This is a genomic window from Tardiphaga robiniae (assembly GCF_013359755.1).
In the GTDB taxonomy this organism is placed as follows: Bacteria; Pseudomonadota; Alphaproteobacteria; order Rhizobiales; family Xanthobacteraceae; genus Tardiphaga; species Tardiphaga robiniae.
In genome coordinates this window covers 168,227-213,140 of record NZ_JABMCJ010000071.1, presented here as the reverse complement: position 1 = coordinate 213,140, position 44,914 = coordinate 168,227, and the positions used below count along the sequence as shown (strand labels likewise).

The following is a 44,914-nucleotide window of genomic DNA, read 5'->3' as shown; positions in this document are numbered from 1 at the left end:
GGTCGTCCGTCACACTGTCCAGGGGTTTGTCCATCCGAAGGTCGGCCGTCTCCTTGCCAGTGGCAGTGCTGGCGCAGATCCGTCCTGCCCGAAGACAGACGTTCCCCCATGAACCGCGCGACGCCGCATCTCCGGCGTCCACCGCATCCCACCCCGCGAACGTGACGATCGCGATCGCCCCTCTCGGTGGGGCAGGACGGAGGGGAATATAATCAAGTTAGGGATGCAGTCAATGAGGAATAGGAAAAAATGTTTGGGTGCTGTCTTGCCGCCCCACACTGTCATTCCCCGGCGAACCAATTGGTTTGCCGGGGAATGACAAGTGTGGCGTCCGGCAAGCGCTAGTCGCGCGCCGGAATGACGAGCGGGACGCGATGCGCTCATCGCATATGTGCTCATCGAAGCACTGTCGTCGCGGTTCTGCTACTCGAACTATCGCTCGACAAGATGCGCGCGCGAGACTGCAGGTTCAAACCGATCGGCGAAATACTGCGTTTCGTTGGCCACCCGTCCTTCGCGGAACTCCATGATGCTCACCGCGTAGGATGGTATACCGTCATAGGTCAGGATGAATTCGGTGACCCATAATTCGCCATTGCCGATAATCCGCCGAACCGTAAAACGTTTCTCATTTGGCTGGACAAGTCGGCTCATCTGAATGTTGTGCCGACCGCGGATGCGTTCTCCCGATTGGGGATAATAAAGCATCGCATCCTCATGGTAGATGTCATGTTCGATATCGAAATCGTTCGCATCCGATGCAGTCCAATGACGCTCCAGGGCGGCCCGTACATCGTCCATCTCAACCTCCTGCGATAGGCCTCAGGTTGGCGGCTTGGCTTGGTGCAGAGGGGAAGGAGAGCCGAACCTCTCCACAACGACAGACAGTCGCCTTACCGGCAAATTAGCATGGAAAAGCTCGCGAAGATTTTCTTGTTCGCTGTTTCCGCGCGATAATCCTCGAAGACTTCTCTCACGCCGACGGTCTACAGATCGGGCCAGGGACAACACAAGGACACGCCCATGCTCACGCTTCATCATCTCAACGACTCCCGCTCGCAGCGGATCATCTGGCTGCTGGAAGAACTCGGCGCACCCTATGATCTGACAACCTATCAGCGCGATGCGCAGACGCGGCTGGCGCCGCCGGAATTGGAGGCTGTGCATCCGCTCGGCAAGTCGCCGGTCATCGTCGACGGCGATGTGACCATCGCGGAATCCGCAGCCGTCGTCGACTACGTCATCCGCCGCTACGGCAAGGGCGCAATGCGGCCCATGGAAGGCAGCGCTGAGTACGAGGCCTATCTCGAATGGCTGCATTATGCCGAGGGCTCGGCGATGTTGCCGCTGATGCTCAATCTCTACGTGTCCCGCCTGAAGGAGGCCGGCGCGCCGCTGCAGCCGCGGGTCGACAGCGAGATAGCCCGGCATCTCGGTCATGCCGACCGCGCGCTGCAGGGCCGCGCGTTCTTCGTTGGCGACAGCCTGACCGGCGCGGATATCCAGATGAGTTTCGTGGCCGAGGTTGCCGGCAGCTTCGACCGGCTCAAGGCCTATCCCGATCTGGCCGCCTGGATCGGCCGGATGCATGCCCGCCCGGCGTTCCAGCGCAGTATCGAGAAGGGCGGGGTATACCGGCTGGCGAAATAGGGCGATTGGGGTCTTGGACGCGCTGGCTCCACACTCGTCATTCCGGGGCGGGAGCGGCGCCGAAGGCGGCGAACCCGAGCCCGGAATCCCGAGCTGTTTTGCGCTGAACATGTCGGGATTCCGGGCTCGAGCTCTCAGCTTCGCTGAGATCTCGCCCCGGAATGACAGTGAGAGTACCGATCGGCATGTGCAATCGCCGCATTTACCCCGCTGCCTAAATATCGCGCCCTGAGGCGCAAAACCTTGGCCCCGCCAGCCAGATATGGTATTCGGGGCACCGTTTCCTGATCGCCACTCGTGACCGTCCGCACGCCGAAAGAAGGCCGCGGCGGTGGAGATATTGCCCTATGACCACTTCGGCCAAAACCGGCTCCGCGCCCGACTCGTTCTTCTCCGCCACGCTTGCTCAGGCCGATCCCGAGATTGCCGAGGCGATCAAGGGTGAACTCGGTCGCCAGCGTCACGAGATCGAGCTGATCGCGTCGGAAAACATCGTCAGCAAGGCGGTGATGGAAGCGCAGGGCTCGGTGATGACCAATAAATATGCCGAGGGCTATCCGGGCGCGCGCTATTATGGCGGCTGCGAATTCGTCGATATCGCCGAGAACCTCGCCATCGAACGCGCCAAGAAGCTGTTTGGCGCCCAGTTCGCCAATGTGCAGCCGAATTCCGGCAGCCAGATGAACCAGGCGGTGTTCCTGGCGCTGCTGCAGCCGGGCGATACCTTCATGGGTCTCGACCTCGCGGCCGGCGGCCATCTCACCCACGGCTCGCCCGTCAACATGTCCGGCAAGTGGTTCAAGCCGGTGCACTACACCGTGCGCAAGGACGACCAGATCCTCGATATGGATGCGATCGCCAAGCAGGCCGAGGAGGTGAAGCCGAAGCTGATCATCGCCGGCGGCTCGGCCTATTCGCGGTCGTGGGACTTCAAGCGCTTCCGCGAGATCGCCGACAGCGTCGGCGCGTATCTGCTCGTCGACATGGCCCACTTTGCCGGCCTCGTCGCCGGTGGCGTCCATGCCTCGCCGGTGCCGCATGCCCATGTCACCACGACGACCACGCACAAGTCGCTGCGCGGTCCGCGCGGCGGTTTGATCCTCACCAATGATGAGGCGCTGCACAAGAAGCTGAACTCGGCGATCTTCCCGGGTCTGCAGGGCGGCCCGCTGATGCATGTCATCGCGGCGAAAGCCGTGGCCTTCAAGGAAGCGCTGCAGCCGGACTTCAAGGTCTATGCCAAGAACGTTGTCGAGAATGCCAAGGCGCTGGCCGAAACGCTTCGTGCGCAGGGCTACGACATTGTCTCGGGCGGCACCGATAACCACCTGATGCTCGTCGACCTCAGGCCGAAGGGCCTGAAGGGCAACGTCTCGGAGAAGGCACTGGTCCGCGCCGGCATCACCTGCAACAAGAACGGCGTGCCGTTCGATCCGGAAAAGCCGTGGATCACCTCGGGCATCCGTCTCGGCACGCCCGCCGCCACCACGCGCGGTTTCGGCATTGCCGAATTCAAGGCAACCGGCGAGATGATTGCCGAAGTGCTGAGCGCGGTGGCGCAGTCCGGCGACGGCAGTGCGCCGCTGGTCGAAGCGGCCGTGAAGGAGAAGGTCAAGGCGCTGACGGATCGTTTCCCGATCTATCAGTAAGGCCTGCTACGAGGCGGAGACCTGCGCGGTCAGAAGGTCGCGCAGGAACGAGTGTCTGGAAGGTTCTCTGGAATGCGCTGTCCGAACTGCAATAGCCTCGATACGCAGGTGAAGGACTCGCGTCCCGCGGAAGATTCCGCCGTGATCCGCAGGCGGCGCGTCTGCGTCACCTGCAACTTCCGCTTCACCACCTTCGAGCGCGTGCAACTGCGCGAACTCACGGTGATCAAGCGCAATGGCCGCCGCGTGCCGTTCGACCGCGACAAGCTGGTCCGCTCGCTGTCGATCAGCCTGCGCAAGCGCCCGGTCGATCCGGAGCGCGTCGAGACCATGGTGTCGGCCATCGTGCGCGAGCTGGAAAGCGGCGGCGAGGCGGAGATTTCGTCGGAGACCATCGGCGAGATCGTGATGGAGCATCTGCGCGGGCTCGATGACGTCGCCTATGTGCGCTTCGCCTCGGTCTATCGCAATTTTCGCGAGGCCAAGGACTTCGAGGCGGTGCTCGGCGAATTGCATGCCGACGACGACGGCCGGCCGGTGGTCGTCCGAAAATGATCTTCCGTATCCTGGAAGATCAATACGCGCAAAAATCCCAAGAGGCGAAAGCAACCGACCTGCGCTTCATGCAGCTGGCGCTGACGCTTGGCCGGCGCGGGCAGGGCCGGACATGGCCCAATCCCGCGGTCGGCGCGGTCATCGTGAAGGATGGTGTTATTATTGGCCGCGGCTGGACGCAGCCCGGCGGCCGTCCCCATGCCGAGCCTGTCGCACTTGCGCAGGCCGGCGAGGCCGCACGCGGTGCCACGCTCTATGTGACGCTGGAGCCATGCTCGCATTTCGGCAAGTCGCCGCCTTGCGCGGATGCGATCGTCGCTGCGGGCATCGCGCGCGTCGTCGCGGCGATTGAAGATCCCAACCCGGACGTGGCGGGGCAGGGCCATGCACGGCTGCGGGCGGCGGGCATCAGGGTCGATGTCGGGCTCTGCGCCGAACAGGCCGCACGCGATCACGCCGGACATTTCCGCCGCGTGCGCGACAAGCGCCCGCACGTCGTGCTGAAGCTCGCGGTGTCGCCGGACGACAAAATCGCGGCAGCCGGTCACAAGCCTGTCGCCGTCACCGGCGAGATGGTGCGATCGCGCGTGCATCTCTTGCGGGCGCAATGCGACGCCGTGCTGGTCGGCATGGGCACCGTCATCGCTGACGATCCTGAACTGACCTGTCGCTTGCCGGGCATGATGAAGCGCTCGCCGGTGCGCGTGGTGCTCGACCGTGCGCTGCGCATTTCCGGTAACAGCAGATTGGTGCATTCGGCGCGTACGACGCCGCTGTGGGTGATGACCTCCAGCCTGTCGGAAGCGCCCGCCGCGATGGCGCTGGGCGCGGCCGGCACGCAGGTGCTGCGCGTGCCGACCACGACCGCGCCGCCGCCGGGGCTAGATTTGCTCGCCGTGCTGCATAGCTTGTCGGAGAAGGGCATTACGAAGCTGCTGGTGGAAGGCGGATCGAGAGTCGCGGCGTCTTTCGTGACGGCGGGACTGGTCGACGAGGTCTGGCTGTTTCGCGGGCCGAAGGAGATCGGCGAGGGTGGCATCGCCGCGCTGGATGCATTGCCGCTATCGGCGATCACCGGGTCGCCGGGCTTCGTGCAGCGTGCTAGCGAGACGATCGAGAAAGATACTCTGACCATCTACGAAAGAAGCTAATGTTCACCGGCATTGTCACTGACATCGGCGAGATCGAGAGCCTGCAGCAAATCGCACAGGGCCAGCTGCACCGGCTGCGCATTCTCTGCGATTACGATCAGACCACCATCGCCGATGGCGCCTCGATTGCCTGCAATGGCGTCTGCCTCACAGTGGTCGGCTCCGGCGTGGCCAACGGCAAAACCTGGTTCGACGTTGACGCTGCCGCCGAGACGCTGGGCATGACCACGGCGAAGCACTGGAAGCTGGGCACCCGCCTCAATCTCGAACGCGCGCTGAAGATCGGCGACGAGCTTGGCGGCCATATCGTCGCCGGCCATGCTGACGGCATCGCCACCATCGTATCGCGCGAGAACCTGCCGGACATGGCGCGGATTACCTTCCGCACCGCGCGTGAACTGGCGCGGTTCATCGCCACCAAGGGCTCCATCACGCTGGATGGCGTGTCGCTGACGGTGAATACCGTCGATGACGTGCAGTTCGCCGTGTTGATCATTCCGCACACGCTGAGCGTCACCACGCTGGGCAAGGCGTGGAATGAAGGCAGCGAGGTCAATATCGAGGTCGACCTGATGGCCCGCTATGCGGCGCGGCTGACGGAAATGCCGGTTTAAGGCTCCGACCTCTCGGCCGTCATGGCCGGGCTTGTCCCGGCCATCCACGTCTTCGTGCTCGGCCAAGACGTGGATACCCGGCATGCGCCGGGCGTGACGGCGCTAAATTGCCAAGTATTGCCCTTGGCTTCACTGCCCGCGACGACTACAAACACGCGTTGTTGACAATCTTCATTCTTGGAGATGTTCAACGTTTTTAACAGGTTGAGATATGGCAGACGCGCGACGCGCTCATTTGCAGGACCAGACCGACATCACGGGCGCGCGCGTCCTGATCGTCGAGGCGCGGTTCTATGACGACATTCAGGATGCACTGCTGGAAGGCGCGATCGTTGAGCTGAAGGCAGCCGGCGTCACCCATGACGTGTTGACGGTGCCCGGTGCGCTGGAAATTCCTTCGACCATCGCGATTGCGGTCGATGCTGCCGCGAAAAGCGGCAAGCCTTATGAAGCGGCAATCGCGCTCGGCTGTGTGGTACGTGGCGAGACGTTCCATTTTGAGATCGTCTCGATGGAGTCGTCGCGCGGGCTGATGGCTCTGTCCGTCGATCTGCGGCTGCCCCTCGGCAACGGGATCATCACGGTGGATACCGACGAGCAGGCCTGGGCGCGCGCGCGCGCCGGCGAGTTGAACAAGGGCGGCGATGCGGCCCGTGCGGCACTGTCCGTGCTGCGCATCAAGCGCCGTCTGGCGAAGGCTTGAGCCGATGTCTGAGAAGAAAACGGCTGACAAGAAATCGTCCGACAAGAAAGCCGACCTCAAGAAGCCGGTCCCCAAGGGTGATCGCAAGGCTAACCGGCGCGGCGCCGCGCGTCTCGCCGCCGTGCAGGCGCTATATCAGATGGATGTCGGCGGCGCGGGCATCAACGACGTCTTCGCCGAGTTTGAGAGCTTCTGGCTCGGCAGCGAGATCGAGGGTGACCAGTATCTCCCCGCCGAGGAGGCGTTCTTCCGCGACATCGTGTCCGGCGTGGTGCGCGACCAGAACAAGCTCGATCCGCTGATCGACGACGCGCTCTCCAGAGGCTGGCCGCTGCAGCGGATCGAGGCGATCCTGCGCGCGGTGATGCGCGCCGGCGCCTATGAGCTGGAACACCGCAAGGACATTCCCGGCCGTGTCGTGGTGTCGGAATATGTCGACGTCGCGCATGCCTTCGTCGAAGGCGACGAGACCGGCATGGTCAATGCGGTGCTCGATCAGATCGCCCGGCAGTTTCGCGCGGAAGAGTTTTCGCGCGCAGGACACTGACCATGTCAGCCGGGTCCAACGCATCCGGCGAAGACACCCTGATCGCGCGCTACTTCAAGCCGCTTGCGACTGATCCCGGTGCGTTCGGGCTGACCGACGACGCCGCGGTGCTCAAGGCCGACGGCGAGGACATCGTCGTCAACACCGACGCCATCGTCGAAGGCGTGCACTTTCTCGCCGACGATCCCCCGGACACCATCGCGCGCAAGGCGCTGCGGGTGAACCTGTCAGACCTCGCCGCCAAGGGCGCAGTGCCGGCTGGCTTTGTGCTGACGCTGGCGCTGCGGACACATGATGAGGCGTGGCTGGCGGAATTCGCGCGCGGTCTCGGCGAAGACATCGCAACATTCGGCTGCGCATTGCTCGGCGGCGATACGGTCTCGACGCCGGGACCGCTGATGGTCTCAGTCACCGCCTTCGGACGCGTTCCGGTGGGCAAGATGGTCCGGCGTCACGGCGCGGCGGTGGGGGACCGCGTGGTCGTGAGTGGCACGATCGGTGATGCCGCGCTTGGCCTTGCGGCGCTGAAAGGCGGCGCGGTCGCGACGGCGCTGGCCGGTGACAGCAACGCGCGTGACGCGCTCGTGGCACGCTATCGCGTGCCGCAGCCACGCAACGCGCTGGCATCGGCGGTGCGCGATTTCGCGACGGCGTCGATGGATGTCTCCGACGGATTGGCCGGTGATCTCGCCAAGCTCTGTGCCGTTTCGGGGGTGTCCGCCGTCATCGATGCATCGGCTATTCCGCTGTCGGATCCGGTGGCAGCACTGCTGGATCGCGGTGTGATCGGTCTCGAAACGGTCGTTGCCGGCGGCGACGATTACGAAGTCCTCTGCACCATTCCTGAGAATCGCACGACCGGTTTCGTGCAGGCCACGCACCAGGCGGGCGTGCGGGTCGCGGTTATCGGGACGATTGTTGCAGGTGCGTCATCGCCGCGCTTCGTCGACCAGGCGGGCAGGGACATCGTGTTGAAGCGCCTGTCCTACAGCCACTTCTGACTAGCTCTACACGTCAAAAAGCGCGGGTCTAACCTCTCCCCGCATCTTGCGCGGGGAGAGGTCGCGCGCAGCTTGCGCGCGGGTGAGGGGCGGGGCACGCAGTTTGACCAAGTAATGCTGTTGCTGGTTCGGAACGATCCGAAGCTGCCGACCAGGGGAGGGGCCGCTGCCATGCCCCTCACCCGACCCGGCTTCGCTGCGCTACGCCGGATCGACCTCTCCCCGTGCAGAACGGGGAGAGGTTAAGAGCCCCTCCAAAAATCCTGCATTAGCCCATTGGCAGCGTTGCACGCCGATACCGATTTTGCCATGCTCATCAAACGAGAGGCCGTCCTCACGTGCTGGGCAGGCCTCCTTTTTATGCGCCAACTAACAAGGCGCCGGGCAGGAAGGACTGAGGCAGATTCCATGACAGCATTGTGGGTGATCGTGCTCTGCGGGGCACTGTCGATCGTTTACGCGATCTGGGCGACGAGTTCTGTGTTGAAGGCCGATGCGGGTAACGCACGGATGCAGGAAATTGCAGAGGCCGTGCGAGAGGGCGCACAGGCCTATCTGAAGCGACAATATCTCACCATCGGCATCGTCGGCGTCGTGATCTTCGCGCTGCTGGCTTACTTCCTCGGCATGCTCGTTGCCTTCGGCTTCCTGATCGGCGCCGTGCTGTCGGGCGCAGCCGGCTTCATCGGCATGAACGTGTCGGTGCGTGCCAATGTCCGCACCGCGCAGGCGGCGACGATCTCGCTGGCCGGCGGCCTCGAACTCGCCTTCAAGGCCGGTGCCATCACCGGCATGCTGGTGGCGGGTCTGGCACTGCTCGGCGTCACCATCTACTTCGCCTATCTCACGCACGCCCTCGGCCTCGCTGCCAACAGCCGCACTGTCATCGATGCGCTGGTGGCGCTCGGCTTCGGCGCGTCGCTGATTTCGATCTTCGCGCGTCTCGGCGGCGGCATCTTCACCAAGGGCGCTGACGTCGGCGGCGATCTCGTCGGCAAGGTCGAAGCCGGGATTCCCGAAGACGATCCGCGCAATCCTGCAACGATCGCCGACAATGTGGGCGACAATGTCGGCGACTGCGCCGGCATGGCCGCCGACTTGTTCGAGACCTATGCGGTGACCGCGGTCGCCACCATGGTTCTGGCGGCGATCTTCTTCGCGAGCTCGCCATTGCTGGTCAACATGATGACGCTGCCGCTCGCCATTGGCGGCATCTGCATCCTGACCTCGATTGCCGGCACGTTCTTCGTCAAGCTCGGTGCCAGCCAGTCGATCATGGGCGCGCTGTATAAGGGCCTGATCGCCACCGGCGTGTTGTCACTGTTTGGCGTTGCCGCCGTGATCTACTGGCTGATCGGTTTCGGTCCGCTGGCCGGCGTGAAGTATACGGGTCTGGCGCTGTTCGAATGCGGCGTCGCCGGCCTCGTCGTCACGGCGCTGATCATCGTGATCACCGAATACTACACCGGCACCGACTATCGGCCGGTGAAGTCCATCGCGCAGTCGTCGGTCACCGGTCACGGCACCAATGTGATCCAGGGTCTGGCGATCTCGATGGAGTCGACGGCGGGCCCGGCGATCGTCATCATCGCCGGCATTCTCGTCACCTACAGCCTCGCGGGTCTGTTCGGTATCGCGATTGCCACTACGACGATGCTGGCGCTGGCCGGCATGATCGTAGCGCTCGACGCCTTCGGTCCAGTCACCGACAATGCCGGCGGCATTGCCGAAATGGCCGGATTGCCGAAGGAAGTCCGCAAGGCCACCGACGCGCTCGACGCGGTCGGCAACACCACCAAGGCGGTCACCAAGGGCTATGCCATCGGCTCGGCTGGCCTCGGCGCACTGGTGCTGTTCGCGGCTTACAATGAAGACCTCAAATTTTTCATCGCCAATGCCGCGAAGTATCCGTACTTCAAGGATGTGCTGCCGGACTTCTCGCTGACCAATCCGTATGTGGTGGTCGGCCTGCTGTTCGGCGGTCTGCTGCCCTACCTGTTCGGTGCGATGGGCATGACGGCGGTGGGCCGTGCAGCCAGCGCCATCGTCGAGGAAGTGCGTCGTCAGTTCCGCGAGAAGCCGGGCATCATGCAGGGCACCGACAAGCCGGATTACGGCCGCGCGGTGGATCTGCTGACCAAGGCAGCGATCAAGGAAATGATCATCCCGTCGCTGCTCCCGGTGCTGTCACCGATCGTCGTCTACTTCATCATCTACGCCATCGCCGGTGGTGGCGCAGTCGGCAAGTCGGCGGCATTCTCGGCGGTCGGCGCCATGCTGCTCGGCGTGATCGTCACGGGTCTGTTCGTGGCGATCTCGATGACCTCGGGCGGCGGTGCCTGGGACAATGCCAAGAAGTATATCGAGGACGGTCATTTCGGCGGCAAGGGCTCCGACGCCCACAAGGCCGCGGTGACCGGCGACACCGTCGGCGATCCCTACAAGGACACGGCGGGCCCCGCGGTGAACCCGATGATCAAGATCACCAACATCGTGGCGCTGTTGTTGCTGGCGATCCTGGCGCACTAGACGGCCGAGAGCACGAATGCAAAAATCCCGCGGCGCAAGCCGCGGGATTTTTCGTTGTTCGTTTGATCAGGTAGGACCACATGCAGCCGTTGCCCCATGGTCGGGTTCGTTTTCGTCATAGTCTCGTAGCCATCGGACTGTTTGTGGCCTGCAGCGCACCGGCCTCGGCCGCCGAGCAATGCCCGGTCTCCGAGGCTGCGATCTCGAAAGCCGGCGGTCTCCACCAGGCGATCATCGCCGCGATGAAGACCGAGTTCAGCTGCGAAGGCGCATACCGGATTCTCGAACTCTGCCAGCTTGGTTCGTCCGGTGATAATGCATTCTCCAGCATCGTGCTGTCGAAATGTGAACCGCGCTTTCTCCCCAAGGCGCTCCCCGCGACCAAGGCCGCCTATGAAAAGGCGCGTGCGAAATGCGATAAGATCGCAGAGAAGAACGAGGGCTCGATGTATCAGAGTCAGGCCGCGATCTGCATCGCGCGCTCCGGGCGGGATTTCGCGCGGAAATACGGGACGAAGAGCTAGGGGGCCTGCCGGCCACCGCGCGTCAGCGTAGATGACACAGAAAAGCCCCGCGATGTGATCGCGGGGCTTTTTGTTGAGTTGGTCGGGCTTACGCCGCCTTGCTCTGCTTGCCGTCCTGGATGGCGCGCCAGATGCGCTCGGAGGTCAGCGGCATGTCGATATGCGTGACGCCGTAGTCACTGAGCGCATCGACCACCGCATTGACGATGGTGCAGAGCGAGCCCGCGCAACCGGCTTCGCCGCAGCCCTTGGTGCCCAGCGGGTTGGTCGTCGCCGGCGAGGGATGATCGCCGACCAGCATCAGCGGAATGTCGCCGGCGCGGGGCATCGCGTAGTCCATGAACGAGCCGGTGATCGGCTGGCCCGACGCGTCATAGCTGACTTTCTCCATCAGCGCCTGGCCGATGCCCTGGGCCACGCCGCCATGCAACTGGCCGGCGACGATCATTGGATTGACGATGGTGCCGAAGTCGTTGACCGCCGCGTAATTGACGATGGTCAGCACACCGGTGTCGGGATCGATCTCGACTTCGGCGACATGACAGCCGTTCGGGAATGTCGAGGGCACGTCCGATGAGGTGTGGTCGACATCGAGCGAGGAGGGTACGCCGTCCGGCATCTTGCCCTCGCGCACACGCTGCGACAGTTCCATGATGTCGATGGAGCGGTCAGTGCCGGCAATGGTGAAGCGGCCGGCCTTGAACTCGATATCAGCTTCGGATGCTTCCATCAGATGTGCGGCGGCAGCCTTGCCCTTGGCAATGACGAGATCCGAGGCCTCGACGATGGCCTGGCCCGATGCGGTAATCGAACGCGAGCCGCCAGTGCCATTACCCATGCGCACGAGGTCGCTGTCGTTCTGCTCGAGCCGGATGGCCTCGAACGGCACGCCGAGCTGTGCCGACAAGACCTGTGCGAAGGGCGTGGCGTGACCCTGGCCGTAATCCAGCGTGCCGGTGGTCAGCGTCACGGTGCCGTCATCGCCGAAGGTCAGTTTGCCGAGTTCGCCTGACGGCGGCGCGGTGACTTCGAGATAGGAGCCGACGGCAATGCCGCGGAGCTTGCCGTTCTTGCGGCTATCTTTCTTGCGCTTGGCGAAGCCGGCGTGATCGGAAATTGCCAGCGCCTTGTCGAACACGCCCTGGAAATCGCCGCTGTCATAGGTGACGCCTGAGGCGGCCGCGAAGGGCAGTTGCGACGGCTTGATGAAGTTGCGCTTGCGCAGCGTGAAGCGATCGATGCCCATCTCATCGGCAGCGCGGTCGATCAGCCGCTCCATGAAGTAGTTTGCTTCGGGGCGCCCGGCGCCGCGATAGGCGCCCATCAGCGTGGTGTTGGTGAGCACGCATTTGATATCCACCGACAGCAGCGGCGTCTTGTAGACGCTGGCGAGATTCTTGCCGGTGTTGAGCGACAGCGGGCTTGGCGACACGCCGGTGATATAGGCGCCGAGATTGCCGTAGCCATTCAGGCGCACCGCGAGAAACTTGCCGTCCTTGTCGAGGGCGAGTTCGGCATGGATATCCTGCGCGCGGCCCTGGCTGTCGGACAGGAAGCTGGAGGAGCGCTCGTCGAGCCACTTCACGGGCTTGCCCAGTTCCTTCGCGGCATGCAGCAGACAGATATATTCGGGATAGCTGATGTTCTTCATGCCGAACGATCCGCCGACATTGCCGGTGAGGATGCGGACCTTGTCGGGCGCGACGTTGAGCTGCTTGGCCAGCGTATTGCGATTGCCGGCGACGCCCTGGGTCGGCACCTGGATCACGTAGCGGCCGCCGGATTTCTCAAAGGTCGCCAGCGCGCAGCGCGGCTCCATGGACACCACGGCGACGCGGGTGTTCTCGATGTCGAGCTTGGTGACATGGGCGGCAGAGGCGAATGCCGCCTCGACGGCGGCGGTGTCGCCATAGTGATAGTCGAGCGCGACATTGTTCGGGATGTGGTCGTAGAGAACAGGCGCGCCGGGCTTCGTTGCGGCCTCGCAATCGGTGACGGCGGGCAGGGCGTCGATGTCGAGGACGACGGCTTCGGCGGCATCGCGGGCCTGCGCGACTGTTTCAGCCACCACGAAGGCAACGGGGTCGCCGACATAGCGCACCTTGTCGGTCATCAATGCATGGCGGTTGGTCTGGAACAGCGGGGTGCCGTCCTGGCTCTTGAGCGGCAGGCCGCAGGTGAAGGGGCCGTAATTGGCGGCTTCGAGATCCCGGCCGGTCCAGACGCCGCGGACACCCGGCATCGCCCTAGCAGCCTCGGAATCGATGCCGCGGATCACGCCATGGGCATGGGGACTGCGGACGATCCAGGCATAGAGCTGGCCGGGCAGGTTGATGTCGTCGGTATATTTGCCTTTGCCGCGGACGAGGGTGTCGTCCTCCTTACGGCGGACAGGCTGGCCGACCCCGTATTTCTGCATGGCGATGGCGTTATCGACGGGCGAGCCGGTAAAATCTTGCATGATGAATCCATCAAATGTGGATGATTCCAGGATTTGGCGCGGGGGCGCGCCCCTGTAAGTCCCTGAGATAAGGCAGCGTGACCTGTACGACAACGGACGATTGGGCATGGGGGTGCGCCAAGGTTGCGCTGATCCTGTGCCCTGCTAAACTTTCCGTGAAAGATATTTCCAAGAAGGTTTCCACGCGGGCCGGAACGGTCGCGGAAAGACAGATTGAATGGATGATGACACGCGGCTTCGCGGCGGCCATGGGCCGGGCGAGGGTGTGCAGGGATTGGTTGCGGCATTGGCCGACGGCGGGCGCGAAGCCGCATGCGCCAACACCTATGCCGCGCTCGATCTCGGAACCAATAATTGCCGTCTCCTGATCGCCTGTCCTACGGGCGACAGTTTTCGCGTGGTCGATTCGTTTTCACGGATCATCCGGCTGGGCGAGGGCGTCTCGACATCCGGCGTGATCAGCGACGCCGCGATTGCCCGCGCGATCTCGGCTCTCAGCATCTGCCGCGACAAGATCCGCGCGCGGGACGCACAGCGGCTGCGGCTGATCGCAACCGAGGCCTGCCGCGCGGCCTCGAATTCGGACGCGTTTCTCGACCAGGTGGCGCGCGAAACCGGCATCACGCTGGAGATCATCGATCGCGAGACCGAAGCGGCGCTGGCTGTGATTGGCTGCTCGCCGCTGATCGATCCGCAGGGCCGCGGTGCCATCCTGTTCGATATCGGCGGCGGCTCGTCGGAACTGGTGCGCATCGAGCGTGATCCCCATGATCCCAACGGCAAACCGCTGATCAAGGCGTGGATGTCGATCCCGCTCGGCGTGGTGACGCTGGCCGAGAAATTCGGCGGCAAGCATGTGACCCGGGACAGCTACACGCAGATGATTGCGGAGGTCGCCAGACACGTGGCGCCGTTCGCCGCCGAACATGCCGGCGATCTCGACGGCATGCATATGCTCGGCACCTCGGGCACAGTGACCACGCTGGCCGGCGTCTATCAGGGGCTGGCGCGCTACGATCGCCGCCGCATCGACGGCATCTGGCTCAGCAATGCCGAGCTCGACGAGACCATCGCCAGGCTGCTCGACATGACCTACGCGGAACGCGCCGCCAACCAGTGTATCGGCCCCGACCGTGCCGATCTGGTGCTGTGTGGCTGTGCCATTCTGGACGCCATCCGCAATGCGTTCCCGCTGCCGCGGCTGCGTGTGGCGGATCGGGGGCTGCGCGAGGGCATGCTGGTGGAAATGATGCGCGAGGATGGCGCGATCCGCGCCTCCTGAGCCCGATTTCCCCGATTCAGAGCGAATATTCGGGTTTCCCGCCATGCCGTGCTAAGGGAAACGCGAATAGCTGAAAGCAAGCACGAGACCATGGCCAAAGACACCACCGGACGCCTGCGGATCCAGGTCAAGAGCGCCGGCAGAATGAAACTGTCGTCGAAGCTCTGGCTCGACCGCCAGCTCAATGACCCCTATGTGCAACAGGCCAAGAAGGATGGCCTGCGCTCGCGCGCGGCCTACAAGATCATCGAAATCGACGACAAGTACCGCTTCTTGAAGCCCGGCCTGTCCGTGGTCGATCTCGGCGCTGCGCCTGGCGGCTGGAGCCAGATCGCGGCGCGGCGCGTCGGCTCGGCCGAGGGCAAGGGGCAAGTGGTGGCCATCGATCTCCTGGAAATGCCGGAGATCGTCGGCGTGACTTTCGCCCAGATGGACTTTCTCGACAATGATGCGCCCGACAGATTGAAGGCGATGATGGGCGGGCTCGCCGATGTGGTGATGTCCGACATGGCGGCCAACACCACCGGTCACCGCAAGACAGATCAGCTGCGCATCGTCGGTCTCGTCGAGGACGCGGCAGCCTTCGCCGCCGACGTGCTCAAGCCCGGCGGCACCTTCGTCGCCAAGGTGTTCCAGAGCGGCGCCGACGCCACGCTGATGACCCAGCTGAAGCGCGACTTCGCGACGGTGAAGCATGTGAAGCCGGCCGCGAGCCGCAAGGACTCGTCGGAGCGCTATGTGCTGGCCATGGGTTTTCGCGGCGTGGCAGGTGATCACCGGCTCGGTGAGCACGACAACTAGGTCGTGAGCGCATACGCGACTCTAAGTTCGATTTGGTGGAGCGCTCGATCTCACTTGTGTGATGGCAACACCGGAGATGGCGAGCAGCGCCCCGACAATCAATGTTGGAGTGATATGCTCGTCAAGGAACAGCACGCTTGAAATCAGGGCAAAGACCGGAAGAAGCAAACCGAATGGCGCCACGCGGCCCATGGTGCAGCGAGCGATGAGCCAGAACCAAAGGCTAAATCCAACAATTCCTCCGATGAAAACGGTGTAGGCGAGCGCGAGCCAACCACGTTCATCCGCCGTGACGAGGGACGTCAATTGTCCATCTTCAAGGACAAACGACATCAGCATCACCTGTGGCACCGTGAAAAGAGAGGACCACCCCGTCAACATCAAGGGGTCAAAGGGTCCGTGCCGCTTCGTTAAGACGTTGGCGACCGCGAAGGCGAGTGCTGCCCCGACCACCAGCAGAATCGGAATAGCGTTTGCAGACAGACCAGGCCCCACTGCAAGCACGACCACGCCGAGAAATGCCAGCAACACCCCACTAGACGTTATGAGAGACGGTCTCTCCGCGAGCAGCGGCCAAGCCAAGAGGATGGTGAAGGGCGTGGCGAGTTGATATGCGACGGCCGAAACACTTCCGGAGCCGAGCGCGAGGCCGACATAGAAGAGGCCGAAGTTCAGCCCACCAAGAAAGACCGAGATCGCGGCGACAGGGCTGAGTTCCTGACGTGCAGGCTTTTTGACGAACGGAACGAGCAGCAATGCCATAGCCAGAAAGCGCAGGCCAAGGAAGAAAAGCGGCGGAAATTCCACAATGCCCACCTTGATGACCACGAACTGATAACCCCAAAGCAAGGGTACCATCACCGCGCAGACAATCTGGATGAGCGACATGACACTTTCCATTCAAGACTGTTCGGTCCAGATATAGGTGCGCTCAACCAGCCACGCCTTGACGCGTTACCTGATGAAGCGTTCGAGAAGAGCGTCAACGGTGGCTTGCGATGTGCTTCGTGTCGGACGTGTTTTACCTACGACACGCAGCCCCTCGACGAAGCAGACCAGCAGTCGCGCCGCGCTTGCGGGCTCGACACCATGAGCCAACTCGCCTGCGGCCTTCGCGCGCGACAGCGCATTGGCTACTTTGGTCTCCATAGCTTTGAAAAAGCCGCCGATGCGGCGATCGACTTCCGGGTCGCGGCCACCCAACTCCATGGCTGTCGCGACCAGCAGGCATCCGCGGCGACCATTGGCGCCACTCGTCCGATCGACGTAACCAGCAAGGTAGGCCCGTAGGCCAGCGACTGGCGCGCCACGCGGGTCGAGTTCGATGTCGATTCGTAGCAGGGCGTCGGCAATGTAGCGATCGAGCGCACGCAGGAAGAGTCCGCGCTTGTCACCGAAGGCGGCGTAGAGACTGCCACGCGAGAGGTTCGTCGCTTGAAGAAGGTCCGGAAGCGCCGTGGCATGATAGCCGCGCGACCAGAACACGTTCATGGCGCGCTCGATAGCAGCTTCCGTGTCGAAACCTCGGGGGCGGCCGCGCGGCAACCGCACAGGGGAATGATGTTCCATTGGTGATATATGGACCGATTGGTCATTAATTGCAAATGACAGCTTAAGGTGATGGGAGGGGGAGTTTGTGACAGGGCGCGCTTTGAGCGATCTGTCGGCTCTCGTCATCTTACGGTCGGATGATTTACTTCCCGCTCTCGCACTTCGGCGACAGCATCGGCACGTTCGGCCATGACCAGTTTCGCCAGGATCCATCACGCTCGACGCAGGCCGGCGGTGTTTTAGCGGCAGCCGGATCGGTCTGCGCTTTGGCGTCCTGCGCGGTCACCTGCTCAACGGGCGCGGGCGCGGGCGGAAATCGCCTGTTCACATATTCGAACGACATGACGCCGGCGATGATCGTGAGGACGATCGTCGCGATGCCGATGGCCCATTGCGAGCGCGTCACAACTCACCCCAGCTTCTGATCCCTTGCATCTGCGGTGCCTTCGCTGGCCGCCTTGACGGCGGCTTTTGCCTCGCCCTTGCGGCTGGCGATATCGATCACCTTGCGGCCGGAGATTTCGTGGCCGGCGTCGTCCGGCATCTGCCAGAAGAACCAGGCCGAGGCTGCCGAGATCACGGACACCACGAGGAAGGCCGGTGCAAAATCGGCGGCCGACAATTCGGTCATGCCGCGCATCAGCATGGTGGATTCCACAGAGAATGCACCGATCGCGACGCCGGCGGAGATCGACAGCTGCTGGTTGACGCTGACCAGCGTGGTAGCGCGGCTCATCTGTGCTGTCTCCACTTCGGCATAGGCAACCGTGTTGATCGCGGTGAATTCGAGCGAGCGGAAGAAGCCGCCGACCACCAGGATAATCAGGATCAGCATCAGCGGCGTGGTCACCGTGAACAGCGCACAGGCGGCAAGGAATACCGAACTCACCACGGCGTTGACGGTCATCACATTGCGGAAGCCGAAGGCGCGGATGATGCGCGCCGCCAATGTCTTCATGCCCATGGCGCCCACCGCCGAGCCGAAGGTCACCATGCCCGACTGGAACGGCGACAGGCCGAAGCCGACCTGCATCAACAGCGGCAGCAGGAACGGCAATGCGCCGATGCCAAGCCGGAACAGGAAGCCGCCGATGATGGCGGCGCGCAAGGTCACCAGCCGCATCAGCGAGAAGTCCAGCACCGGGGACGCGGTGCGCCGGGCATGGATCACGTAGAGGGTCATCGACACCGTGCCGATGCCGACCAGTGCGGCGACGATCGGCCATGGCAGCAGATTGAGGCCCGCGACCGATAGGCCGAAGGCGATGCCGGCGAGGCCGACGCCGGCCAGCACCAGACCCAGCAGATCGAAGCGCTCCGGATCCTCCGAGCGGATCGGATCGATGAAGCGCAACGCCAGATAGATGCCGAGGCAGCCGATCGGGATATTGATCAGGAAGATCCAGTGCCACGAGAAGTAGGTGGTGATGAAACCGCCCAGCGGCGGTCCGATCACCGGGCCGATCAGCGCTGGCACCGTCATCCAGGCCATGGCACTGACGAGCGAGCTCTTGTCGATGGAGCGCAGCAGCACGAGGCGTCCCACCGGCGTCATCATGGCGCCGCCGAGGCCCTGGATGATACGGGCGATGACGAAATGGGTGACCGATTGTGACAGCGCGCAGCCGATCGAGCCGATCATGAACACGCCGATGGCGATGGAGAACACGGCGCGTGCGCCGAACCGGTCGGCGGTCCAGCCGGAGGCCGGAATGAACACCGCGAGCGAGAGCAGGTAGGAGGTGATCGCCAGCTTTAACGTCAGCGGGCTGGTACCGATATCGGCGGCGATGGCCGGCAGTGAGGTCGCGATCACCGTGGAGTCCATGTTTTCCATGAACAAAGCGGAGGCGACGATGAGCGGGATCAGGCGTTCTTTATTCATGAAATTATTGATGATTCTTACGAGTGCCCAAGCTGCGGGCGCTTTAACATCCTGCCGGGGCGTGGGCTATTGCGAGAGGCCGAATACCTCCTAAATCATCCGTGACTGCACCCGCCCGGCTGAAGGCCGAAAACGCTTAAAATCCCTGTGCATGGCAGCCAAACGCTTTGATTTCGCGCAGCAGCATGCTATCGACCACCGCCAATCCTACTTATGGGTTCAGATTCGACGACGGTGTCCTGCGCCGCCGTCGAATTGGTGCATCCAGAGGTTTCTACCGCGATCCCGAGGTCGCCGCATGGAGTTGGCAATGGCAGTCGTTCAGAAGATCCGCGAAGCGTACACGTTCGATGACGTTCTGCTGAAGCCCGGCCTGTCGGACATCCTGCCTTCCGACGCCGATATCCGCTCCCACGCCACCCGTGCCATTCCGCTCAATATTCCGATCATCGCATCGGCGATGGATACCGTCACCGAGGCCCGCATGGCGATCGCCATGGCGCAGGCCGGCGGTCTCGGCGTGATCCACCGCAACTTCGATCCGGAGGGCCAGGCCGCGCAGGTCCGGCAGGTCAAGAAGTACGAATCCGGCATGGTGGTAAATCCGCTCACCATCGGCCCCGATGCCAAGCTGGCCGAAGCGCTGGCGCTGATGAGTGAGCACGGCTTCTCCGGCATTCCCGTCGTCACCGGTGCGAGCAAGGACGTCCCCGGCAAGCTGGTCGGCATTCTCACCAATCGCGACGTGCGCTTCGCCAGCAATCCGAACCAGAAAATTTCCGAACTGATGACGCACGAGAATCTCGTGACCGTGCGCGAAGGCGTCAGCCAGGATGAAGCCAAGCGCATGCTGCACAAGCATCGCATCGAGAAGCTGCTGGTCGTCGACGATCAGTATCGCTGCGTCGGCCTGATCACCGTGAAGGACATGGACAAGGCCGTCGCGCATCCCCTTGCCAGCAAGGACGCGCAGGGCCGTCTGCGTGTAGCTGCCGCAACCACTGTGGGCGAGGGTGGTTTCGAGCGCACCGAACGTCTGATCGATGCGGGCGTCGATGTCGTTGTTGTCGACACCGCGCATGGTCATTCCATGCGCGTGCTGGAAGCCGTGACGCGCATCAAGAAGATTTCGAACTCCGTGCAGGTGATCGCCGGCAACATCGCCACCACCGAAGGCGCGCAGGCGCTGATCGATGCAGGTGCGGATGCGATCAAGGTCGGCATCGGCCCGGGCTCGATCTGCACCACACGCATCGTCGCCGGCGTCGGCGTGCCGCAGCTCACTGCGATCATGGATGCGGTGGAAGCCGCGAAGAAGCACAACATTCCGATCATTGCCGACGGCGGCATCAAATTCTCGGGCGATCTCGCCAAGGCGCTCGCTGCCGGCGCTGACATCGCCATGGTCGGCTCGCTGCTTGCGGGCACCGACGAGACCCCCGGCGAAGTGTTCCTGTGGCAGGGCCGTTCCTACAAGGCCTATCGCGGCATGGGTTCGGTTGGCGCCATGGCCCGCGGCTCGGCGGATCGCTACTTCCAGCAGGACATCAAGGACACGCTCAAGCTGGTGCCGGAAGGCATCGAGGGCCAGGTGCCCTATAAGGGCCCGGTGGCCAATGTGATGCATCAGCTCGCCGGTGGCCTGCGCGCCGCCATGGGCTATGTCGGTGCCAAGACGCTGACCGAATTCCACGACAAGGCGGAATTCGTCCGCATCACCAGTGCCGGACTGCGTGAAAGTCACGTGCATGACGTGACGATTACCCGCGAAAGCCCGAACTATCCGGGCGGAGCTTAACTATACCGGGCACTATTGCGGTGCCGCATAGGCATCGCTGCCTAAATTGAGCCCCACAGATCGGCGAAAACGCGCTATTGTTCGCGCGTCACGTGCGCTGTCGGCTATGGATGTCCCGATATGGATTTCCAGGGCCGGACGAACCCGGCCGCGGAGGTTGGCTCCGTGTCGCGTTGTGATGCTCATTTTCGACAATGACCTCGTCACGCGTCGAAGTAACACCCGCAGAAAAGAACGTTGGATACTATGGCCATTGAATGGACGGACGAACGCATTGCGGCTCTCGACACCGCGCAACTGAAAAACCTGCGTGAGAACGCCACACGCCGCGAGGTCACGGCGCTGGTCGAGCTTTGCACCACCGAGCTCGCCAAGCGTAACGCCGACAAGCCGCGCAGGATCGGCCAGCCGCGCAGCGAGGCCAAGCAGTTCGAGCATGACATGTCGGCGGAGCTCGCAACCGTCGGCAAGGCGATGGCCGAGAAATACGATCTCTCCGAAGCGACCGCCAAGGCGAAGTCCGAAGGCGTGAAGGGCTTCAAGGCGCACAAGCTGCTCGGCTCCGATGGCCATGCCAAGCTCGGCGGCATGCAGCGCGACGGCTCGGTTGCAGTGGATCGCTACATCTCCTATCGCCGCGGCACGGATATCGCGTCGCTCAGCGTGTTCCTGCTGAAGGATCAGCCGATCGAGGCGCATGAATTTCAGGTGATCGCACCGCTGACGATGCTCGACGGCGGCAAGCCCGTGGCTGAAATCCGTCCGACGGCAACGGCGGCGCAGAAGCAGTCGGCCGACGGCGGTCTGTCCTTCAAGGATCTCGACAGCGCAGCTGCAGCATTCGACAAGGTGCTGGCGAAGATCACTGCCTGATATTTGCCGGTTTACGTTTTGAATGCGGCGCGCGATCATCGCGCGCCGCATTTTTTTGCGATCAAGAAAGAGAAACGGAGAAGTCCCATGTCAGCAGCCAAACGCGTCGTTCTCGCATCGCGCCCACACGGTGAGCCCGGCCCATCGAATTTCCGTATCGAGGATTATGCGGTGCCGACGCCGGGTGAGGGCGAAGTGCTGCTGCGCACGATCTGGCTGTCGCTCGATCCCTATATGCGCGGCCGCATGAATGACGGCCCGTCCTATGCCGCGCCGGTGCCAGTGGATGGCGTGATGGAAGGCGGCACCGTGTGCGAGGTGATCGCCTCGAACAATCCGGGTTTTGCCAAGGGCGATATCGTGCTCGCCCATGCCGGCTGGCAGACCCATGCGATCTCCGACGGCAAAGGCCTGCGCAAACTCGATCCGAAGCTGGCACCGATCTCGACGGCCGTCGGCATTCTCGGCATGCCGGGCATGACCGCCTATACGGGCCTGCTTGCCATTGGAAATCCGCAGGCCGGCGAGACAGTGGTCGTTGCCGCAGCCTCCGGCGCGGTCGGCTCTGCGGTCGGCCAGATTGCGAAGATCAAGGGCGCACGTGCCATCGGTATCGCGGGCGGTGCTGACAAGTGCCGTTATGTGAAGGAGGAGCTCGGCTTCGACGAATGCCTCGATCATCGCGATCCGGATTTTCCGGCGAAGCTGAAGGCTGCATGCCCGGGCGGCATCGACGTGTATTTCGAAAATGTCGGCGGCGCTGTGTTCGAGGCGGTGTTTCCGCTGCTGAACTTCTTCGCGCGCATTCCGGTTTGCGGATTGATCGCACAATACAACGATACGACGTCGGAGGCGCCGAAATGGGCCGGCGCGATGATGCGCAACGTGCTCACCAAGCGCCTCAACTTCCGCGGCTTCATCGTGCGCGACTTCGCATCGATGCATGGCGACTTCCTGCGCGACATGTCGCAATGGGTGCGCGAGGGCAAGGTGAAGTACAAGGAGCACGTCACCGAAGGTCTCGACAATGCGCCGACAGCCTTCATGGGGCTGCTGAAGGGCGCGAATTTCGGCAAGCAGCTGGTGCGCGTCGGCGCCGACAAAGCGTAAGGCGAATACGCCTTCAGGCTGTCATCACTGCGGGCGCACCGTGCCGTCCGCATTGATGACGGTGAACAGATCGATGTCGGTCTGGCCCGGCGCGCGGCGGTGGCGAACTTCAAAGCCGTCGGGCTGGAAACTGTATTCCACAAGCCCGACTTCCTTGACGCCGATCGTCTCCTGCCTGTCCTCCGGACCAATGATGAAACTACTTGAGGGCGCCCAGATGTGCCTGACGCCGCGCCATATGTAGTCGCGCCGCTGGTGCACATGACCACAGGCGACGAGCCGCAGATCGACAGGGTCAAGCAGATCGATGAGACGACGGCGCGCCGGCATCGGGACATAGCGGATCGACGTTGCGGCCAGTTCCGGATCGTCCGGGGCATTCAGAAATAGCGGCTTGTGGATGAACAGCGCCAGCGGCCGTCCGTTCAGGCCCGCCAGTTGCGAGGCGAGCCAGTCGAACTGCTCCTCTTCGTAGGCGAGCCCGCTATTCATGATCAACGAATTCAGGCCGATGAAGCACCAGCCGGCCGCGTTGAAGCGCCAGTGGTCGTGTCCAAAGACCGACACGAATGCCTGCCGGTTCTGCTCGGAAATCAGCTGGCTTGGCGGCGGGGCGACCAGAGTCGGATTGTCGCCGATGTCGTGATTGCCCGGCAGATAGCGGCAGGCGACGGGAAGGGCGTCATGCTGTGACCTGGCGAAGGCGAGGTCATCGGGGTGGCCCGGGCCATCGAAGGCAAGGTCGCCGCTATTGATGACGAGGTCTGGCTTTGCCGCGTCGATGAACGCGCAGACGCGCTGGAAATTTGCGACGAATTGCGGAAAGCCCGCGCTAAGATGCGTATCGGTGATCTGGATCAGGCGGAATTCGGACATGGCTGGAACTCCTCTGGCGGGGAGTGTAGCCATCTCGGATGTCAGTCAGATGGCTCGGGCGACCGAAAGGTTAGATCACGCGATATCTGATTGCATAGCCGTCGTTGGCGCGGGCCGTCTTGCCTGCACGGGCTGAGGCGATCACCTGATCGACCAGATGCCACGGGCTGAATTCAGTCGAGTGGCTCGGGCTTGCGGCCAGACGCAGTTTGAAGATCAGCGGTGCTTCGCCGGGCACATTCACGATCATCACTCGCTGCGCGGTGCGAAATTTCAGCGGCACCGTACCCCTGAGAATGCTCTCGCCCTTGTTCGTGAAAGTCGGGCCTTCGCTGATGGCGGCGAGGGCCTGGTTGCGGTCGGTATGCAATTCGATCTGCGTGGCTTCCGCGATGATCTTCGCCGCGACCGCGTCGGGCAGGCGGATTTCGAATTCGACGGCGGGTCTGGTCGGATTGATGCCGAGATAGCCCAGTGCCGTGTGGCGCATGTCGGTGGCGGCGAAGGCCAGGAGGCCCAGCACGGCCAGCGCCGCGACGCCGTGGTGGACCACGTCATGGACCGAGCGATACCGGGCTCGGAAATAGAGATTCAGCAGGATGGCCACCGCGAGCGCTGCGGCGGCGCCAGCCAGGGTGGACATCATGAGGCCGGCCCAGCTGTCCGGGTCGCCGGGCGTCAGCATCGCAAAGAGCTCATCGAGATAGGCCATGGCAGGGCTCACGGGCAGAACTCTTGAGGGTGGCGCGCCGCCGGGCAGCGCCTGCAAATGGGTGTCGAGGGCGGCCCAGCCGGTTCAATGGAACCCGTGATGGAGCCGGCATGGAACTCGTATGGAACTCTTGGGCCGGTTAATCGTCATGTTCCAAGGGGCGGGTCTGTAGCGCGAGCGGGGTGCCGCGCGGCTCTGAATTCCGGCCTTGAACTCCCATGGCTGAGGAAATTTCAATGTCGATTCAATGGGTTTTGTTGCCGGTCTTCGTGCTGGTGGCGATTACGCTGGGCATGTTCTTCTGGACCGGCCGGCGCGGCGGCCTGCTGAGCCGCAACGACGCCGGCGATCTGCCGAATACCGCTCCGCAGCTCGACCTGCTGTTCTATGCGCTGATCGCCATCGGCCTGCCGCTGCGTAAGATCGATCTGGTGCTGGTCTGCCTGTCCTGGATCTTCGTCATCGCCCGCTTCGTGGGCGCCGGGTTCATTGCCAATAGCCGGGGATCGCAGGCCTGGCTCGCCAGCGCGCTTGTGTTGTTGGCGATGTGGTTCTACTTCGCGCTACGGATGCTTCTTCTGATCTGATCGGGGGCGGTGTCGCGCCTCTCTCCGTTGAAAGATTGCCATGACTCCCGCCGCCCGCCTCTCCGCCGCGATCGAAGTGATCGAGGCCATTGACACCCAGCGTGTCCCCGCCGCCAAGGCGCTGAAGGAATGGGGCACCGCGCACCGCTTCGCCGGCTCCGGCGACCGGGCCGGGATTTCCGGGTTGGTCTGGGACGTGCTGCGGCGGCGGGCCTCCAGCGCCTGGATCATGGACGACGATACGTCGCGGGCGCGGCTGCTCGGCATGCTCAAGGCCGAGCGCAGGATGGATGTCGATACGATTGCCGCGCTCTGTGACGGCAGCGGTTTTGCGCCGGCGCCGCTGTCTGACGCGGAGCGCTCGGCGCTGGCGTCGCGCACGGTGGCGGATGCACCGGCGCATATCGCCGGTGATTATCCGGAATGGCTCGATGGCCAGCTGGCCGATGTATTTGGCGACGATCGCGTGGCGGAAGCCACCGCCATGGCCAGCCGTGCGCCGCTGGACCTGCGCGTCAACACGCTGAAGGCCAAGCGCGAGAAGGTGCTGGGCTCGCTGCGCCATCTCGGGGCCACCGAGACGCCGTGGTCACCGCTGGGGCTGCGGATCGATCTCGGCGCCGACGCGCGCAATCCCGGCATCCATGCCGAGGAGGATTTCATCAAGGGCGGCATCGAGGTGCAGGACGAGGGCTCGCAGCTCGCAGCATTGCTGTCCGGCGCCAAGCCCGGCGAACAGGTCATCGATCTCTGCGCCGGAGCCGGCGGCAAGACGCTGGCGCTGGCGGCGATGATGCAGGGCAAGGGCCGGCTGATCGCTACCGATGCCGACAAGCGCCAGCTGGCGCCGATCCACGAGCGCCTGTCGCGCGCCGGCATCCACAATGCCGATATCCGCACCCCGAAGGGCCCGGATGATACGCTCAGCGACATCCACAACTCCGCGGACCTCGTGCTGATCGATGCGCCCTGCACCGGCACGGGTACCTGGCGCCGCAATCCCGACGCCAAATGGCGGATGCGGCCGGGCGCCCTCGAGGTCCGGATCAAGGACCAGGCCGAGGTCCTCGACCGCGCGGTGGCGCTGGTGAAGCCGGGTGGCCGGATCGCCTATGTGACCTGTTCGGTGCTTCCCCAGGAAAACCGCGACCAGATCCGCGCCTTTACCGCCCGGCAGCCGGAGTTTTCGGTGGTGCCGCCGGCGCAGGTGATGTCGGTGCTGTGGGACAAATCCGAGGATTTCGCGGCCGCGACGTATCAGAGCCCGGAAGGCCTGCTGATGACCCCGCGCCGGACCGGAACGGACGGGTTTTTCGTGAGTGTTTTGAGACGCCAATAGGTCGGCTAGAGCCTATCCGGCGTCATTGCGAGCGGAGCGAAGCAATCCAGAAAGCCACAAAGAAGAACTGGATTGCTTCGTCGCAAGGGCTCCTCGCAATGACGGGGATAGAGCGGTGCAGGGCTGCCATGAAGCCTTTTCAGCCTTGCGACCCCGCGTTGAGTCGCGTAATTCCTCGCTATGACAGCCCCCAGCAAACCCTCATCTTCGCCCGCCGATCCGTCACCCCATGTGGCTTCGGCGCATGACAAGATTCTGATCGTCGATTTCGGCTCTCAGGTGACGCAGCTGATCGCGCGGCGCGTCCGCGAGGAGGGCGTCTATTCCGAGATCGTGCCGTTCAACAAGGCGGAGGCTGCCTTCGCCGAAATGAAGCCGAAGGCCGTGATCCTGTCCGGTGGCCCGGCCTCGGTGCTCGACGACAATGCGCCGTCGGCGCCGCTGTCGATCCTCACCGCTGGCGTGCCGGTGCTGGGCATCTGCTACGGCGAACAGACCATGGCGCAGCAGCTCGGCGGCACCGTCGAGGCCGGCCATCATCGCGAATTCGGCCGCGCCGCGATCGAGATCACCGACACCTGCGCGCTGTTCGACGGGGTGTGGGAAGTGGGTGGCAAATACGACGTCTGGATGAGCCATGGCGACCGCGTCACCAAGATGCCCGAGGGTTTTCGCGCCGTCGCCAAGGCGCCGGGCTCGCCGATCTCGATCATCGCCGACGACACCAGAAAATTCTATGCGATGCAGTTTCATCCGGAAGTGGCGCATACGCCCGATGGCGCGAAACTGATCCACAACTTCGTGCGCAACATCGCCGGCTTCACCGGCGACTGGACCATGCGCGCCTTCCGTGAGGAAGCGATCGAGAAGATCCGCGCCCAGGTCGGCAAGGGCAAGGTGATCTGCGGTCTCTCCGGCGGTGTCGACTCTGCCGTCGCTGCCGTACTGATTCATGAGGCGATCGGCGATCAGCTCACTTGCGTATTCGTCGATCACGGCATGCTGCGCAAGGACGAGGCCAAGACCGTCGTCGATCTGTTCCGGCACCACTACAACATTCCGCTGGTGCATGTGGACGCATCGAAGACGTTCCTCGGCGAACTCGAAGGCGTCACCGATCCCGAAGTGAAGCGCAAGACCATCGGCCGCTTGTTCATCGACGTGTTCGACACTGAGGCCAAGAAGATCGGCGGCGCGGACTTCCTCGCGCAGGGCACGCTGTATCCCGACGTAATCGAGAGCGTGTCCTTCACCGGCGGACCTTCAGTCACCATCAAGTCGCATCACAATGTCGGCGGGCTTCCGGCACGCATGAACATGAAGCTGGTCGAGCCGCTGCGCGAACTGTTCAAGGACGAGGTCCGCGATCTCGGCCGCGAACTCGGCCTGCCGGATATCTTTGTCGGCCGTCATCCGTTCCCCGGACCGGGCCTCGCGATCCGCTGCCCCGGCGAGATCACCCGCGAAAAGCTCGACATCCTCAGAGAGGCCGACGCCGTCTATATCGACCAGATCCGCAAGGCCGATCTCTACGACACCATCTGGCAGGCCTTCGCCGTCCTATTGCCGGTGAAGACCGTGGGCGTGATGGGCGACGGCCGCACCTACGAATACGTCGTCGGCCTGCGCGCCGTGACATCGACCGACGGCATGACCGCCGACTTCTATGCGTTCGATATGAAGTTTCTCGGCGAGACCGCGACACGCATCATCAACGAGGTGAAGGGCGTCAACCGCGTGGTGTATGACATCACGAGCAAGCCGCCGGGGACGATTGAGTGGGAGTAGGGGGCGTCTGATATCGGCTTAGGGGCTATGGTCCAGCGGAACAAAGGAATGTTTGAATGGAATCGGGCCGTTCACCGTATGGAGACGCGCCCGGGCTCGAAGATTTGGACTTCTCTGGCCTCACGGAAATTGACGCTGACAACGTGAAGACTGCGATTGCTCGTGGTCAGAATTTTCAAGGTTATATCCCGGCAGACGGCTTAAGCTTTATAATTCGCAATTACAGAATACTTTCAAAGTTGGGTTGCCTGGAGGCGCCTTGGCTTGACGCTTACGTGCACACTTCTCATTTCCACGAGTGGGGATTTTCGCTCATCAAAGACGTATTCGACGCTTGCGACCGCAATCGTCTCCTAGAGCTAAAGCCATTAGGCCTAACAGTTGCTCCATTTGCGAGCGAGCGATTCACTTTGTTCCGTGGTTGCGCTGGCCCGGTGCATAGCATGGGAATGTCGTGGACACCTTCGCTTGACAAGGCGATTTGGTATGCGGCTCATCATGCCGAATTTTACGAAATTGCCAACCTCGCAGTATATGTAACGACAGTGCATATCGCTGAAATCTATTGCCGCCTCGATCACTATGATCAAGATTTCATAGTTTGCCCGAGATATGCATGGCGCGTGGCAGTGCCGGCAGAGGAATTCCGTCTCGATCGACCGCGGTAACAATGCAGAATTGACAACTTGGGTAGGCTTGGCGGTTCTAGATTGGCCAATTGGCGAGATGTATCTTCCGCGAGTGACTTCTTCAGAATTGGTCGTGATCAACCATCCAAGCCTTTAGCTTGTATGTCGAATGGTCGGGGCATGGTTGCGCGAGTTGGGTCAGAGGAAACCCATCGTATTGCGGGAGGCTTGGTCGGTATTGCTTCGTTTCACCTCTCCTTCAGGCTAGGGGAATAACATTGTCCAATATTCTTGACGTGGGGACGATTAAGGCTATTTGGGACGCATTGAGCCGACCTCTTGGAAAGGCGCGCCTACATAGTGGAAGCGAGCTTCTTCGACGCATAGCAAGCGATGGATGGGCTATGCGGGCTGATATCGAAGACATTTTCTATCTCTACGATGCCCGCCTAGACGGAAACGTTGATATTAAGAAACTATGCGCTGTATTCGAGCTTCCCTGGCGAAGAATTTATTACCTGCCAAAGGCACGTTCTAGTTCAGTTTCTGGTTTCCATGCATTGGCCGCGGCAGATGTCGCCGAGCTTCTGATTCAATTGGAGCGACTCGGTTTTGCACTCGACCCAATGCCTTTGGTCGAGGCATTGATGCCGAGTATCAAGTCTCTCCGTCGCATCACTGAAGCCCAACTCTCGATTCTTTGGTTTGCCAAGAACCGTCATAAGATGGCTCCCCAAGCGCTTGAGGTCGAGGGGCGTGCGACGTTTGCAACGAAGATTGAGCGGCTGCGGATGTCCAGCGGGTACAAAGCAGAGCTTTGGTGGGGCGATGCCGGTGAGCCTCTCTTGTTGTCGGTCGACGCTCCAAGATTTCGTCGACGTGCCTCTCCGAAAGAAACAGTCTGCGCGCAATGTGGATACACTTGGTTTAAAGGAGATCCGGATGCGAGCGCAAATCATCGAAGAGAGCATAAGTTGCGAATGAGAGTGCTCAATCCAGAACCTCTTTCGCAACTAGCTCAAGCCCGGCTGACTGATTCAGAGCCCGAATTGGTAACAGCTACATCTCCAGCTTGGAAGCATCGAGAAATTTACGAAAGGGCTCGCTTCTTTCGACGTGAGTTCGGCTATGATTTTGTTCAATGGGACAGCAGCGACGGCGATAGCGATCCGAATGTTCACGGATTTCTCTTTCTCAACGAACGAGATTTAATAGTGGGTGCTTGTGCGTTTCGCTTGCGCGATCAAACCAGTGGCAAGAATTGGGGACTTCAGTGGGTTTGGGTGTGTCCGATGTTTCGAAGAACCGGCGTGCTCGCAAGATACTGGGGCTATTTTAGAAAGCGTTTTGGTGATTTTGATGTTGAGGGACCAGTTTCGCCAGCTATGCAAGCATTCGCTGTAAAGCAGGGTGACACGGTTCTTCTCGGATACAATCCGAGCCTATGACTAGGAATAACGCCATTGAGGGGGCTATCAGCACCCTCGCAAATACCATGCGCTTATATGTCGAAGCTCAAATGCGGTTCGGGAGCCTATTCAAGATTGATCGCGAAGAGGCAATCAACAATCTGGACCGTGCCTTCGAAGCGAAGCTGGAGGCGTTCCACACCCTCTACGATGTTTCCAAGGGACTTTTCCCGTTTTTTGATCATGGCGATTCGACGTTTCTCATCGCTATGCGGAATGCGATCCATCATCGCGACCACCCGCTGTTTTGTAGTCTCTTTTCGCGGCTCTTCCTTGAGGGAATTCCTTCGCGATGGCTGGGCGCTTCCTTTCTTCTGGCAACTTATCCGACGCTTCATGGCGCGCCGATTTTCATGCGCCACTACTTTAGGCTGGATGACTTCTATGCCCGCTTCGATCCGAACCTAGCTTCGCCCCACCTCGATACATCCTTGAGAGGCGATAAAGCGGAGCAAAGATTCAAGCTGATCGATCGGCAACTTGGGCTTGCGGTGATCAGACAGAAGGGCGCCAGCGAGCGCTATCCTGGAGACCAGATTTATCTGGATGTTGTCCCTATTTTCACGTCAGCCGTCTGTCGAGTTTTCAAGGTGATGAAGGGAGCGGGTATAGCGTTTAGAGGATATGACGCCGAGGTTTATAGAGACCCGTTCACATCGGAGATCGAGGTTGATCTCAACAATCCGATCTTCACGGTATCGCGTATCGGCTTGTGACTGCGCAGAGCCGATCGCGTAATGGCGGCGTACGAAGGTTCGGGCATTACGGTGACATTGCACTCAATACGAGAGCCGATCGCTGTTTAGAATGACAACCAACCAGCGAACATATTTAGTCAACTCGACTTCGCTCCTACGTCAGACAAAAGGCACTGCCATGCGCGAGTGAATTTCGCGATGCCAAGGCCGAGTTCTCCCGGTTGTCGACGCGGCGGTAGAGGGCAAGCCTGCGGTCGTCGCGGCCAGTGCGCAGGGCGGATTAGCCGCAAGGCGTAATCCGCCCGCTCCGTCGGGCGTCTCCCCGCTCTTCGAATGGCGCCCGTACGCCGATCACTGCTCCTTCTTGAACAAATCCTGGAAGATCAGCGGACCCCAGGTGCGGCCGCGTGCGTGCACCAGCGCGCCACCTTCGTTGAGCTTTCCCAGCTTGACGGGTGCGAAGCCGAGTTGTTTGGCCAAATCCGCCACGGGAGCGATCGCATCCTCGTCGTCACCAGACAGAAAGACGACCCGGTGGCCGCCCTCGACGATCGGATCGGTCGCCAGTGTGGCTGCAATCAGGTGATTGAAGCCTTTGACGAGCCTGGCGCCGGTGAACGACTTCGCAACGAAGGCGGAGGACGGCAGACCGTCCAGCTCTTCAGGGACTGGAAACGCGTTCATCGCGTCGATGACCGTCTTGCCTTTCCAGTTCGGCAGGGCCTTCGCAACCTCGCGATGCTCGCCGAACGGGACCGCCAGGATGATCGTGTCGGCCTCGAGTGCATCCCACAGCGACTTGGCGACCACCGTGGGTCCAATCGCCCGAGCCTGTGTCGCCAACGCCTCGGGCGGCCGGCGGCTCGCGACGGTCACCTCGATGTTCTTACGGGCGAAGGCGTGGGCGAGGGCCTGGCCTATCTTGCCGAATCCTATAATCGCGTAGCTCATGATGCTTCTCCGATTTTCAGATGGCCGAGAAGCCGCCGTCGACAGACAGCTCCAGCCCATTCACGAAGCTCGAATCGTCTGAAGCAAGAAACAGCGCGACCGCCGCGATTTCCTCGGGACGCCCCATCTTTCCCCGCGGGATCAGGGATTCGAACATCTGCTTCGCCTCCTCGGTGAGGACCTGGTCCTGCATCGGTGTGGCGATCGGCCCGGGGTGCAGCACGTTCACCCGGATATTTCTGCCCTTCAGCTCGTTGAGCCACCCGCGTGCGAATGCGTGCAGCGTCGCCTTGCTCGCGGCATACACGCTGTAACCAGGAAAGCCTTTCAACGACGCAACCGATCCGGTCATGAAGATCGATCCGCCATCATTGAACAGCGGCAGCGCCTTCTGAACCGTAAAGAGCGTGCCGCGCGTATTCAGGCCGAAGGTCGCATCGAAATGCTGCTCGGTGATTTCGCCCAGTGGCACGGCTTCGCCCGTGCCGGCGCTCGCATACAGGATGTCGATCTCTCCCTTTTCCCGCTTGACCGTGTCGAACAGGCGGTCGAGGTCGTCGAGATTGGCCGCGTCGCCGCGCACGCCGGTCACATTCCGGCCAATCAGCTTGATTGCCTCGTCGAGCGCCTCCTGCCTCCGGCCCGTGATGAACACATAGGCGCCTTCTTCGACGAACAGCTTGGCGCTCGCCAGCGCCATGCCGCTCGATCCACCCGTGATGACTGCAACCTTGCCTTCAAGCTTTCCCATAACTTCTCCTGTCGTGGTGTCGGGACTGTCCCCGAGAACCTCGAGATGGGTCTGCCGGCGTCAGGCGTTGAGTGCGGAAGCGCGCACATCGGTGGTGCGAAATCGATCCGGCTGGACGACTAACGCCAGCCGCGGCGATCGGTGTCCGCCGGTCGGAATTGGACCGCGCTCGTCGCCATAGGCTATGATGACAGCCCGTATTGTTGCACCATGTCTGGATACGGGCTTGGAAGGCGCGCCGCACGGTGCGAGATTGCACCATGATCGACTGGGATGACGTTCGCTATTTTCTTGCCGTCGCGCGCGGAGGCTCGGTGCGGGCTGCCGCCGAGCGCCTCGGTGTGAACCACGCGACCGTGTTGCGACGCATCGCCCAGCTCGAGGCACGCCTCGGGGTGCAAATGTTCGAAAAGCTGCCTTCGGGCTACCGCCTGACGACTGCGGGCGAGGAGGTTCTCGAGTTCGCGGACCAGATGGAAGCGTCGTCGCATTTGCTGGAGACGCGCATCTTCGGTCGCGACCAGAGCGCGCGCGGGCTTTTGCGGGTGACGCTTCCACCGTTCCTCGCGACACACCTGCTCATGCCGGATCTCGCCGATTTCGCGCGTATGCATCCGGACATCGAGATGGAAATCATGTCGACCGGCGAGGTGGCAAATCTGACCAACCGAGAGGCCGACGTGGCGATCCGCATTGTCGCCGACCGCAAGACTCTGCCGCTCAATCTTCACGGCCTGAAGGGACCGGAGCTGTTCAGCGGTGTCTACATGTCTCGCGATCGACTAGCCGCGTGGCGTGCGGGCACGCCTGATCCCATCCGGTGGATCGTCATAGACAATCATGGACTCCCGGCCTGGGCGCGCGAGGGAGAGGTTCACACCACGGGAGTTCCGTTCAGGACCCCGGACGCCGAGACGCAGATCGTTGCTGTACGGCAAGGGATCGGGATGACAAAACTGCCGTGCTTCGTCGGAGATGCTGACGCTCTATTGGTGAGGGTGCCGGGCACCGACCTGCCCATGCATGGGACGCTCTGGCTTCTTACACAGGGGGAGACACGCAAGACGAAGCGCGTGCGGCTCTTCACCGAGTTCGTATCCGGAAGGCTCGCCGCATACGCGCCGCTGCTCGCGGGACTGTCCGTATCGCGCGACTGACGCGCGGCGGGTCGCCGACCACCAATTTGCTGACGGTGGCGGGTCAGACCGACCTTTCGGACGTGTCTTCGGAGCGTTTCTTTGCGACAGGTCGGGTGAGAACCAGCATTTCAGCCCGGCAAGCATGCCTGCCGTCATGTTTTGACCGTTGAACGCTGAATTTAAAGGGCTATTTTTACTGCAATGCAGTATCTTGTCAGTCGGTCGCGATTGACGTACTCGAAGCCGAATTCGCCTTTAGACCGGTTTTAACAACAACGGTTGGTGGCGCTGTGTTTCCAGCGTCAACCACCTCATGACGTTGGGATGACGATGAGCCTCTATTCAGATTACCTCGCTGAAATCGAAAGCAGAAAAGCTCAAGGCCTCGCTCCCAAACCGATCGACGACGGCGCGCTCACCGGCGAAATCATCGCCCTGATCAAGGACACCGGCAGCGAATACCGCGCCGACGCCCTGAAATTCTTCATCTACAACACCCTGCCGGGCACCACGAGCGCCGCAGGCGTCAAGGCCGCGTTCCTGAAGGAGATTATCCTCGGTGAGGCGATCGTCCCGGAAATCACGCCGACCTTCGCGCTGGAACTGCTGTCGCACATGAAGGGGGGCCCCTCGATCGGCGTGCTGCTCGACGTCACGCTCGGCAGTGATACCGGGCTTGCGAAGCAGGCCGGTGAAGTTCTGAAGACCCAGTTCTTCCTCTACGACGCCGACATGTTCCGGCTGCGCGATGCCTTCAAGGCGGGCAATGCCGTCGCCAAGGGCGTGCTCGAGAGCTATGCCAAGGCCGAGTTCTTCACCAAGCTCCCGGACGTCGCAGACGAGATTAAGGTCGTGACCTACGTCGCCGCCGAAGGCGATATCTCGACCGACCTGCTGTCGCCCGGCAACCAGGCGCATTCGCGTTCGGACCGTGAGCTGCACGGCCAGTGCATGATGACGCCGCAGGCGCAGCAGGAAATCGTGGCGCTGCAGAAGCAGCATCCCGACAAGCGCGTGATGATGATCGCCGAGAAGGGCACGATGGGCGTGGGCTCGTCGCGCATGTCGGGCGTGAACAACGTGGCGCTGTGGACCGGCAAGCCGGCCAGCCCCTTTGTGCCCTTCGTCAACTTCGCCCCGGTCGTCGCCGGCACCAACGGCATCTCGCCGATTTTTGCGACCACCGTCGACGTCACCGGCGGCATCGGCGTCAATCTCAAGAACTGGGTCAAGAAGCTCGACGCCGACGGCAAGCCGATCCTCAACAACGACGGCAACCCAGTCCTCGAGCAGAAATTTGCGGTCGATACCGGCACCGTGCTGACGCTCGACGCCAAGGGCAAGAAGCTGCGCGACGAAAACGGCAAGGAACTGGTCGACGTCGCTGCCGCCTTCACGCCGCAGAAGATGGAGTTCATGAAGGCCGGCAGCTCCTATGCCATCGTGTTCGGCAAGAAGCTGCAGACCTTTGCCGCCGAAACGCTCGGCGTCGAGCCGACCCCGGTTTTCGCTCCGAACAAGGAGATCTCGGTCGAAGGCCAGGGCCTGACCGCGGTCGAGAAGATCTTCAACCGCAATGCCGTGGGTGTGCTCGGCGGCAAGGTCTTGCATGCGGGCTCGGACGTGCGCGTCAAGGTCAACATCGTCGGCTCGCAGGACACCACTGGCCTGATGACGGCGCAGGAGCTGGAAGCGATGGCGGCCACCGTCATCTCGCCGATCGTCGACGGCGCCTATCAGTCGGGCTGCCACACGGCATCGGTGTGGGACAAGAAGGCGCAGGTCAACATTCCGAAGCTGATGAGCTTCATGAACAATTTCGGCGTGATCACCGCGCGCGATCCCAAGGGTAGCTATCATGCGATGACCGATGTCATCCACAAGGTGCTGAACGACATCACCGTGGATGACTGGGCGATCATCATCGGCGGCGACAGCCACACCCGCATGTCCAAGGGCGTCGCCTTCGGTGCCGACTCCGGCACTGTGGCGCTGGCGCTGGCGACCGGCGAGGCGACCATGCCGATCCCGCAATCGGTCAAGGTGACCTTCAAGGGCGCGATGCAGCCGCATATGGACTTCCGCGACGTGGTCCATGCGACCCAGGCGCAGATGCTCAAGCAATGCGGCGACAATGTTTTCCAGGGCCGGATCATCGAGGTCCATCTCGGCACGCTGCTCGCCGACCAGGCCTTCACCTTCACCGACTGGACGGCCGAGATGAAGGCCAAGGCCTCGATCTGCATCTCGCAGGACGACACGCTGATCGAGTCGCTCGAGATCGCGAAATCGCGCATCCAGATCATGATCGACAAGGGCATGGACAATGCCGCGGGCACGCTGAAGGGCCTGATCGCCAAGGCCGATGCGCGCATCGCCGAAATCCGTTCGGGCGAGAAGCCGGCACTGACGCCGGACGCCAATGCGAAATACTTCGCCGAAGTCGTCGTCGATCTCGATATCATCGACGAGCCGATGATCGCCGATCCCGACGTGAACAATGCCGACGTCTCGCGCCGCTACACCCACGACACGATCCGTCCGATTTCTTATTACGGCGGCACCAAGAAGGTGGACCTCGGCTTCGTGGGCTCGTGCATGGTGCACAAGGGCGACATGAAGATCGTCGCCCAGATGCTCAAGAACATTGAGAAGGCCGAAGGCAAGGTCGCGTTCAACGCGCCGCTGGTCGTCGCCGCCCCAACCTACAACATCATCGACGAGCTGAAGGCCGAAGGGGATTGGGAAATCCTGCAGAAGTATTCCGGCTTCGAATTCGACGATGTGAAGCCGAAGACCGCGAACCGTACCGCCTACGAGAACATCCTCTATCTCGAACGTCCGGGCTGCAACCTGTGCATGGGCAACCAGGAAAAGGCGGAGAAGGGCGATACCGTTCTGGCGACCTCAACCCGTCTGTTCCAGGGCCGCGTCGTGGAAGACACCGCCGAGAAGAAGGGTGAATCGCTGCTAGCCTCGACCCCGGTCGTGGTGCTGTCGGCGATCCTCGGTCGCACGCCGAGCGCCGAGGAATACAAGGCCGCCGTCGAAGGCATCGACCTGACCAAGTTCGCGCCGCCGAAGGTTGGTGCGATGGGCGCCTCCGTCCATTACTAGGGCGGAGGACGAGAGCTGTTCAAGATCGGCGTTGGCAGGTGACTGCCTGTCGCGCCGCAGGGCTGGTACGCGAGCGGGCATCAATCGCGTGGTGTATGACATTACGAGCAAGCCGCCCGGGACGATCGAGTGGGAGTGACGGTGAGCGCCGTCGTCTGATTGTAGTCGATCGGACTGTCGGCGCTTCAAGCTCAGAGCCAGGAGTGAACAATATGGCCACCTTTATCCTCATCCCCGGGGGCTGGCAGGGTGGCTGGATCTACCAACAGGTCGCCGAGATTCTCACAGCGCACGGTCACAAAGCCGTACCGATGACTCTTGCAGGGCTGGGCGATGCTCCTGCCCCAACGGCTAATCTTGATACTCACATTGGTGAAGTCGTCGCTACCGCAGGGGCGCAACACGATGACCTGGTCATTGTTGGCCAGTCCTACGGTGGAATGATCGTGAGTGGCGCCGCTGATACTGAGCCATCGCAAATCCGGGCGCTAGTCTATGTGGACGCCTATGTACCTGATACAGGCGATTCCGTATGGTCACTGACGACGCCTCGCTTTCGTGATCTCTTTATCGCGGGGGCTGAGGCTGATGGCCTCACCTGCACGCCGCCTCCCAATCTCGATCCGCGATGCCGGCCGCAACCAATCGGGACGTTTCTCCAATCGATCAAGCTCCGCGGACGTTGGCATGACGTGCCGCGCAAGACCTTCGTCGGTGCATTTGGATGGGAAGGAAGCCCATTTCATGATCTGCACGAACGCTTGAGTGACGATCCGGAGTGGTCGACCTTTGCCTTTGATTGCGGGCACAATGTCGCGCGGCACAAGCCCGAGGCGCTGGCCGATATATTGCTGGCTCACGTCTGATCAGCAAGTGGCGCAGAATAGCGAAGCATATTCCGCCGCATTGCAGATGGGTGGCGCAATACGCTTCGCTATTGCGCCCTACGTCTCACGCCAGCAATTTCGTCGGTACGCCCAGCACCGGCCCGGCGTCGGCCAAGCGCTGATCCAGCGTCTGCACCGTAGCGCCATGCTCCGCGGCGAGGGCAAGATGCAGCGCCTTGCCGGCGCGGAGTCCGAGTGTGTGTTGATCGACGAACTTTGCGGCCGTTCTGAAGTGTCTGCCAGTCACCGGCAACACCGTAAAACTCTCGACGACCAGTCTGCTGAACATGGCCAGCGCAGCCGCGCGCTGTTCCGGATGAATCTGCAAGGTTCGCAGCTTCATTGCCAAGGTTGAGGACATCTCGGTGATGGTCCAGTCGCTGATCAGAAGCTGCGCGGGCTCCTGTTCGGCAAGCCAATCCTGGACGTATGACGTCATCGCCGCGTTCGAAAGCGCGGCGACAATCAGCGACGTGTCCAGATAGAGCATCAGGAGCGGTCGCTGTCCCGCATCGATCGCACCAGATCGGCGGCGGCCTGTGTCTGCAACGGCATGCTCGCTGTCAGGGACTGGAGCTGGGCCGCGTCAATCGGCTTGCGCGGCCTAGGCCACGGCCGTGAGCCGCGCGACCGGCTTTCCGCGCCGGGTGATGCGATCGAATCTCCCGCCTCGACCCGATCGACAAGTTCGCTCAAATGGGTCTTTGCAATCTGCCAGATTGATCGCGTTCATATGCCGCTCCTGACCATCTACATGGTCATATAGCTCTGGAGAGTTCCAGTGACCCCAGAGCGGACTTTTGTTAGCCGGTCGGTGGCTTGCCGGTGAAGACCGCCAGTTGATCGGCGAAGGCGCGCTTGTAGGCGGGCCGTGCTTCGCCGCGGGCGATGTAGGCGCAGAGGTTCGGATAGTCCTCCAGTAGTCCCGACCCGTTCAATCTGCGCAGCACCGTCACCATCAGCAGATCACCGGCGCTGAACCTGCCGTCGAGCCAGTCGGCGTCGCCAAGGCGGGTGGACAGGTCTCCCAGTCGGGCGCGGACGCGATCGTCGAGAATCGGCAGGCGCGTCGCGTACCACGTCTTGTCGCGCTCCGTGAGCGTGGCGGCTCCGCGTTCCACGATCGGCGGCTCCACGGTGCTGAGCGCGGCGAACATCCAGGCGATCGCGCGCGCCCTGGCATTCGCATCGTCTGGCAGCAGGCCCGGATGGCGCTCGGCGATATGGAAGACGATCGCCCCCGACTCGAACAGCATGAGGTCGCCGTCTTCGTAGGTCGGGATCTGTCCGAAGGGATGAAGCCTGCGATGTGCGGGTTCTTTCATCTTAGCGAACGACAGTAGACGGACGTCGTAAGGCTGGCCCACCTCTTCGAGCGCCCAGCGAACGCTCATGTCACGCGCCAATCCCCTTCCGCGATCGGGAGACCGTTCAAAGGCGCTAATCGTGGGCATTGTTTCTCTCCACCTGGGTGTTTCGCATCCTTAGGACGAACGAGCAGCGCCTCTCCCGACAACCGATTTCGATTTTTGGCCGCGGAATTTCGCGGGCCGAACTTGTCATCGGACCCCGCCGGACCACGGATATTCTTCGAAACCGAGAGCATTGAGCGAGCTGCTAACTTAGAGATGAAATTACGGAGCGTCACACGCTCGATTCAGAATGATCAAGATGAGGTGGCTGTTCGAGTGAAGGACGGTCGCCTGCGGCAGTCGCCAGACGACATGCGACTGATCAATGCACCCCCGCTCAAACGCGGGATGTGCGTCATTCTCCGCGATGTTACGACTGGCTCATCATCCTCCCGGAGCCCCTTCATGTCTGACGCGCCTGCACCGAGCCAAGCCCCTACCGCCGCCGAGACCGATCCGAACACGCTCGGCTTCATGCAAGGCTTTCCGCCGCCGCAAGACAGGCTCATCACCTTCCACGACGGCTCGTTCCGCAACTTTCCCGAACTGCGCTGGGCCTGGAGCAATGTCCGCCAGCTCGTGCCAACGGTGAATGTCTGGCGCGGCGCAGGCGGCGCTTCGGTGCTGCCGCGCGCGGAGCGCGATATCGGCGGAATCGCGTCGACCACCATGGACGGCCGGCCGATGACCTTCGCGCGCATGTTCGACGAGACTTATGCCGACGGCATCGCCGTGCTGCACAAGGGCAAGTTGATTTACGAGCGCTATGCCGGCGCGCTGAAGCCGCACAAGCCGCATATCGCCATGTCGGTGACCAAGTCGTTTACCGGCACGCTGGCCGGCATTCTGGTGGGCGAAGGCAAGATCGATCCGCAGGCGCCGGTCACCGACTATGTGCCGGAGCTGAAGGCGAGCGCCTTCGGCGATTCTGATGTGCATGAGGTCATGGATATGACCACGGGGCTCAAATACACCGAGGTCTATACCGACAAGAATTCCGATGTGTGGGGACTGCGGCGCGCCAATGGCATGGCGCCGATCCCTCCGGATTACGAAGGCGCGAGCGACATCTTCGCCTTTCTCTGCACGCAGCAGAAGCAGGGCGAGCATGGCAAGGCCTTCGCCTACAAGACCGTCAACACCGACGTACTGGCCTGGATCATCCGCCGTGCCAGCGGCATGACGCTGTCCGATCTGTTGTCGGAACGCATCTGGGCGCCGATGGGGGCGGAGGAGGACGCGCATTATCACGTCGACCGCATCGGCACCGAGAGCGGTGGCGGCGGGCTATCGACGACGCTGCGCGATCTCGCGCGCTTCGGCGAGATGATGCGCAATCACGGGCGCTTCAATGGCCGCCAGATCGTGCCTAGCGCAGTGGTCGAGGACATCGAACGCGGCGCCGATCCCGCCAAGTTCAAGCCGGCCGGCTACACCACGCTGCCTGGCGCGTCCTATCGCAACCAGTGGTGGGTGACCCATAATGAACACGGCGGGTATATGGCGCGCGGCGTCTACGGGCAGGGGCTCTATATCGATCCGAAGGCCGAGATGGTGATCGCGCGCTACGCGTCGCATCCGGTCGCTGGCAATGCCTCCAACGATCCGGTGACGCTGCCGGCCTATATGGCGCTGGCGAAGGAACTGATGGCGGGCTGACCATCAGGGTTCGTGGAACCCGAGGGAACCCGGTCGGGAACCTTGGGGCAGGTTGGGCGTATGCTTGGCGGCCGACATCTTCCGTCGGCGCCAGGCGGACCCCTCCAGAATGATAAAACCCTTGTCCATCGCTCCGTGGCTGCGCTGCTGGTGTGCGGCGCTGTTGATGTTATGCACCGGCGTAGCAACGGCGCCTCTGTATGCGCAGGAGCGGGCGTCTGGCGCCCGGGCCGCCCGCAGCAATCCGGCTGTCGCCACTGACGGCGCGACGCTGATTCATGGCAATTACTGCGGTGCCGGCAATCGGCCGGGCAAACCGCCCATCGATGCCCTCGATCTCGCCTGCATGAATCACGATGCCTGCACACCGGCGAGCGGCATTCCTAACTGCGACTGCAACGCCAGGCTTCGCGACGAAGCAGCCGCAGTGGCCGGGGACCCCCGACAAGCGCCGGAGCTCCAGAGTCTGGCAGCATTGACCTCAGCGGCTGCGGCCGTGATGCTCTGCAAGCCGATGATCGATGCCGCAGTCCCTCCGGTGGTTGCTCCTGTCCCTGTGGCTCGCGACGCTCCTGCAGCAGGTGCGCCAGTGGCAATCACGCCGGCTCCCGTTGCTGGAGCACCGGTGTCGATTGTCCCTGATAGTGTCGCGCCCGTGGCTGCCGCTCCCGTAACGGACGTAACTGAAACCCCGCTGCCTGTCGCGCCAGTCACTGACGCTCCCGCGCCTGCCGTACCCGTGCCCAGGTCGACCGCGTTGCCCTGAGCAGGCAGAGTCTTGATCGGCTCTTGCGCGCTGCGATCTTTCCGGGGCAATCATGACCGCGAGTCCAGGTGCGCCGACCGCGCAGCTCATGGCAGAGGGAAGCGCGCATGAAGTTATCTGTTGCAGGGTTTGTCACGCTCGCATTCCTGCTGGGGCCTCTGGCGCTCGGCTCCGCTGCGAATGCCGCCGATCCCATCCGTATTGGCGCGGTCCTGCCGTTTTCCGGCGGTGTCGAACTTTATGGTGAGCAAGCAAAACTCGGGCTCGATCTCGCTGCCAGGGAGATCAACGCGGCGGGTGGCATTCTCGGCAGGCCGCTCGAGGTCATCTATGTCGATGACAAGACCCGGCCGGCCTCCGCCGAGAGCGCGATGCGGTCGGTGATCGACAGCGGCGTCGTGGCGGTTGTCGGCCCTGTCACCTCGGCCAACTTCAATGCGATCAGGCCGCTTGCCGAGAGCACGAAGACGCCGCTGCTTTACGCCACCAATTTCGAAGGCGGCACATGCAGCCGCTACATCTTTTCGTTCAGCACGGTGCCTAACCAGGATCTCGGCCAGTTGCTGCCCTATGTGAACGAGGCTGTCGGCAACACCTACTTCCTGCTCGGCGCCGATCGCGTCTGGCCGCACCAGATGTTCGATATAGCCAAGCCGCTGATCGAGAAGCTCGGCGGCACCATCGTCGGCACGCAATATACGCAGGGGACCGAGACGGACTTCACGCCGCTGATCAAGCAGGTGGCGGCGGCCAAACCGAAGGTGCTGCTGTTCGCGCTGAAGGGTGACGGCATCGATTTCATCCGGCAGGCCGATGATCAGGGCTTGTTCAAGGAGACCACGGTTGCATTCCTGGGATTGTCCGAGATCGATCTCGGCATCTTCAAGGGCAAGGGCCAGAACATGATCACCGTCGTGCCATCGCTGGCGACCAGCGACGCGCCGGAGATGAAGGCGTTCGTCGCCAAGGTGCGGGCCTCAGCCGGCAACGACGTGCTGGTGTCGAACTATGTCATGAGCCACTACAACACGCTGATCGCGCTCAAGGCTGCGATCGAGAAAGTGGGCCGTGTCGACAAGGAGGCCATCGTCGATGCGCTGGCCGGGCTCACCATCCCGTCGCCGACTGGAACGGTTACCATCGATGCGAACCACTATGCGACCATGAGCATGTTCATCGCCAGGACGCAGGGCAGTGAATTGGTCACCGTCCGTGCGCTCGGCAGAATTCCGCCGCAGCCGGGTTGCACATTGGCTGGTCGCTGATCGGAACTGGCGAGCAGACGACTGGTGTAAGTCGCGCGAGATTGCTTAACTCGGCATCGACACAATTCTGGATGAGCGAAGAGGACAACGAATGGCACGTGTGCGCTGTATCACCGAGATGGGCATGGGCGTCGACGTCCACGGCCGCGACGCCACTAAGGCTGCGAAGCGAGCGGTCTCCGATGCAATCCGCCATTCCAGCGTTGGCTTCTTCCGGATGGTTGGCAAGACGCCGTATGACATGTTTGTCGATGTGACCGTCGCGGTGCCGAATCCGGACGACGTCGACACGGCGGCGGTCGCGCAGGAATTGCCTTACGGCACCGTGACCGTGACCGCGGTCAAAGGCGGCCTCGACATTCCGGCCGAGAGTGGCGGCGACGGCATTCTCATTGCCAATGCGGCGGTGATCGTGAGCCTCGACGACGGCAAATAGAGTCAACTTGCCTCAGACGACGATCGTGCTTCCGCGATCTCGAGAACTCCCTCCCGTCCTTTTCACGCTTGACTAATCCATAACTCATTGGTTATTGATCTGATCGATAGCTGACGGGTTATGGATGGCGATGCCGAACACCTTCGATGTGCTCTTCAAGACGCTCGCCGATCCGACCCGGCGAGCGATCTTCGAGCGACTTTGTCGTGAGGGGGAGCAGACCGTCGCGGCACTGACCGCGCAAGCCGGGGTTTCGCAGCCGGCGGTCTCCAAACATCTCGGTGTGCTGAAGCAGGCGGGGCTGGTGCTCGATCGCCAGAGCGGCCGTCAGACACATTATCGATCGCAACCGGCGGCCCTGGCGCCGCTGCTCGACTGGACCAGCCAGATGGCCGGGTTCTGGGAGAGCCGGTTCGACGATCTCGAACAACTGCTGAAGAGGATGGACAATTGACCAATACTGCAGCCGAAACACGTTCCGTCGTCGTCGAGCGGGAATTTGGCCACGCGCCGGAAAAGCTCTGGCGCGCGCTGACCCAGCCGCATCTGATCGCCGAGTGGCTGATGAAAAACGATTTCCAGCCCGTCCTCGGGCATCGTTTTGATCTGAGCGCAAACTGGGGCGTGGTCGCTTGCCGGGTCACGGAAGTCGAGCCGAACCAAAAGCTCGCTTACACGTGGGAGGCCCTGGGTCTCGAGAGTGTCGTGACCTGGACCCTCACACCTTCAAGCAACGGGACACTGCTGCGGATGGAGCAGATCGGCTTCCGGCCGGATCAGGAGCAGGCCTATCAGGGCGCCAAGTTCGGATGGCCGCGATTCCTAGCGTCGATGGAGCAGCTTCTGGCGCGATTGGACTGAATTCGGCCGACACAGAACTCACGCAACTTCCGCATTGCACTGAGGGTTACTCAACATGAGCCTATGGATCAGATACGCACACCGCTGGCTGTCGCTGGCCTTTACCGTGACGGTCATCGCCAATTTCGCTGTCCGCGGATTTGGCGAGCCACCAGCCTGGGTGACCTTCTCGCCGTTGCCACCGCTGTTTCTGTTGATGTTCAGCGGTCTCTATATGTTCGTGCTGCCCTATACCGCAAAGTGGCGTAGAGCAACGCAGGGCAGTGGACGGATGAACGCGTGAACTGGAATGCGCATGGATATTTTTGATCGTCTCAAATCAGCTTCGGCCGATGACTGGTCCAGCTATGTCGATCATAGTTTCGTCCGACAGCTCGGGGCCGGCACGCTGCCAGAACCCGCGTTCCGCGCCTATCTGGTGCAAGACTATCTGTTCTTGATCCAGTTCGCGCGCGCCTATGCGCTGGCGACGTACAAGAGCCGCTCGCTTGACGACATGAAAGCGGCCCAAGGCGGACTTGCGGCCATTCTCGGCGAGATGGAGCTTCACATAAAACTGTGCGGCCGCTGGGGACTGTCGCCCGCCGACATCGAGGCCGCGCCCGAGCTTCAGGCAACGGTGGCCTATACGCGCTTCGTGCTGGACTGCGGCGCCGCCGGCGATCTGCTCGATCTGCATGTGGCGCTGGCACCGTGCGTGATCGGTTATGCCGAGATCGGCAAGAAGCTCGCGCCGGGTGGTGCCGACGCGCTCGGCGATCATCCTTATCGCGAATGGATCGGCGAATATGCCGGCGACGCCTATCAGGATATCGCGATGAAAGCACGCCGCCATCTCGACGATCTCGCCGCGCGTGCGATGACCGAGCGGCGCTTTACGGAGCTCGC

General features: G+C 62.2%; 45 protein-coding genes and 1 pseudogene (1 of these 46 only partly in view). 33 read left to right on the top strand and 13 right to left on the bottom strand.

Translation table 11 applies throughout. The features are described 5' to 3' along the window. Positions 1-432 precede the first annotated feature (432 nt). On the bottom strand, positions 433-801 hold the full coding sequence (locus tag HP556_RS05730) for a nuclear transport factor 2 family protein (protein ID WP_175366229.1): 369 nt from the start codon (positions 799-801) through the stop codon (positions 433-435). Between the two features lie 222 nt (positions 802-1,023). Here HP556_RS05730 and HP556_RS05725 point away from each other — a divergent pair, with 222 nt between their 5' ends. From HP556_RS05725 to HP556_RS05680, 10 genes are all read left to right on the top strand, one after another. Continuing rightward, positions 1,024-1,650, top strand: coding sequence for a glutathione S-transferase family protein (locus tag HP556_RS05725; RefSeq protein WP_175366228.1), 627 nt, complete (start codon positions 1,024-1,026; stop codon positions 1,648-1,650). Positions 1,651-1,997: 347 nt separating this feature from the next. Next, on the top strand, positions 1,998-3,299 hold the full coding sequence (gene glyA / locus HP556_RS05720; protein ID WP_175366227.1) for a serine hydroxymethyltransferase: 1,302 nt from the start codon (positions 1,998-2,000) through the stop codon (positions 3,297-3,299). A gap of 72 nt (positions 3,300-3,371) precedes the next feature. Continuing rightward, positions 3,372-3,854: a transcriptional regulator NrdR gene (nrdR, locus tag HP556_RS05715; RefSeq protein ID WP_068732542.1), complete on the top strand. Its 483-nt coding sequence runs from the start codon at positions 3,372-3,374 to the stop codon at positions 3,852-3,854. Continuing rightward, positions 3,851-5,005, top strand: coding sequence for a bifunctional diaminohydroxyphosphoribosylaminopyrimidine deaminase/5-amino-6-(5-phosphoribosylamino)uracil reductase RibD (ribD, locus tag HP556_RS05710; RefSeq protein WP_175366226.1), 1,155 nt, complete (start codon positions 3,851-3,853; stop codon positions 5,003-5,005). Before nrdR ends, ribD begins: the two co-directional genes overlap by 4 nt. Next, positions 5,005-5,619 carry a riboflavin synthase gene (locus HP556_RS05705; RefSeq protein WP_175366225.1) on the top strand — a complete coding sequence of 205 codons (615 nt, stop codon included), beginning with the start codon at positions 5,005-5,007 and terminating at the stop codon, positions 5,617-5,619. Before ribD ends, HP556_RS05705 begins: the two co-directional genes overlap by 1 nt. A gap of 211 nt (positions 5,620-5,830) precedes the next feature. Beyond that, positions 5,831-6,322, top strand: a complete 492-nt coding sequence (ribH, locus tag HP556_RS05700) for a 6,7-dimethyl-8-ribityllumazine synthase (protein ID WP_175366224.1) — start codon at positions 5,831-5,833, stop codon at positions 6,320-6,322. Positions 6,323-6,326: 4 nt separating this feature from the next. After that, positions 6,327-6,869: a transcription antitermination factor NusB gene (gene nusB / locus HP556_RS05695; protein WP_093761462.1), complete on the top strand. Its 543-nt coding sequence runs from the start codon at positions 6,327-6,329 to the stop codon at positions 6,867-6,869. A gap of 2 nt (positions 6,870-6,871) precedes the next feature. Continuing rightward, positions 6,872-7,870, top strand: coding sequence for a thiamine-phosphate kinase (thiL, locus tag HP556_RS05690; RefSeq protein ID WP_175366223.1), 999 nt, complete (start codon positions 6,872-6,874; stop codon positions 7,868-7,870). Positions 7,871-8,278: 408 nt separating this feature from the next. Next, positions 8,279-10,399 (top strand): sodium-translocating pyrophosphatase, encoded by a 2,121-nt coding sequence (locus HP556_RS05685; protein WP_120292179.1) that lies wholly within the window; start codon positions 8,279-8,281, stop codon positions 10,397-10,399. Positions 10,400-10,542: 143 nt separating this feature from the next. Next, positions 10,543-10,923: a hypothetical protein gene (locus HP556_RS05680; RefSeq protein ID WP_231080399.1), complete on the top strand. Its 381-nt coding sequence runs from the start codon at positions 10,543-10,545 to the stop codon at positions 10,921-10,923. 88 nt (positions 10,924-11,011) lie between these two features. Here HP556_RS05680 and HP556_RS05675 read toward each other — a convergent pair whose 3' ends face one another. Beyond that, positions 11,012-13,384 carry a xanthine dehydrogenase family protein molybdopterin-binding subunit gene (locus tag HP556_RS05675; RefSeq protein ID WP_175366222.1) on the bottom strand — a complete coding sequence of 791 codons (2,373 nt, stop codon included), beginning with the start codon at positions 13,382-13,384 and terminating at the stop codon, positions 11,012-11,014. 217 nt (positions 13,385-13,601) lie between these two features. On the opposite strand from HP556_RS05675, the gene HP556_RS05670 reads away from it, so the two are divergent. Both HP556_RS05670 and HP556_RS05665 read left to right on the top strand, forming a co-directional pair. Continuing rightward, positions 13,602-14,666, top strand: coding sequence for a Ppx/GppA phosphatase family protein (locus HP556_RS05670; protein WP_175366221.1), 1,065 nt, complete (start codon positions 13,602-13,604; stop codon positions 14,664-14,666). Between the two features lie 90 nt (positions 14,667-14,756). Then, positions 14,757-15,467, top strand: a complete 711-nt coding sequence (locus HP556_RS05665; RefSeq protein WP_068730972.1) for an RlmE family RNA methyltransferase — start codon at positions 14,757-14,759, stop codon at positions 15,465-15,467. A 21-nt stretch (positions 15,468-15,488) separates the two neighbouring features. Here the strand turns inward: HP556_RS05665 and HP556_RS05660 are convergent, their stop codons facing one another. The 4 genes from HP556_RS05660 to HP556_RS05645 form a co-directional block, all read right to left on the bottom strand. Beyond that, positions 15,489-16,355, bottom strand: coding sequence for a DMT family transporter (locus tag HP556_RS05660; RefSeq protein WP_175366220.1), 867 nt, complete (start codon positions 16,353-16,355; stop codon positions 15,489-15,491). 66 nt (positions 16,356-16,421) lie between these two features. Then, complete coding sequence (locus HP556_RS05655) at positions 16,422-16,958, bottom strand: TetR/AcrR family transcriptional regulator (protein WP_231080403.1); 537 nt, start codon at positions 16,956-16,958, stop codon at positions 16,422-16,424. Positions 16,959-17,160: 202 nt separating this feature from the next. After that, positions 17,161-17,424 carry a hypothetical protein gene (locus tag HP556_RS05650; RefSeq protein ID WP_175366219.1) on the bottom strand — a complete coding sequence of 88 codons (264 nt, stop codon included), beginning with the start codon at positions 17,422-17,424 and terminating at the stop codon, positions 17,161-17,163. A 3-nt stretch (positions 17,425-17,427) separates the two neighbouring features. Further along, positions 17,428-18,903, bottom strand: coding sequence for an MFS transporter (locus HP556_RS05645; protein ID WP_175366218.1), 1,476 nt, complete (start codon positions 18,901-18,903; stop codon positions 17,428-17,430). 310 nt (positions 18,904-19,213) lie between these two features. Between HP556_RS05645 and guaB the strand changes: the two genes are divergently transcribed. The 3 genes from guaB to HP556_RS05630 all read left to right on the top strand — a co-directional run bounded on the left by guaB (position 19,214) and on the right by HP556_RS05630 (position 22,684). After that, positions 19,214-20,701: an IMP dehydrogenase gene (gene guaB / locus HP556_RS05640; protein WP_089263865.1), complete on the top strand. Its 1,488-nt coding sequence runs from the start codon at positions 19,214-19,216 to the stop codon at positions 20,699-20,701. 246 nt (positions 20,702-20,947) lie between these two features. Next, complete coding sequence (locus HP556_RS05635) at positions 20,948-21,574, top strand: hypothetical protein (protein WP_089263866.1); 627 nt, start codon at positions 20,948-20,950, stop codon at positions 21,572-21,574. 87 nt (positions 21,575-21,661) lie between these two features. Next, a complete protein-coding gene (locus HP556_RS05630) occupies positions 21,662-22,684 on the top strand; it encodes an NADP-dependent oxidoreductase (RefSeq protein ID WP_175366217.1) in 1,023 nt (340 codons plus the stop codon). A 24-nt stretch (positions 22,685-22,708) separates the two neighbouring features. Here the strand turns inward: HP556_RS05630 and HP556_RS05625 are convergent, their stop codons facing one another. Continuing rightward, complete coding sequence (locus HP556_RS05625) at positions 22,709-23,560, bottom strand: metallophosphoesterase family protein (RefSeq protein WP_175366216.1); 852 nt, start codon at positions 23,558-23,560, stop codon at positions 22,709-22,711. 70 nt (positions 23,561-23,630) lie between these two features. Then, on the bottom strand, positions 23,631-24,284 hold the full coding sequence (locus HP556_RS05620; protein ID WP_244628548.1) for an acriflavin resistance protein: 654 nt from the start codon (positions 24,282-24,284) through the stop codon (positions 23,631-23,633). A gap of 224 nt (positions 24,285-24,508) precedes the next feature. Between HP556_RS05620 and HP556_RS05615 the strand changes: the two genes are divergently transcribed. From HP556_RS05615 to HP556_RS05590, 6 genes are all read left to right on the top strand, one after another. Then, complete coding sequence (locus HP556_RS05615) at positions 24,509-24,859, top strand: hypothetical protein (protein ID WP_175366215.1); 351 nt, start codon at positions 24,509-24,511, stop codon at positions 24,857-24,859. Between the two features lie 40 nt (positions 24,860-24,899). Then, positions 24,900-26,198 (top strand): RsmB/NOP family class I SAM-dependent RNA methyltransferase, encoded by a 1,299-nt coding sequence (locus tag HP556_RS05610; protein WP_175366214.1) that lies wholly within the window; start codon positions 24,900-24,902, stop codon positions 26,196-26,198. Between the two features lie 180 nt (positions 26,199-26,378). Continuing rightward, entirely contained in the window at positions 26,379-27,986 is a 1,608-nt protein-coding gene (guaA, locus tag HP556_RS05605) for a glutamine-hydrolyzing GMP synthase (RefSeq protein ID WP_175366213.1), read from the top strand. Between the two features lie 56 nt (positions 27,987-28,042). Then, positions 28,043-28,654, top strand: coding sequence for a hypothetical protein (locus HP556_RS05600; RefSeq protein ID WP_175366212.1), 612 nt, complete (start codon positions 28,043-28,045; stop codon positions 28,652-28,654). Between the two features lie 365 nt (positions 28,655-29,019). Continuing rightward, the gene (locus HP556_RS05595; RefSeq protein WP_175366211.1) at positions 29,020-30,063 is read left to right on the top strand and encodes a hypothetical protein; all 1,044 of its coding nucleotides are present in this window, start codon (positions 29,020-29,022) and stop codon (positions 30,061-30,063) included. Beyond that, positions 30,060-30,800: a hypothetical protein gene (locus HP556_RS05590; protein ID WP_175366210.1), complete on the top strand. Its 741-nt coding sequence runs from the start codon at positions 30,060-30,062 to the stop codon at positions 30,798-30,800. Before HP556_RS05595 ends, HP556_RS05590 begins: the two co-directional genes overlap by 4 nt. Positions 30,801-31,133: 333 nt before the next feature. Here HP556_RS05590 and HP556_RS05585 read toward each other — a convergent pair whose 3' ends face one another. Both HP556_RS05585 and HP556_RS05580 read right to left on the bottom strand, forming a co-directional pair. Beyond that, positions 31,134-31,733: an NADPH-dependent F420 reductase gene (locus HP556_RS05585; protein ID WP_246297414.1), complete on the bottom strand. Its 600-nt coding sequence runs from the start codon at positions 31,731-31,733 to the stop codon at positions 31,134-31,136. A gap of 16 nt (positions 31,734-31,749) precedes the next feature. Next, entirely contained in the window at positions 31,750-32,484 is a 735-nt protein-coding gene (locus HP556_RS05580; RefSeq protein WP_175366208.1) for an SDR family NAD(P)-dependent oxidoreductase, read from the bottom strand. 260 nt (positions 32,485-32,744) lie between these two features. Between HP556_RS05580 and HP556_RS05575 the strand changes: the two genes are divergently transcribed. The 4 genes from HP556_RS05575 to HP556_RS05560 all read left to right on the top strand — a co-directional run bounded on the left by HP556_RS05575 (position 32,745) and on the right by HP556_RS05560 (position 37,606). Further along, the gene (locus HP556_RS05575) at positions 32,745-33,641 is read left to right on the top strand and encodes a LysR family transcriptional regulator (protein WP_175366207.1); all 897 of its coding nucleotides are present in this window, start codon (positions 32,745-32,747) and stop codon (positions 33,639-33,641) included. Between the two features lie 312 nt (positions 33,642-33,953). After that, positions 33,954-36,740, top strand: coding sequence for a bifunctional aconitate hydratase 2/2-methylisocitrate dehydratase (locus HP556_RS05570; protein ID WP_175366206.1), 2,787 nt, complete (start codon positions 33,954-33,956; stop codon positions 36,738-36,740). Then, a complete protein-coding gene (locus HP556_RS30560; RefSeq protein ID WP_420878645.1) occupies positions 36,712-36,879 on the top strand; it encodes a GMP synthase (glutamine-hydrolyzing) in 168 nt (55 codons plus the stop codon). Before HP556_RS05570 ends, HP556_RS30560 begins: the two co-directional genes overlap by 29 nt. Before the next feature lie 73 nt (positions 36,880-36,952). After that, on the top strand, positions 36,953-37,606 hold the full coding sequence (locus HP556_RS05560; RefSeq protein ID WP_175366205.1) for an alpha/beta fold hydrolase: 654 nt from the start codon (positions 36,953-36,955) through the stop codon (positions 37,604-37,606). An 85-nt stretch (positions 37,607-37,691) separates the two neighbouring features. Here HP556_RS05560 and HP556_RS05555 read toward each other — a convergent pair whose 3' ends face one another. The 3 genes and pseudogenes from HP556_RS05555 to HP556_RS05550 all read right to left on the bottom strand — a co-directional run bounded on the left by HP556_RS05555 (position 37,692) and on the right by HP556_RS05550 (position 39,081). Next, on the bottom strand, positions 37,692-38,117 hold the full coding sequence (locus tag HP556_RS05555) for a type II toxin-antitoxin system VapC family toxin (protein ID WP_175366204.1): 426 nt from the start codon (positions 38,115-38,117) through the stop codon (positions 37,692-37,694). Further along, positions 38,117-38,360 (bottom strand): annotated as a pseudogene (locus tag HP556_RS30195) (type II toxin-antitoxin system Phd/YefM family antitoxin). The gene HP556_RS05555 and the pseudogene HP556_RS30195 overlap by 1 nt, the downstream one beginning before the upstream one ends. Before the next feature lie 70 nt (positions 38,361-38,430). After that, positions 38,431-39,081: a glutathione S-transferase family protein gene (locus tag HP556_RS05550; protein ID WP_120292210.1), complete on the bottom strand. Its 651-nt coding sequence runs from the start codon at positions 39,079-39,081 to the stop codon at positions 38,431-38,433. A gap of 363 nt (positions 39,082-39,444) precedes the next feature. Between HP556_RS05550 and HP556_RS05545 the strand changes: the two genes are divergently transcribed. The 8 genes from HP556_RS05545 to HP556_RS05510 form a co-directional block, all read left to right on the top strand. Then, positions 39,445-40,698: a serine hydrolase domain-containing protein gene (locus HP556_RS05545; protein ID WP_175366203.1), complete on the top strand. Its 1,254-nt coding sequence runs from the start codon at positions 39,445-39,447 to the stop codon at positions 40,696-40,698. A 121-nt stretch (positions 40,699-40,819) separates the two neighbouring features. After that, complete coding sequence (locus HP556_RS05540) at positions 40,820-41,464, top strand: phospholipase A2 family protein (protein WP_175366202.1); 645 nt, start codon at positions 40,820-40,822, stop codon at positions 41,462-41,464. A gap of 107 nt (positions 41,465-41,571) precedes the next feature. Further along, on the top strand, positions 41,572-42,729 hold the full coding sequence (locus tag HP556_RS05535) for a substrate-binding protein (protein ID WP_175366201.1): 1,158 nt from the start codon (positions 41,572-41,574) through the stop codon (positions 42,727-42,729). Positions 42,730-42,820: 91 nt separating this feature from the next. Continuing rightward, positions 42,821-43,165 carry a Lin0512 family protein gene (locus HP556_RS05530; protein WP_175366200.1) on the top strand — a complete coding sequence of 115 codons (345 nt, stop codon included), beginning with the start codon at positions 42,821-42,823 and terminating at the stop codon, positions 43,163-43,165. Between the two features lie 130 nt (positions 43,166-43,295). After that, positions 43,296-43,619 (top strand): ArsR/SmtB family transcription factor, encoded by a 324-nt coding sequence (locus HP556_RS05525; protein ID WP_093761570.1) that lies wholly within the window; start codon positions 43,296-43,298, stop codon positions 43,617-43,619. Next, on the top strand, positions 43,616-44,026 hold the full coding sequence (locus tag HP556_RS05520; protein WP_175366199.1) for an SRPBCC family protein: 411 nt from the start codon (positions 43,616-43,618) through the stop codon (positions 44,024-44,026). Before HP556_RS05525 ends, HP556_RS05520 begins: the two co-directional genes overlap by 4 nt. 55 nt (positions 44,027-44,081) lie before the next feature. Continuing rightward, positions 44,082-44,309: a hypothetical protein gene (locus tag HP556_RS05515; RefSeq protein ID WP_175366198.1), complete on the top strand. Its 228-nt coding sequence runs from the start codon at positions 44,082-44,084 to the stop codon at positions 44,307-44,309. A 12-nt stretch (positions 44,310-44,321) separates the two neighbouring features. Beyond that, a protein-coding gene (locus HP556_RS05510; RefSeq protein WP_175366197.1) for a TenA family protein crosses the window boundary here: on the top strand, positions 44,322-44,914 show its 5' portion. 67 nt of this gene lie beyond the right edge of the window; the window shows 593 of its 660 coding nt (coding positions 1-593); its start codon is at positions 44,322-44,324; its stop codon lies off the right edge, out of view.

Coding starts and splice junctions, on each gene's coding strand:
- HP556_RS05660 (WP_175366220.1), bottom strand. CDS start 16,355: ATGTCGCTCATCCAGATTGTCTGCGCGGTGATGGTACCCTTGCTTTGG.
- HP556_RS05535 (WP_175366201.1), top strand. CDS start 41,572: ATGAAGTTATCTGTTGCAGGGTTTGTCACGCTCGCATTCCTGCTGGGG.
- ribH (WP_175366224.1), top strand. CDS start 5,831: ATGGCAGACGCGCGACGCGCTCATTTGCAGGACCAGACCGACATCACG.
- HP556_RS05645 (WP_175366218.1), bottom strand. CDS start 18,903: ATGAATAAAGAACGCCTGATCCCGCTCATCGTCGCCTCCGCTTTGTTC.
- nrdR (WP_068732542.1), top strand. CDS start 3,372: ATGCGCTGTCCGAACTGCAATAGCCTCGATACGCAGGTGAAGGACTCG.
- HP556_RS05570 (WP_175366206.1), top strand. CDS start 33,954: ATGAGCCTCTATTCAGATTACCTCGCTGAAATCGAAAGCAGAAAAGCT.
- HP556_RS05590 (WP_175366210.1), top strand. CDS start 30,060: ATGACTAGGAATAACGCCATTGAGGGGGCTATCAGCACCCTCGCAAAT.
- HP556_RS05595 (WP_175366211.1), top strand. CDS start 29,020: ATGCGGGCTGATATCGAAGACATTTTCTATCTCTACGATGCCCGCCTA.
- guaA (WP_175366213.1), top strand. CDS start 26,379: ATGACAGCCCCCAGCAAACCCTCATCTTCGCCCGCCGATCCGTCACCC.
- HP556_RS05670 (WP_175366221.1), top strand. CDS start 13,602: ATGGATGATGACACGCGGCTTCGCGGCGGCCATGGGCCGGGCGAGGGT.
- HP556_RS05545 (WP_175366203.1), top strand. CDS start 39,445: ATGTCTGACGCGCCTGCACCGAGCCAAGCCCCTACCGCCGCCGAGACC.
- HP556_RS05635 (WP_089263866.1), top strand. CDS start 20,948: ATGGCCATTGAATGGACGGACGAACGCATTGCGGCTCTCGACACCGCG.
- HP556_RS05625 (WP_175366216.1), bottom strand. CDS start 23,560: ATGTCCGAATTCCGCCTGATCCAGATCACCGATACGCATCTTAGCGCG.
- HP556_RS05655 (WP_231080403.1), bottom strand. CDS start 16,958: ATGAACGTGTTCTGGTCGCGCGGCTATCATGCCACGGCGCTTCCGGAC.
- HP556_RS05600 (WP_175366212.1), top strand. CDS start 28,043: ATGGAATCGGGCCGTTCACCGTATGGAGACGCGCCCGGGCTCGAAGAT.
- HP556_RS05525 (WP_093761570.1), top strand. CDS start 43,296: ATGCCGAACACCTTCGATGTGCTCTTCAAGACGCTCGCCGATCCGACC.
- HP556_RS05675 (WP_175366222.1), bottom strand. CDS start 13,384: ATGCAAGATTTTACCGGCTCGCCCGTCGATAACGCCATCGCCATGCAG.
- HP556_RS05585 (WP_246297414.1), bottom strand. CDS start 31,733: ATGAGCTACGCGATTATAGGATTCGGCAAGATAGGCCAGGCCCTCGCC.
- HP556_RS05725 (WP_175366228.1), top strand. CDS start 1,024: ATGCTCACGCTTCATCATCTCAACGACTCCCGCTCGCAGCGGATCATC.
- guaB (WP_089263865.1), top strand. CDS start 19,214: ATGGCAGTCGTTCAGAAGATCCGCGAAGCGTACACGTTCGATGACGTT.
- HP556_RS05685 (WP_120292179.1), top strand. CDS start 8,279: ATGACAGCATTGTGGGTGATCGTGCTCTGCGGGGCACTGTCGATCGTT.
- HP556_RS05665 (WP_068730972.1), top strand. CDS start 14,757: ATGGCCAAAGACACCACCGGACGCCTGCGGATCCAGGTCAAGAGCGCC.
- HP556_RS05515 (WP_175366198.1), top strand. CDS start 44,082: ATGAGCCTATGGATCAGATACGCACACCGCTGGCTGTCGCTGGCCTTT.
- HP556_RS05705 (WP_175366225.1), top strand. CDS start 5,005: ATGTTCACCGGCATTGTCACTGACATCGGCGAGATCGAGAGCCTGCAG.
- HP556_RS05575 (WP_175366207.1), top strand. CDS start 32,745: ATGATCGACTGGGATGACGTTCGCTATTTTCTTGCCGTCGCGCGCGGA.
- ribD (WP_175366226.1), top strand. CDS start 3,851: ATGATCTTCCGTATCCTGGAAGATCAATACGCGCAAAAATCCCAAGAG.
- thiL (WP_175366223.1), top strand. CDS start 6,872: ATGTCAGCCGGGTCCAACGCATCCGGCGAAGACACCCTGATCGCGCGC.
- HP556_RS05555 (WP_175366204.1), bottom strand. CDS start 38,117: ATGCTCTATCTGGACACGTCGCTGATTGTCGCCGCGCTTTCGAACGCG.
- glyA (WP_175366227.1), top strand. CDS start 1,998: ATGACCACTTCGGCCAAAACCGGCTCCGCGCCCGACTCGTTCTTCTCC.
- HP556_RS05580 (WP_175366208.1), bottom strand. CDS start 32,484: ATGGGAAAGCTTGAAGGCAAGGTTGCAGTCATCACGGGTGGATCGAGC.
- HP556_RS05530 (WP_175366200.1), top strand. CDS start 42,821: ATGGCACGTGTGCGCTGTATCACCGAGATGGGCATGGGCGTCGACGTC.
- nusB (WP_093761462.1), top strand. CDS start 6,327: ATGTCTGAGAAGAAAACGGCTGACAAGAAATCGTCCGACAAGAAAGCC.
- HP556_RS05630 (WP_175366217.1), top strand. CDS start 21,662: ATGTCAGCAGCCAAACGCGTCGTTCTCGCATCGCGCCCACACGGTGAG.
- HP556_RS05615 (WP_175366215.1), top strand. CDS start 24,509: ATGTCGATTCAATGGGTTTTGTTGCCGGTCTTCGTGCTGGTGGCGATT.
- HP556_RS05560 (WP_175366205.1), top strand. CDS start 36,953: ATGGCCACCTTTATCCTCATCCCCGGGGGCTGGCAGGGTGGCTGGATC.
- HP556_RS05730 (WP_175366229.1), bottom strand. CDS start 801: ATGGACGATGTACGGGCCGCCCTGGAGCGTCATTGGACTGCATCGGAT.
- HP556_RS05610 (WP_175366214.1), top strand. CDS start 24,900: ATGACTCCCGCCGCCCGCCTCTCCGCCGCGATCGAAGTGATCGAGGCC.
- HP556_RS05550 (WP_120292210.1), bottom strand. CDS start 39,081: ATGCCCACGATTAGCGCCTTTGAACGGTCTCCCGATCGCGGAAGGGGA.